At 61.3% G+C, this 55209-nt stretch carries 59 protein-coding genes and 1 tRNA gene (2 of these 60 only partly in view); 24 read left to right on the forward strand and 36 right to left on the reverse strand.

The window, feature by feature from the left end; translation table 11 throughout:
• From P3C29_RS12915 to P3C29_RS12930, 4 genes are all read left to right on the forward strand, one after another.
• A protein-coding gene (locus P3C29_RS12915) for a 5-guanidino-2-oxopentanoate decarboxylase (RefSeq protein WP_275964656.1) crosses the window boundary here: on the forward strand, positions 1-1539 show its 3' portion. The gene continues 87 nt to the left of window position 1, outside the view; the window shows 1539 of its 1626 coding nt (coding positions 88-1626); its start codon lies off the left edge, out of view; its stop codon occupies positions 1537-1539.
• Positions 1536-2978, forward strand: coding sequence for an aldehyde dehydrogenase family protein (locus P3C29_RS12920; RefSeq protein WP_275964657.1), 1443 nt, complete (start codon positions 1536-1538; stop codon positions 2976-2978). Before P3C29_RS12915 ends, P3C29_RS12920 begins: the two co-directional genes overlap by 4 nt.
• 265 nt (positions 2979-3243) lie before the next feature.
• Positions 3244-4431 (forward strand): cyanate transporter, encoded by a 1188-nt coding sequence (locus P3C29_RS12925; RefSeq protein WP_169387330.1) that lies wholly within the window; start codon positions 3244-3246, stop codon positions 4429-4431.
• A 137-nt stretch (positions 4432-4568) separates the two neighbouring features.
• Positions 4569-5504 (forward strand): LysR family transcriptional regulator, encoded by a 936-nt coding sequence (locus tag P3C29_RS12930; RefSeq protein ID WP_275964658.1) that lies wholly within the window; start codon positions 4569-4571, stop codon positions 5502-5504.
• Between the two features lie 10 nt (positions 5505-5514).
• Here P3C29_RS12930 and P3C29_RS12935 read toward each other — a convergent pair whose 3' ends face one another.
• The 9 genes from P3C29_RS12935 to P3C29_RS12975 form a co-directional block, all read right to left on the reverse strand.
• The gene (locus P3C29_RS12935) at positions 5515-5877 is read right to left on the reverse strand and encodes a 5-carboxymethyl-2-hydroxymuconate Delta-isomerase (protein ID WP_010176553.1); all 363 of its coding nucleotides are present in this window, start codon (positions 5875-5877) and stop codon (positions 5515-5517) included.
• A gap of 70 nt (positions 5878-5947) precedes the next feature.
• The gene (locus P3C29_RS12940; RefSeq protein WP_010176554.1) at positions 5948-7135 is read right to left on the reverse strand and encodes a low temperature requirement protein A; all 1188 of its coding nucleotides are present in this window, start codon (positions 7133-7135) and stop codon (positions 5948-5950) included.
• 26 nt (positions 7136-7161) lie between these two features.
• Positions 7162-8097: a LysR substrate-binding domain-containing protein gene (locus tag P3C29_RS12945; protein WP_201122043.1), complete on the reverse strand. Its 936-nt coding sequence runs from the start codon at positions 8095-8097 to the stop codon at positions 7162-7164.
• 261 nt (positions 8098-8358) lie between these two features.
• Positions 8359-9684, reverse strand: a complete 1326-nt coding sequence (locus P3C29_RS12950) for an MFS transporter (protein ID WP_201122042.1) — start codon at positions 9682-9684, stop codon at positions 8359-8361.
• 59 nt (positions 9685-9743) lie between these two features.
• Positions 9744-11066, reverse strand: a complete 1323-nt coding sequence (locus P3C29_RS12955) for an MFS transporter (RefSeq protein ID WP_201122040.1) — start codon at positions 11064-11066, stop codon at positions 9744-9746.
• Positions 11067-11140: 74 nt separating this feature from the next.
• On the reverse strand, positions 11141-12019 hold the full coding sequence (locus tag P3C29_RS12960) for an SMP-30/gluconolactonase/LRE family protein (protein ID WP_275964659.1): 879 nt from the start codon (positions 12017-12019) through the stop codon (positions 11141-11143).
• A gap of 69 nt (positions 12020-12088) precedes the next feature.
• A complete protein-coding gene (locus P3C29_RS12965; RefSeq protein WP_010176558.1) occupies positions 12089-13021 on the reverse strand; it encodes a 3-keto-5-aminohexanoate cleavage protein in 933 nt (310 codons plus the stop codon).
• Positions 13022-13102: 81 nt separating this feature from the next.
• On the reverse strand, positions 13103-13891 hold the full coding sequence (locus P3C29_RS12970) for an SDR family oxidoreductase (protein WP_275964660.1): 789 nt from the start codon (positions 13889-13891) through the stop codon (positions 13103-13105).
• Positions 13888-14610, reverse strand: coding sequence for a GntR family transcriptional regulator (locus P3C29_RS12975; RefSeq protein ID WP_003211913.1), 723 nt, complete (start codon positions 14608-14610; stop codon positions 13888-13890). Before P3C29_RS12975 ends, P3C29_RS12970 begins: the two co-directional genes overlap by 4 nt.
• A gap of 134 nt (positions 14611-14744) precedes the next feature.
• Between P3C29_RS12975 and P3C29_RS12980 the strand changes: the two genes are divergently transcribed.
• Positions 14745-15134 (forward strand): VOC family protein, encoded by a 390-nt coding sequence (locus tag P3C29_RS12980; protein WP_275964661.1) that lies wholly within the window; start codon positions 14745-14747, stop codon positions 15132-15134.
• Positions 15135-15250: 116 nt separating this feature from the next.
• Here the strand turns inward: P3C29_RS12980 and P3C29_RS12985 are convergent, their stop codons facing one another.
• A complete protein-coding gene (locus P3C29_RS12985; protein ID WP_275964662.1) occupies positions 15251-15397 on the reverse strand; it encodes a hypothetical protein in 147 nt (48 codons plus the stop codon).
• Between the two features lie 198 nt (positions 15398-15595).
• On the opposite strand from P3C29_RS12985, the gene P3C29_RS12990 reads away from it, so the two are divergent.
• Positions 15596-16888, forward strand: coding sequence for an MFS transporter (locus P3C29_RS12990; protein ID WP_010176562.1), 1293 nt, complete (start codon positions 15596-15598; stop codon positions 16886-16888).
• A 12-nt stretch (positions 16889-16900) separates the two neighbouring features.
• Positions 16901-17659 (forward strand): substrate-binding domain-containing protein, encoded by a 759-nt coding sequence (locus P3C29_RS12995; protein WP_010176563.1) that lies wholly within the window; start codon positions 16901-16903, stop codon positions 17657-17659.
• Here the strand turns inward: P3C29_RS12995 and P3C29_RS13000 are convergent.
• Positions 17651-18553, reverse strand: coding sequence for a LysR family transcriptional regulator (locus tag P3C29_RS13000; protein WP_275964697.1), 903 nt, complete (start codon positions 18551-18553; stop codon positions 17651-17653). The two genes, P3C29_RS12995 and P3C29_RS13000, sit on opposite strands and share 9 nt — an antisense overlap.
• 384 nt (positions 18554-18937) lie before the next feature.
• Here P3C29_RS13000 and P3C29_RS13005 point away from each other — a divergent pair, with 384 nt between their 5' ends.
• The 3 genes from P3C29_RS13005 to P3C29_RS13015 are packed head-to-tail and all read left to right on the forward strand — an operon-like array spanning position 18938 to position 20509.
• Complete coding sequence (locus P3C29_RS13005) at positions 18938-19219, forward strand: type II toxin-antitoxin system ParD family antitoxin (protein ID WP_010176565.1); 282 nt, start codon at positions 18938-18940, stop codon at positions 19217-19219.
• On the forward strand, positions 19216-19530 hold the full coding sequence (locus P3C29_RS13010; RefSeq protein ID WP_275964663.1) for a type II toxin-antitoxin system RelE/ParE family toxin: 315 nt from the start codon (positions 19216-19218) through the stop codon (positions 19528-19530). Before P3C29_RS13005 ends, P3C29_RS13010 begins: the two co-directional genes overlap by 4 nt.
• Positions 19531-19579: 49 nt before the next feature.
• Positions 19580-20509 carry a hypothetical protein gene (locus tag P3C29_RS13015; RefSeq protein ID WP_242487023.1) on the forward strand — a complete coding sequence of 310 codons (930 nt, stop codon included), beginning with the start codon at positions 19580-19582 and terminating at the stop codon, positions 20507-20509.
• On the opposite strand, the gene P3C29_RS13020 is transcribed toward P3C29_RS13015, so the two are convergent.
• Positions 20478-22103: a methyl-accepting chemotaxis protein gene (locus tag P3C29_RS13020; protein ID WP_275964664.1), complete on the reverse strand. Its 1626-nt coding sequence runs from the start codon at positions 22101-22103 to the stop codon at positions 20478-20480. The two genes, P3C29_RS13015 and P3C29_RS13020, sit on opposite strands and share 32 nt — an antisense overlap.
• Positions 22104-22265: 162 nt before the next feature.
• Positions 22266-22649 (reverse strand): DUF3077 domain-containing protein, encoded by a 384-nt coding sequence (locus P3C29_RS13025; protein ID WP_275964665.1) that lies wholly within the window; start codon positions 22647-22649, stop codon positions 22266-22268.
• A gap of 425 nt (positions 22650-23074) precedes the next feature.
• Between P3C29_RS13025 and P3C29_RS13030 the strand changes: the two genes are divergently transcribed.
• Together P3C29_RS13030 and P3C29_RS13035 are read left to right on the forward strand one after the other, a co-directional pair.
• The gene (locus P3C29_RS13030) at positions 23075-23896 is read left to right on the forward strand and encodes an SDR family NAD(P)-dependent oxidoreductase (RefSeq protein ID WP_275964666.1); all 822 of its coding nucleotides are present in this window, start codon (positions 23075-23077) and stop codon (positions 23894-23896) included.
• A gap of 26 nt (positions 23897-23922) precedes the next feature.
• Positions 23923-24945: an AraC family transcriptional regulator gene (locus tag P3C29_RS13035; RefSeq protein ID WP_275964667.1), complete on the forward strand. Its 1023-nt coding sequence runs from the start codon at positions 23923-23925 to the stop codon at positions 24943-24945.
• Here P3C29_RS13035 and P3C29_RS13040 read toward each other — a convergent pair.
• From P3C29_RS13040 to dapA, 12 genes are all read right to left on the reverse strand, one after another.
• A complete protein-coding gene (locus tag P3C29_RS13040; RefSeq protein WP_275964668.1) occupies positions 24935-25549 on the reverse strand; it encodes a hypothetical protein in 615 nt (204 codons plus the stop codon). The two genes, P3C29_RS13035 and P3C29_RS13040, sit on opposite strands and share 11 nt — an antisense overlap.
• Before the next feature lie 104 nt (positions 25550-25653).
• The gene (locus tag P3C29_RS13045) at positions 25654-26421 is read right to left on the reverse strand and encodes a transcriptional regulator (protein ID WP_275964669.1); all 768 of its coding nucleotides are present in this window, start codon (positions 26419-26421) and stop codon (positions 25654-25656) included.
• Positions 26418-26915, reverse strand: coding sequence for an RNA polymerase sigma factor (locus P3C29_RS13050; protein ID WP_201126121.1), 498 nt, complete (start codon positions 26913-26915; stop codon positions 26418-26420). Before P3C29_RS13050 ends, P3C29_RS13045 begins: the two co-directional genes overlap by 4 nt.
• A gap of 58 nt (positions 26916-26973) precedes the next feature.
• The gene (locus P3C29_RS13055; RefSeq protein ID WP_275964670.1) at positions 26974-27525 is read right to left on the reverse strand and encodes a tetratricopeptide repeat protein; all 552 of its coding nucleotides are present in this window, start codon (positions 27523-27525) and stop codon (positions 26974-26976) included.
• 43 nt (positions 27526-27568) lie between these two features.
• Positions 27569-28126, reverse strand: a complete 558-nt coding sequence (locus tag P3C29_RS13060) for a cytochrome b (RefSeq protein ID WP_275964671.1) — start codon at positions 28124-28126, stop codon at positions 27569-27571.
• 78 nt (positions 28127-28204) lie between these two features.
• The gene (locus tag P3C29_RS13065; RefSeq protein ID WP_275964672.1) at positions 28205-28639 is read right to left on the reverse strand and encodes a DUF86 domain-containing protein; all 435 of its coding nucleotides are present in this window, start codon (positions 28637-28639) and stop codon (positions 28205-28207) included.
• Entirely contained in the window at positions 28629-29024 is a 396-nt protein-coding gene (locus tag P3C29_RS13070) for a nucleotidyltransferase domain-containing protein (protein WP_275964673.1), read from the reverse strand. Before P3C29_RS13070 ends, P3C29_RS13065 begins: the two co-directional genes overlap by 11 nt.
• A gap of 121 nt (positions 29025-29145) precedes the next feature.
• Positions 29146-29235 (reverse strand) — tRNA-Ser (locus tag P3C29_RS13075).
• Positions 29236-29318: 83 nt separating this feature from the next.
• The gene (gene purC, locus P3C29_RS13080; protein WP_003211975.1) at positions 29319-30032 is read right to left on the reverse strand and encodes a phosphoribosylaminoimidazolesuccinocarboxamide synthase; all 714 of its coding nucleotides are present in this window, start codon (positions 30030-30032) and stop codon (positions 29319-29321) included.
• Between the two features lie 28 nt (positions 30033-30060).
• On the reverse strand, positions 30061-30819 hold the full coding sequence (locus P3C29_RS13085; RefSeq protein ID WP_010176582.1) for an MBL fold metallo-hydrolase: 759 nt from the start codon (positions 30817-30819) through the stop codon (positions 30061-30063).
• 4 nt (positions 30820-30823) lie between these two features.
• Positions 30824-31939 carry an outer membrane protein assembly factor BamC gene (gene bamC, locus P3C29_RS13090; protein WP_010176583.1) on the reverse strand — a complete coding sequence of 372 codons (1116 nt, stop codon included), beginning with the start codon at positions 31937-31939 and terminating at the stop codon, positions 30824-30826.
• A 17-nt stretch (positions 31940-31956) separates the two neighbouring features.
• Positions 31957-32835, reverse strand: a complete 879-nt coding sequence (gene dapA / locus P3C29_RS13095; protein ID WP_010176584.1) for a 4-hydroxy-tetrahydrodipicolinate synthase — start codon at positions 32833-32835, stop codon at positions 31957-31959.
• A gap of 261 nt (positions 32836-33096) precedes the next feature.
• On the opposite strand from dapA, the gene P3C29_RS13100 reads away from it, so the two are divergent.
• Together P3C29_RS13100 and P3C29_RS13105 are read left to right on the forward strand one after the other, a co-directional pair.
• Entirely contained in the window at positions 33097-33657 is a 561-nt protein-coding gene (locus tag P3C29_RS13100; RefSeq protein WP_003172487.1) for a glycine cleavage system protein R, read from the forward strand.
• Positions 33658-33667: 10 nt separating this feature from the next.
• A complete protein-coding gene (locus P3C29_RS13105; RefSeq protein ID WP_010176585.1) occupies positions 33668-34141 on the forward strand; it encodes a peroxiredoxin in 474 nt (157 codons plus the stop codon).
• Between the two features lie 132 nt (positions 34142-34273).
• Here P3C29_RS13105 and P3C29_RS13110 read toward each other — a convergent pair whose 3' ends face one another.
• The gene (locus tag P3C29_RS13110; RefSeq protein ID WP_003211986.1) at positions 34274-35344 is read right to left on the reverse strand and encodes an AI-2E family transporter; all 1071 of its coding nucleotides are present in this window, start codon (positions 35342-35344) and stop codon (positions 34274-34276) included.
• A 40-nt stretch (positions 35345-35384) separates the two neighbouring features.
• Entirely contained in the window at positions 35385-35624 is a 240-nt protein-coding gene (locus tag P3C29_RS13115) for a sulfurtransferase TusA family protein (RefSeq protein WP_003211989.1), read from the reverse strand.
• Between the two features lie 95 nt (positions 35625-35719).
• Between P3C29_RS13115 and P3C29_RS13120 the strand changes: the two genes are divergently transcribed.
• Positions 35720-37153: a M48 family metalloprotease gene (locus P3C29_RS13120; protein WP_010176586.1), complete on the forward strand. Its 1434-nt coding sequence runs from the start codon at positions 35720-35722 to the stop codon at positions 37151-37153.
• Between the two features lie 67 nt (positions 37154-37220).
• On the opposite strand, the gene P3C29_RS13125 is transcribed toward P3C29_RS13120, so the two are convergent.
• The 4 genes from P3C29_RS13125 to rpoE form a co-directional block, all read right to left on the reverse strand.
• On the reverse strand, positions 37221-38660 hold the full coding sequence (locus P3C29_RS13125; RefSeq protein ID WP_275964674.1) for a DegQ family serine endoprotease: 1440 nt from the start codon (positions 38658-38660) through the stop codon (positions 37221-37223).
• 245 nt (positions 38661-38905) lie between these two features.
• On the reverse strand, positions 38906-39862 hold the full coding sequence (locus tag P3C29_RS13130; RefSeq protein WP_275964675.1) for a MucB/RseB C-terminal domain-containing protein: 957 nt from the start codon (positions 39860-39862) through the stop codon (positions 38906-38908).
• Positions 39863-39878: 16 nt separating this feature from the next.
• Positions 39879-40466: an RseA family anti-sigma factor gene (locus P3C29_RS13135; protein WP_034096393.1), complete on the reverse strand. Its 588-nt coding sequence runs from the start codon at positions 40464-40466 to the stop codon at positions 39879-39881.
• 31 nt (positions 40467-40497) lie between these two features.
• Complete coding sequence (gene rpoE / locus P3C29_RS13140; RefSeq protein ID WP_007944079.1) at positions 40498-41079, reverse strand: RNA polymerase sigma factor RpoE; 582 nt, start codon at positions 41077-41079, stop codon at positions 40498-40500.
• Between the two features lie 467 nt (positions 41080-41546).
• On the opposite strand from rpoE, the gene nadB reads away from it, so the two are divergent.
• On the forward strand, positions 41547-43163 hold the full coding sequence (gene nadB / locus P3C29_RS13145; RefSeq protein ID WP_010176588.1) for an L-aspartate oxidase: 1617 nt from the start codon (positions 41547-41549) through the stop codon (positions 43161-43163).
• Here nadB and P3C29_RS13150 read toward each other — a convergent pair.
• Together P3C29_RS13150 and P3C29_RS13155 are read right to left on the reverse strand one after the other, a co-directional pair.
• The gene (locus P3C29_RS13150; protein ID WP_275964676.1) at positions 43132-43584 is read right to left on the reverse strand and encodes a protein YgfX; all 453 of its coding nucleotides are present in this window, start codon (positions 43582-43584) and stop codon (positions 43132-43134) included. The two genes, nadB and P3C29_RS13150, sit on opposite strands and share 32 nt — an antisense overlap.
• Positions 43568-43822 carry a succinate dehydrogenase assembly factor 2 gene (locus tag P3C29_RS13155; protein ID WP_003212000.1) on the reverse strand — a complete coding sequence of 85 codons (255 nt, stop codon included), beginning with the start codon at positions 43820-43822 and terminating at the stop codon, positions 43568-43570. The genes P3C29_RS13150 and P3C29_RS13155 overlap by 17 nt, the downstream gene beginning before the upstream one ends.
• Positions 43823-43961: 139 nt before the next feature.
• On the opposite strand from P3C29_RS13155, the gene P3C29_RS13160 reads away from it, so the two are divergent.
• Positions 43962-44903, forward strand: coding sequence for a folate-binding protein YgfZ (locus P3C29_RS13160; RefSeq protein ID WP_275964677.1), 942 nt, complete (start codon positions 43962-43964; stop codon positions 44901-44903).
• 36 nt (positions 44904-44939) lie between these two features.
• On the forward strand, positions 44940-45761 hold the full coding sequence (locus P3C29_RS13165) for an HDOD domain-containing protein (protein WP_010176592.1): 822 nt from the start codon (positions 44940-44942) through the stop codon (positions 45759-45761).
• Here P3C29_RS13165 and P3C29_RS13170 read toward each other — a convergent pair whose 3' ends face one another.
• Positions 45762-47147, reverse strand: a complete 1386-nt coding sequence (locus tag P3C29_RS13170; RefSeq protein ID WP_010176593.1) for a sensor histidine kinase — start codon at positions 47145-47147, stop codon at positions 45762-45764.
• The gene (locus tag P3C29_RS13175; protein WP_003212008.1) at positions 47140-47811 is read right to left on the reverse strand and encodes a response regulator; all 672 of its coding nucleotides are present in this window, start codon (positions 47809-47811) and stop codon (positions 47140-47142) included. Before P3C29_RS13175 ends, P3C29_RS13170 begins: the two co-directional genes overlap by 8 nt.
• 236 nt (positions 47812-48047) lie before the next feature.
• On the opposite strand from P3C29_RS13175, the gene P3C29_RS13180 reads away from it, so the two are divergent.
• From P3C29_RS13180 to P3C29_RS13200, 5 genes are read left to right on the forward strand one after another with little or no spacing between them, the layout of a single operon-like run.
• Complete coding sequence (locus P3C29_RS13180; protein ID WP_010176594.1) at positions 48048-49328, forward strand: OprD family porin; 1281 nt, start codon at positions 48048-48050, stop codon at positions 49326-49328.
• A 28-nt stretch (positions 49329-49356) separates the two neighbouring features.
• Positions 49357-50343 (forward strand): tripartite tricarboxylate transporter substrate binding protein, encoded by a 987-nt coding sequence (locus P3C29_RS13185; RefSeq protein ID WP_169387311.1) that lies wholly within the window; start codon positions 49357-49359, stop codon positions 50341-50343.
• A 60-nt stretch (positions 50344-50403) separates the two neighbouring features.
• Positions 50404-50862, forward strand: coding sequence for a tripartite tricarboxylate transporter TctB family protein (locus P3C29_RS13190; RefSeq protein WP_201121478.1), 459 nt, complete (start codon positions 50404-50406; stop codon positions 50860-50862).
• Position 50863: 1 nt separating this feature from the next.
• Positions 50864-52378: a tripartite tricarboxylate transporter permease gene (locus P3C29_RS13195; RefSeq protein WP_003212016.1), complete on the forward strand. Its 1515-nt coding sequence runs from the start codon at positions 50864-50866 to the stop codon at positions 52376-52378.
• On the forward strand, positions 52371-53408 hold the full coding sequence (locus tag P3C29_RS13200) for an AbrB family transcriptional regulator (protein ID WP_010176597.1): 1038 nt from the start codon (positions 52371-52373) through the stop codon (positions 53406-53408). The genes P3C29_RS13195 and P3C29_RS13200 overlap by 8 nt, the downstream gene beginning before the upstream one ends.
• 40 nt (positions 53409-53448) lie before the next feature.
• Here P3C29_RS13200 and ung read toward each other — a convergent pair whose 3' ends face one another.
• Positions 53449-54141: a uracil-DNA glycosylase gene (gene ung, locus P3C29_RS13205; protein WP_010176598.1), complete on the reverse strand. Its 693-nt coding sequence runs from the start codon at positions 54139-54141 to the stop codon at positions 53449-53451.
• A gap of 132 nt (positions 54142-54273) precedes the next feature.
• On the opposite strand from ung, the gene P3C29_RS13210 reads away from it, so the two are divergent.
• Positions 54274-55209: the 5' portion of an enoyl-CoA hydratase/isomerase family protein gene (locus tag P3C29_RS13210; protein ID WP_275964698.1), read on the forward strand. The gene runs 177 nt beyond the window's last position; the window shows 936 of its 1113 coding nt (coding positions 1-936); it begins with the start codon at positions 54274-54276; its stop codon lies beyond the right edge, outside the window.

Consider the following 55209-nt stretch of genomic DNA (forward strand, 5'->3'; position numbering starts at 1 on the left):
GAACTCTATCGGGGCCTGGCGCGCTCCAGCATCCGCCACGTCACCCCGCGCCACGAACAGGGCGCCGGCTTCATGGCCGACGGCTATGCACGCACCAGCGGCAAGCCCGGGGTGTGCTTCATCATCACTGGCCCCGGCATGACCAATATCACCACCGCCATGGGCCAGGCCTACGCCGACTCGATCCCGATGCTGGTGATTTCCAGCGTGCAGTCCCGCAGCCAGTTGGGCGGCGGGCGCGGCAAGCTGCACGAGCTGCCGAACCAGAGCGCGATGATCGCGGGCGTGGCGGCGTTCTCCCATACCTTGATGTCGGCGGCCGAATTGCCCGGTGTATTGGCCCGGGCGTTTGCGCTGTTCCAGGCCGGGCGACCGCGCCCGGTGCATATCGAAATCCCGCTGGATGTGCTGGTGGAAAACGCCGACGCGTTGCTCGGCAGCGAGCCGGTCAGCGTTTCCCGCGCGGGCGCGGCGCCGTCGGCGGTCAAGCAAATGAGCCAGTTGCTGGCGGCCGCCAAACGCCCGCTGATTCTGGCCGGTGGCGGCGCCATCGACGCCGCGCCCGAGCTGACACAATTGGCCGAGACCCTCGGTGCGCCGGTGGCGCTGACCATCAACGCCAAGGGCATGCTGGCGTCCCACCACCCGCTGCTGATCGGCTCGACCCAAACCCTGGTCGCCACCCGTGCCCTGGTGGCCGAGGCCGACGTGGTACTGGCGATCGGCACCGAGCTGGCAGAGACCGACTACGACGTGACCTTCGCCGGCGGCTTCGACATTCCCGGCGCCCTGCTGCGCATCGATATCGATTCCGACCAGACCGTACGCAATTACCCACCGCACGTGGCACTGGTGGCTGACGCGCAAATCGCTGCCCAAGCGTTGCTCGCCGAACTGCACGACACACCCTTGGCCGCCCGCGACAACCACTGGGGCGCCCACCGCGTTGCCCGCCTGTGGAGCGAACTGGAACCCACCTGGGACGCCGCGACCCGCGCGCAAACCCTGTTCCTCAACACCGTGCTGGATGAACTGCCCGACGCCGTACTGGTGGGCGACTCCACCCAACCGGTGTACACCGGCAACCTGACCCTGAACCTCGACCAGCCACGCCGCTGGTTCAACTCCTCCACCGGCTACGGCACCCTCGGCTACGCCCTGCCGGCGGCCATCGGTGCATGGCTGGGGCGCGGCGACGGTGCGCCGGTGGTGTGCCTGATCGGCGACGGCGGGCTGCAATTSACCCTGCCGGAACTGGCCAGCGCCGTGGAGGCGCGCACCCCGGTGATCGTGCTGCTGTGGAATAACCAGGGTTATGAAGAGATCAAGAAATACATGGTCAACCGCGCCATCGAGCCGGTGGGCGTCGACATCTACACCCCGGATTTTATCGGCGTGGCCCAGGCCCTCGGCGCGGCTGCCCAGCGCATCCAGGGTGTTGAAGAACTGCGCAGCGCATTGCGTGCCGCCACGGATCGCCAGGGCCCGACGCTGATTGAAATCGACCAGGGGCTTTGGATGAAGGAGGTGGCGGTATGAGCGCGGCAGTGAACGGGCTGTATATCAATGGTGTGTGGCGTGCAGGCCATGACGTGCTGGACGTGATCAACCCGGCGACCGAGGCCACCTTGGCTCACGTCAGCGTGGGTGATGCTGGCGCAGTGACGGAGGCCGTGAGTGCCGCCAGCGCGGCCTTCCCGGACTGGTCCAAAAGCACCGGCCGCGATCGCGCTGCGCTGCTGCGCAAAATCGCCGAGGGCGTCAGCGCCCAACGTGAACACCTGATGCAGCTGCAATCGAGCAACAACGGCAAGCCGCTGTTCGAGGCGGGCATTGATGTGGACGACGTGATCGCCACCTTCACCTACTACGCCGGTTTGGCCGACGACATGGACGCCAGCCAGGATCGTCCGGTGGCACTGCCCACTGAGGATTTCAGCGCCCGCGTTCGCCGTGAACCCTGCGGCGTGGTGGGCCTGATCGTGCCGTGGAATTTCCCGATGGTGACCACCGCCTGGAAACTCGCCCCGGCGCTGGCTGCCGGTTGCTGCGTGGTGCTCAAGCCTTCGGAGGTGACGCCGCTGGCCGAGCTGGAACTGGCCAGGATCATCGCCTCGGTGGGTTTGCCTGCCGGGGTCTTCAACGTGGTCTGCGGCACAGGCCTGGCGGTGGGCGCCCCGTTGGCGGCGGACCCGCGGGTCGCGAAAATCTCGTTCACCGGCAGCAATGCCGTGGGCGTGCAGGTGATGCAGCGCGCTGCCGAAACGGTCAAGGGCGTGAGCCTGGAACTGGGCGGCAAATCGTCGTTGCTGGTGCTGGCCGGTGCCGACCTCGACCTGGCGGTGGAACTGGCTTGCGGCGGTGGTTTCTTCAACGCCGGGCAGATGTGTTCCGCCACCAGCCGGGTGTTGGTGGCGGATGAATTGGCGGATGAGTTTCTGATTCGCTTGCAGGCCAGGGCCGAGGGTATTCGCGTGGCAGACCCGTTTGCCGAAGACGTGGAAATGGGCGCACTGGTCAACCGCGCGCAGTACCAGCGGGTGCTGGGGCATATCGAACGGGGCGTGCAAGCGGGCGCGAAGGTGTTGTGTGGCGGCGGGCGTCCGGCGGATTTGCCTCAAGGTTACTTTATCCGCCCGACGGTGTTTACCGAAGTGCCGCTGGACAGCGCGTTGTGGAACGAAGAAATCTTCGGCCCGGTGCTGTGCGTGCGCAGCGTTGCCAGTGAAGCCGAAGCAGTGGCACTGGCCAATGACAGCGAGTTCGGCCTGGTGGCCAGTGTGCTGAGCCGCGACCTGGAAGCGGCCGAACGGGTGGCGAATGCCTTGCAGGTGGGCCTGGTGTGGATCAACGCGCCGCAGGTGATCTTCCCGCAAACGGCGTGGGGTGGTTACAAGCAGAGCAGCATCGGCCGGGAACTGGGACCGTGGGGGTTGCAGGCGTTTCAGGAGACCAAGCATGTGATTCGGGCGATCTGAAACCACCCGACAACATTGTGGCAAGGGAGCTTTTGTGGCGAGGGGGCTTGTCCCCCGTTGGGCTGCGAAGCGGCCCCAAAAAAAGCGGGAGCGCTTCGCACTCCAACGGGGGACAAGCCCCCTCGCCACAACCAGCGCTCCTCACCACAAGACTCCTTGGCACAAAAGCCCGCACGCATTTTTTCAATAGTCCCAACGACTTTCTCATTTGCCCGCCTCCCCCACGCCCGGCCTAATACTGCGCTTATCAGTTCAAGGCCTGCCCATGGAAAACGTCCGCGCAAAACCCGCCACCGCCGTTTGGCTGATGATCAGTGTGGTGCTGGTCGCCCTCAACCTGCGCCCGTCGATGGCCGCCGTCGGTCCATTGCTGTCCTCGATTCGCGGGGACGTGGCCCTGAGTTTCAGCACCGCCTCCCTACTGACCATGCTGCCAGTCATGGCCATGGGCCTGGCGATGTTTTTCGGCATGGGCGTGGCCAAGCGCTTCGGCGAGCATCGCAGTATTGTGCTGTCGCTGGTGGTGATCGGCCTGGCCACGGTGTCACGGCTGTTTCTCGATTCGGCGGTTGAGCTGATCCTCAGCGCCATCGCCGCCGGCCTAGGGATCGCGATGATCCAGGCGCTGATGCCCGCGCTGATCAAATCCCGCTTCAGCGATAACGTTTCACTGTTTATGGGCCTGTACGTCACCGCGATCATGGGCGGTGCGGCCCTTGCCGCTTCGTTCTCGCCGTTTATCCAGGTGCGCACCGGCAGTTGGCGCATCGGCCTGGCAATCTGGGCGGTGCTGGCAGTATTGGCGCTGGTGTTCTGGTACGCCCAACGCTCGGTGTTGCCGCCGCTGCCCCAAGCCGGCGCGGGCCCGCAGGCGTCATTTTTCGGCAATCGCCGGGCCTGGTTGCTGGCGATCTTTTTCGGTCTCGGCACCGCGTCCTACACCTGCGTGCTGGCCTGGCTGGCGCCGTACTACGTGGAGCTGGGCTGGAGTGAACAGAATGCCGGCCTGTTGCTGGGCTTTTTGACCGCCATGGAAGTGGTCTCCGGCCTGGTCACCCCGGCCATCGCCAACCGCCGCCAGGACAAGCGCGGTGTGGTCGCGGTGTTGCTGGTGCTGATCATCGCCGGCTTCTGCGGCCTGATCCTCAGCCCGCAACACCTGAGCCTGCTGTGGCCCTGCCTGCTGGGCCTGGGCATTGGCGGGTTGTTTCCGATGAGCCTGATCCTGTCCCTGGACCATCTGGACAACCCGCGCCGCGCCGGCGGCCTGACCGCCTTTGTGCAGGGCATCGGTTACCTGATCGCCGGTTTGTCGCCGCTGATCGCCGGGATGATCCGCGACCAACTGGGCAGCTTCGAATGGGCCTGGTGGTCACTGACGGCCGTGGTGGTGGTGATGCTGCTGATCGTGCTGCGCTTCGACCCCCGGCATTACGCGCGGCATATTCGCTGAGGTCGTGTTGTAAACATTATTTGTCCCACCTCAAACATAGAAAGGTCCGACAGCGCTTTCTATTGGCACGAACGTTCCGTTAACATTTTGTATTGTCTTGTACCGAACTCGGTACAAACGATTTGCGGACGGAACGGATGCTAAACAGCAACTTGCTTAGAAAGCTCGATATGCAGGACCTGATGGTGTTTATCGCTGTTTATGACCAAAGCAGCGTCACCGAGGTCTCCGAAACCCTGTTCGTCAGCCAGTCCACCGTCAGCTACAGCCTCAAGAAGCTGCGCACCAGCTTCGAAGATGAGCTGTTTATCAACACCCGGGCGGGCATGCGTCCTACGTACAAAGCCACCACCATGTACGACCATGTGCAGAAAATCCTCGAAAGCATCAACCTCTGCCACGCCGGCAGCCACGCCTTCGACCCCACCCGGAAGGCCGTGACCTTCAATGTCTGCGCCCCGGAATACTTCGAACAGTTGGTCCTGCCGCGCCTGCTGAAAACCTTCGACCACGCCGACCTGCCGGTGATCGTCAATGTGCAGAAGCTGGAAACCGAGATCCCGGCCGACGCCTTGCGCGACGGTCGCCTGGACCTGGTGATCTGCTTCGGCCCGCACTTTCATCGCGAGCACAAAGACATCAAGACCCAGATGCTGCTGGAGGACGACCTGGTGTGCGTCTTCGACAAACACTCGGCGCCCCGGGAACCGGCGTTCAGCCTGCAATCCTTCGTCGCCCGGCGTCACGTATTCCCCACGCCGTGGAGCTCCGACACCAACATGATCGACGGCTGGCTGGCGCGCCAGTCCCACCAGCGCCAGGTGATCGCCCGGGCCAACAGCTACAGCGCGGCGCTGAAGATGATCACCGGCACCGACTTTATCGTCACCCTGCCCCGTCGGGTGCAGAAGCAACTGGCGGACAACCGCGTGTTCGGCCATTGCGAAGCACCGAACGGTTTGCCGGGGTTTACCCTGGACATGCAGTGGAATGAACACAGCGAGCAGGACAGCGCCAACACGTGGTTCCGGGAGCAGGTGGTGAAGGTGTGTGCGGATCAGGGGTTGCTGTAACCCCTGCCCATCAGCCGATGGTGACTTTGCTGTAGGACTCGCGGTCCATGTCTACCAGCAAAACACTGAGTTGAACCTGCAAATCCGCAGGCCAATCGCCCAAATCCTGCAACGCCGCCAACAGGCTTTCCGACAATTGCTTCTTGACCTGCGGCGATCGCCCGCTGAGCAGCGACAGCTTCACGGCGATAAACGCACGCGGGCTCAAGGACGTGCCGACCTGGAACGTCTCCACCTTGACCGCGCGACTCTTGATATCAAACTCGGAACCGAACTGCCCGGACGCCATCAGCACGTTGTTCAGCCGCAACAGGGTTTTCTCTACCGCCAGCTCAGTCAGGTTGGCGGTGTATTCCAGATGCAGATGCGGCATGAAAAGCTCCGAGTTGTTGTAGGAAAAGAGTCATACATATAGCACGGTGCCGGGCGAAATCAGACCGCTTTCAATGTGAAACTTCGGTCAGGCCGCGCAGCGAGCGATTTTCCCAAATCGCCACCACCACCAACACGGCTGACGTCAGCGCTCCCAGCACCAGCGCCGAAAACACCTGCTGCAATCCCAGCGGCAACAACACCAGCAACAGCAGCAACCCACCCAGGTGCGAAAACGGCGGCAAGGGCCGGTCGCTCATCACCCATTTGAACAACGCACTGCCCAGCAGGAACAACCACGGGCCGGCAATGATCGCCACCACGCCGGCCTGGCTGGCGTGCCCCGGGTGCACCAGCACCAGTTCATCGGCCACTGCACTGACAATGATCCCGGCCACGATCAACACGTGCAGGTAGGTGTAGGCAATGCGCGCCTGACGTCCCGGGTCGGCGGAGCTGGCGATGCGGTGGTGGGCGCGCTCGGCGCCGCTGTCGAAATAGATCCACCACAGGGCGATGCTGCCCACCACCGCCACCAGGAACGCCGCCAGCCCATCCATGCTCCAGGGCAGTTCGGCAAAGGTAGCGCCGGTCACCAGCAACGACTCGCCCAGGGCGATGATCACAAACAGGCCGCAGCGTTCGGCCATGTGGTTGCCTTCCACATTCCAGTCCGAAAGTGTCGAGGGCCCAAGCCCCGGTACCCAGAAATACACCGACGGGGAAATCAGCTCGATCAACAGCGCCAGGGCCCAGAAGGCCAAACGCTGCTCGCCCTCAAGCAGCGCGCCGGTGATCCAGAACACCCCGGAAAACAGCATCCACGCCAGGATGCGCTGGAAGTTTCGGGTCATGTTCAGCGATTCGCCGCGCACCGCCCACAAGGCAAACAGCGTGCGTCCCACTTGCATGAACACATAGGCGCCCGCGAACAGCAGGCCGCGATCGGTAAACGCCTTGGGGATCGAAGACGACAGCAGCAAGCCCGCCACCATCAAGCCGAACAGGCCGATGCGGATCGGGATTTTTTCCGGGTCCAGCCAGTTGGTGACCCACGAGGTGAAGATCCACACCCACCACACCGCCACCATCATCAGCGCCACCTGCACCGCACCGCCGATGGACAAGTGCGCGAGCAGCGAATGGGACAATTGGGTCACGGCAAACACGAACACCAGGTCGAAAAACAGCTCGACCATGCCAACCTTGCCGCTGTCATGACTGCCGCGCCCACGCAGCAAGGAACGGGATGGGGTCATGGGTGGATCTCCCTGAAGGTGTTATCTCAAGATTTTGGCGCTACCACCGCCAGCATGTCCCGCTCGCTCATGAACGCCTCCAGCCGCGAGCGCATCCAGCGTTCCGCCGGGTCGGTGTCGACGTGGCTGAGCCAGACCATGGACAAATCCAGGGTCGGGGTTTCGAACGGAAACGGCTCACAGAACAGATTTCCCCCGGCGGCCATGGCCTGGGCAGTGTAGTCCGGCAGGCTGGCGATCATGTCGGTGCCGGCGAGCAACGCCGGCAGCGCGCTGTATTGCGGCACCGAGAGCACCACGTGACGCTTGCGACCGATTTCCGCCAGCCATTCATCCGCAAACCCGGACACGTTGGCCGTGTGGGACACCAGCACATGGGGCCGTGCGCAATATTCGTCGAGGGTCAGGGGTTTGTCCGAGGCGTCCGCCCGCAACAGGCAAGGGCGGATATGCCGCAATAATTTGCGCTTGGCATTCGCCGGCAGGCCACGGGTCTGGGTGATGCCGACGGTGATATCGCCGGAGGCCAGCAGGTCCGGGATACGCCAGTAGTCCACGTGCTGCACCACGAACACCACCATCGGCGCTTCCTGGCGCAAGGCCCGCAGCAATGGCGGCAGCAGGCCGAACTCGACGTCATCGGACAGGCCGATGCGGAAGGTCATGGTGCTGATGGACGGGTCGAAATCGTGGGTCAGGCTCAGGGCCGACGACAATGAATCGAGGGCCGGCGACAGGTGCTTGATGATCTCTTCGGCCCGCGCGGTCGGTTCCATGCGATGGCCGACGCGGATGAACAGCGGGTCATTGAACAACGTGCGCAGGCGGTTGAGGGCCGAACTGATGGTGGGTTGGCCGAGAAACAGCTTCTCGGCCACCCGGGTCACATTGCGTTCGAGCATCAAGGTTTCAAAGACCACCATCAGGTTGATGTCGGCCTTGCGTAATTCATTGCGATTCATCGGCGCTCGCCCCACTGCCCTGGATAGGGGGCAGTTTAGAAACACCCGGGGCCCTGCGTCTATGCGCACACTGTTCAACGCGGGCCTTTGAGACTATAAAACAGCTTCCGAGGCTTTCGAGAACACCATCGTGCTGGTCATTTCTGTCTTGAGCGTCCTGGTCGCCGGGATTTTGCTCTGGGCCATCAAATTCGTCGCTCATCCCACCGCCAGGACACTGTTGCGGGTATTTGTCGGTTTATGCCTGGCGGCAGTCGTGGCTTATCTGGTGCTGGCTTCGGGATTTCCCACTTCATTGCTGGTGTGATCGGGCTCCTGCCCCTGGCGCAAACGCAAGGCGGCCAAGGCGGCCACCACCAGCACCACCGCAATTACTTTCAAGCCGTTCGTGGCATTGCCGGTGCTCATCTCGATCGCGCCCATCACCGACGGCCCGACAAACCCGCCGAGCAACCCGCAGGCATTGACGAAGCCCAGCCCGCCCGCCAGCGCCACGCCCTTGAGGCGTGAAGCGGGGTACAGAAAGATGATCGACTGCACCACAAAGAACATCACCGCCGACACACAGAAGCCCAACAGGCTGAACACCGGCCCCGACACCGAGGCAATGCCCAACCCCGCCGCCATGGTCAGCAAACCAGTGATCAACAGCCGCCGGGCACGGGTGGGGGTGGTCGCAAAACGCGGCAGCAGCACGGCGCCTGCCGCTGCGGCAATCCACGGCAATGAGGTCAGCAGGCCGACGCTCATGGTGCTCAGTTCGCCATATTTGCTGATGATGCTCGGCAGGAAAAAGATCACGGTGTAGATGGTGATCTGATGGCAAAAATACACAAAGATCGCCAGCAGGATTTGCGGCGTCAGCCAGTTTTTCAGGGAATGCCCGCCCTCGCCTGCGCCCTCTTCGGTCTCCATCGCGATGCGCTGTTCAATCCCGCGCGCCTCTTCGGCCGAGAGCCAGGGTGCCTTGCTCGGACGGTCCGGCAACTTGCACCACACCACCCAGGCAAACGCGACCGCCGGCAAGCCTTCGAGCAGGAACATCCACTGCCAGCCGTGCCAGCCGAGGATCCCGTCCATGCGCATCAACGCCGCGCCCACCGGGCCGCCGATGATGTTGGCAAAACACACGCCGAGCAGAAAATACCCGGTGGCCCGCGCCCGTTGCTCGCGGTTGAACCAGTAGGTGAGGTACAGCATCACCCCGGGAAACAGGCCGGCTTCGGCAATGCCCAGCAGCAGGCGCAGGACATAGAACGAGGTCTCGCCCTGGACGAACGCCATGGCCGCCGAAATCAGGCCCCAGGTCACCATGATCCGGGCGATCCAGAACCGCGCGCCGACCTTGTGCATGATCAGGTTGCTGGGGATTTCCGACAGCGCATAGGTCAGGAAAAACAACCCGGCGCCCAGGCCGTACGCGGCGGCGGAAATTCCCAGGTCCACGTCCAGGTGATGCTTGGCCAGGGCAATGTTGGTGCGGTCCAGAAAGCTCAGCACGTAGGCGATGATCAGCAAGGGCATCAGCTTGACGAACATCAGTTTGTTCAACTCCCGTGGCTCACGGGCAGGGTTGGCAGTCTTCATCGGGCAAGTCCTCTTGGCGCCCCGCCAGCACCCTGGCTGGGGGACGCATCGGTGTTGTTCTAGGGTTCGAGTTGCACAACCAGCGCCGGCGGGCGGTGGGAAAACAGTTGCAGCAGCGCCCCGCCCAGGGCACAGCCGGCCATCACGAAGAAGCACACCGTGTAGCCGTGCAAGGTGGTCCAGCCGCCGCCCATGGCAATCAGGCTGCCCATCAGCACCGGCGCCAGGCCGCCGCCGATGAACATCGCGGTGGTGATGATGCCGTTGGCGGTGGAGGTCGCCGACGGCTCGGCCGAGTCGCAGGCCACCGCGTAGTAGATCGGCCACACCGCGTTGGCCACCAGGCCGAACAGCAGTTGCACGACGATGATCAGGGTCAGGGTGTTGGCGAAGTAGAACGCCCCGACACTGGCGGCCATCCACACCCCGCAGATGATCAGGGTGACGCGCCGGCCAATGATGTCCGACAGCGACGGCCACACCAGTTGCCCGAGAATCCCGGTCAGGGTGAACACCACGCTCATGCCCGCCGACTCCGCCAGGGACAGCCCGGCGATGTTGTACAGGTACGCCGGCAGCACGATGTTGACGCCCATGTACACCACCTGGGTCAGCATCGTATTACCCGCCGTGAGGGCGATATTGCGGTTGCGCAAGGTGGCGATAAAGGTGCGCCAGGCGTGGCCTTTTACCTGGCTGGCCGGTGCGTTGTCCGGTGGGGTCATGCCCTTGGCGGCGATGTCGACGTAGAGCGCGGTGATACGTTCGGCGGTGGAATACCGCGCCCAGAAAATCATCAGCGGCAAGGCCACGACAAACGCGAAGAAGAACACGTAGCGCCAGTTGTCTTCACCAAAAGTGCTGATGACAAAACTGGCGACGATGCCACTGAGCATGGCGCCAATCGGGTAACCCGTATGGTGCGCGCCCAGGGCAAAACCACGGCGCTCCACCGGCCACCATTCGGCGGTGTTGCTCACGCCCACCGGCTCACCCCAGCCTGCACCGAGGTTGACGCCCACCCGCAGCGCAATAAAGGTCGCGAGGTTGCCGCTCAGGGCCTTGAACCCGGAGAGAAACGAAATCGCGGTGTAACCCAGCACCAGCGGCACCTGGAACCGCGCACGTTTCCAGCCTCCGCCGTAGCGGTCGCTCCACATGGAGCCAGGAATATCCAGCAAGGCCAGGGCGAGCATGATCACCGTGGCCATGGTGCCCCACTGATCAGCCGACAAATCGAAATGCTTGGAGATGGTCGGCCCCAGGCGCAGCACGATCTCACGGTCGTAGGCGTTGAGGATCCAGATCATCCAGCACACCAGCAACGACACCCAGGAGTGCCGGTGAATGCTGCGCAGCGAGGCTTTTTTTAAGGTTGCCATGGGTTTCTCCAGGCGCGCGAGGGCGCGCACTGACACAAGGTTGCGGAAGGAATATGCCTTGTTGAAAAAACGCGCTAGCTGGCGAACCGTCGCTCGGCTATTCCTTGCACGCCCAGCCCGGTGATCGCAAAAAGCGCCCCGCGCTGCTGACCGTCGGCCGGGAAACGCGGCAACGGCGGCTTGGCCATGGAGGTCACGAACAGGGTGTCCAGGTTCGGCCCGCCGAAAGTCAGGCTGGTGACTTTTTTCACCGGCATCTGGATGATCCGGTCGACCTGGCCATCCGGTGTGTAGCGCACCAGTTTTCCGGCGTAGACCAGCGCCTGCCACAGGCAGCCTTCGGCATCCACGGTGCAGCCGTCGGCGGCGCCACCGCCGGAGGTGTCGACCTTGGCAAACGTGCGTCGATGACTCACGGCGCCGGTCGCCAGGTCGTAGTCATAGGCCCAGATCTCGCCGGACCAGGTGTCGCAAAAATAGAATGTGTCGCCCGACGGGCTCCAGCACGGGCCGTTGGACACGATGATGCCTTCGTCCAGGGTGTGCAGGCTCAGGTCTGCGTCCAGGCGGTAGAGTTTGGCGCTGGCGCTGTCTTCCCGGGTGTCCATGGAGCCGAAGACAAAGCGTCCCTGGCGGTCGACCTTGCCGTCGTTGAGGCGGTTGTTGGGCAGCGCGGGTTCCGGGTCGATCACCTGCGCCAGTTCGCCGCTGCCGAGGTCGAGGATGTGCACGCCGTTTTGCAGAGCGACGATGGCCTCATCGCCGCTATGGCGCAGGGCCATGGAGCCGATTTTCTGGCCCACGTCCCAGGCACGCAGCTCGCGACCGTCATCGGTGCAGCGCAGGATCCGGCCGTCGGCGCTGTCGATCCAGTACAACCGTTGTTGCAGGGCGTCCCACACCGGGCCTTCGCCCAGGGTGGTCTTCACGTCGACAAGCACTTCGATACGCATGGTGTTATCCCCTTTTTTGTTGTTGTGCGGGATGGGCATGGCCGCGCCGTGACGCGGCCGGTTTAGCACTTAGAAGTTGACCTGGTCGCGCCCCTTGAGCCCGAGGATTTCTCGCGCTTCATCCGGCGTGGCAACCCGGTGCCCGAGGGCTTCGATCACCGTGCGAATGCGCCGTACCTGGTCGGCGTTGGACGCGGCCAGTTTGCCCGGGCCATCCCACAGCGAATCCTCCAGGCCGACCCGGGCGTTGCTGCCCATGGACAGCCCCATGGTTGCCAACGGAATTTGCCCACGGCCGGCGCCGAGGATTGACCACACGTAGTCGTCACCAAACAGCCGGTCGGCGGTGCGACGCATATGCGCCAGGTCTTCCGGGTGGCCGCCGATGCCGCCGCGCAAACCGAAAACCGACTGGATAAACAGCGGCGGCTTGAGCAGGCCGCGTTCCAGGAAATGGGCGGCGGTGTACAGGTGCCCGATGTCGTAGCACTCGATTTCGAAACGGGTGCGGTTCTCGGCGCAGGAATTGAGGATGTGGGTAATGTCGCGGAAGGTGTTGCGAAAGATCCGGTCGTCGCTTTCTTCCAGGTACGGACGCTCCCAGTCGTGCTTGAACTCGGTGAAGCGGTTGAGCATTTCGTACAGGCCGAAGTTCATCGAACCCATGTTCAACGAGGCCAGTTCCGGCTTGAACTGCATCACCGGTTGCAGGCGCTCTTCAACGCCCATGGTCGGTGCGCCGCCGGTGGTGATATTGATCACCACGTCGCTGGCGGCTTTGATTTGCGGCAGGAATTCGGCGAACAGCGCGGGGTCCTGGCTGGGACGGCCATCGATGGGATCGCGGGCATGCAGGTGAACAATCGCGGCGCCGGCTTCGGCAGCACCGATGGCAGCGTCGGCAATTTCCTGCGCGGTGATCGGCAAATGCGGCGACATCGACGGCGTATGGATGGCACCGGTGACGGCGCAGGTGATGATGACAGGACGATTTTTGGACATGACGATTCTCCGACTTTTATTCTTATGAAAAAAATCCCGGGTGCTGCGTGTGTGTTCTTCCTTGGCTAACGCTGGCGCGGCCTACAGGTACTCGACGTTGCCATCGACACTGATCGCCTGGCCGGTGACATTGCGGGCGGCGGGCGAGCAGAGAAACAAGGCCATGGCCGCGACGTCTTCGGCGGTGACCATGCGCTTGAGGGAGATCTTGTTGAGGTATTCCTGGCGCATCTCGGCTTCGGGCACGCCGACCTGTTCGGCACGGGCGCGAATCACACCGTCCATGCGTGGGCCTTCGACGATCCCAGGCAGCAAGGCGTTGACGCGGATGTCGCTTTCGCCCAGCTCCGAGGCCAGGGATTTCATCAAGCCGACGATGGCCCATTTGGTCGCGGCATACGGCGTGCGCCAGGCGTAGCCGAGACGCCCGGCGACCGAGGCGATATGCAGCAGATGGCCGTGGGACGATTCCTTGAGCATCGGCACCGCGTGATGGGCAAAGCGGTATTGCGCCGTCAGGTTGATGTTGATCGTGGCTTGCCACTCGGCATCGCTGATGGCATCGATACCGCCGGTGGGTCCGGCAATCCCGGCGTTGTTGACCAGCACATCCAGCCCGCCGAACTGCTCGCGCTGCACCTGGAACACCGCCTCGATCTGCGCGGCATCACTCACGTCGGCACGGGTGGCCACGCTGCCCGGGTACTTGTCGCGAAACGCCGCCAGGGCCGGTTCGCTGACATCACACACATGCACCTTGGCGCCCGCCTCCAGATAAGCCGCGGCCAACACTTCACCGATGCCGGCAGCCCCGCCGGAAATCAACACACGTAACCCAGGATAAGGCTGCAGCCGTTGTAGGACACTCATGCACGTTTACCTCCTGAAACAGACGACCGCGAGCGGTCGTTCTTGACGAGCAGACGCGCCAGGGAATCGGCGGCCTGCATGATGTCATCGGTCACGGCAGCGCGGGCGCCGGCGCCATCGCGGGCGGCCAGGGCTTCGACGATGCGCGTGTGCGCCTCCATCGAGCGCTGCAAGTGAGCTTTATCGGGAGCGACCAGGGCAAAACACGGGCCCATGTGCAGCCAGAAGTTTTCCACGGCAGCCATGGTCAATTCGGCCTGGGCGACGGCATAGATCCGACGGTGAAAGGCGAAGTTGGTCCACAGGTAGCGGGAAACGTCGACTTCGTCGGCGGCTTGTTGCATCTGTTGGCAGAGGTCGGAGATTTCGTCGAGGTCGGCTTTTTCCAGGAGCAGCACGGCCTTTTCCGCCAGCAAACCTTCCAGGGCGACCCGCGCATCGCGAATCTCGCGCAGGCGTTCGACCGTCATCATGCGTACCCGCAGACGGGAGGTTTCGGTGACTTCAAAGGCGTTTTCGGCGCTGAGGCGCTGGAGGGCTTCGCGCACCGGCATGGGGCTGGAGCCGAGGGCTTCGGCAAGGCCGCGGATGGTGAGTTTCTGGCCGGGCTGGAAACGACCACTCATCAGGGCTTCGCGGATCTGGCGATAGACCTGGTCTTGCAAGGTATCGCGGGACACCTGGCGCAAGGTGGGAAGGAGAAGCGGGCCATCTGTCATGAGTCAAAACCTGTGTTGTCGTTCTTATGACCCCAATATGTGATCACAAATCAAATATGTCAAATAGTTTCCTGTTGACCGTCCGTGCGACGCTGACTTTAATGACCCCTCTCTCAAGCAAGGACCGCTGAACCATGAAGTTTTCCTACACCATCGTCTACGTCCCGGACGTGTCCGCATCCCTGCAATTCTTCGAAAAAGCCTTCGGCTTCAGTCGCCGTTTCCTGCATGAATCGGGGACGTATGGTGAGTTGGATACGGGCGGTACCACCCTCTCCTTCGCGGCGCATGAGTTGGGTGAGATGAACTTCAAGGGCGGGCACGTAGAGGCGCATGCTTCACGTCAGCCGCTGGGGATGGAGCTGGGGTTTGTGACTGAAGATGTGCCAAAGGCCCATGCCAGAGCGCTGGCGGAGGGGGCGACAGAACTGGCAGCGCCGAGCACCAAGCCCTGGGGACAGGTGGTGGCATATGTGCGGTGCCCGGATGGCACGCTGGTGGAGTTGTGTACGCCGATTCAGTGAATCGTACTGTGGCGAGGGAGCTTGCTCCCGCTGGAGTGCGAAGCGCTCCCAAAAATCTTGGGGCTGCTTCGCAGCCCAACGGGAGCAAGCTCCCTCGCCACAGTGAAATGCACGCCTCAAGGCCTGAGCGGGCGCTCCTGATCGCGCTCCGACAGCTCCGTGCCATCGTCCGGATGCTTCCAGGTCTGCGGTTTTTCTTCCTCGCGAAGCTTCCTGGCCCGCTCCAGCTCCCACTCCTCGCGCTGCTTCTGCTCGTTACTCATACCCACCTCCCATCCGTAAGATTTGGACACACTGGGGAAGCATAGATGAGGGAGCGGTTTTGTGTGAGTCCGCCGATTGATAACCTCAGCGCATCAATGCATGTAAACAACTCACTTATCATTTCTAAATGTGTCAGCCACTATCCGCGGTCTTAAGCGAAACAAGCACTTTAAAAAGAACGCTGGAGACACAAAAAAATGCAAAACCCTTCACGGCCTGACTCTGCCCGCTCCAAAGTCGGCGCGGTCTTTCGCGTCACCTCCGGCAACTTTCTCGAACAGTTCGACTTCTTTCTGTTCGGCTTCTATGCCACCTATATCGCTGCCGCCTTCTTCCCTGCCGCCAATGAATTTGCGTCATTAATGATGACCTTCGCCGTGTTCGGCGCGGGCTTTCTGATGCGTCCACTGGGGGCCATCATCCTCGGTGCGTACATCGATGATGTGGGCCGTCGCAAAGGCTTGATCGTGACCCTGGCGATCATGGCCAGTGGCACCCTGCTGATCGTGCTGGTGCCGGGCTATCACACCATTGGTTTGTGGGCACCGCTGCTGGTGCTGATGGGCCGTCTGTTGCAAGGCTTCTCGGCCGGCGCAGAACTGGGTGGCGTGTCGGTGTACCTGGCCGAAATGGCCACCCCGGGCCGCAAGGGTTTCTATACCAGCTGGCAATCGGGCAGCCAGCAGATCTCCATCGTGGTCGCTGCCGCCCTGGGTTATGGCCTGAACCAATGGATGGAACCGGCCGTGGTTGCCGATTGGGGCTGGCGCATTCCGTTCGCCATCGGCTGCGTGATCATCCCGTTCATCTTCGTGCTGCGTCGTAACCTGCAGGAAACCGAAGAGTTCGCCAACCGCAAGCACCGCCCAACCATGCGCGAAGTGCTGGCCACGCTGGTGAAGAATTGGACCATCGTGATCGGCGGCATGATGATGGTGGCAATGACCACCACCGCGTTCTACCTGATCACCGTCTACGCGCCGACCTTCGGCAAAACCGTGCTCAACCTGACCACTTCCGACGCCCTGCTGGTGACCTTGCTGGTGGCCGTGTCGAACTTCATCTGGCTGCCCATCGGTGGCACCCTGAGTGACCGTTTTGGCCGCAAGCCCGTGCTGATCGCCATGACCACCCTGACCGTGCTTACCGCCTACCCGGCACTGTCCTACGTCGTAAATGCACCAAGCTTCGCCCACATGCTCGAAACCCTGCTGTGGTTCTCCTTCCTCTACGGCATGTACAACGGCGCCATGATCCCGGCCCTGACCGAAATCATGCCGGTGGAAGTGCGCGTGGCGGGCTTCTCCCTGGCCTACAGCCTGGCGACCGCGATCTTCGGTGGGTTTACTCCGGCGATTTCCACCTGGTTTATCCACGAGACGGGCGACAAGGCTTCGCCCGCCTACTGGCTGATGTTTGCCGCGCTGTGCGCCCTGTGCGCAACGTTCGCGCTGTATCGCCGTGCCAGTGCCCGCCTGCAAGTCGCCTGAGGAGCCACGCCGATGAAATCCCTGTTGAAAACACTGGTGGCACTGGCGATCGGTTCCGTGGCGATGGTTGCCCACGCTGAAGCGCTGAAAGTCATGACCTCAGGCGGCTTCACCGCTGCCTACAAGGTGCTGGGTGCGCAATACGCGACACAGAGCGGCGACACCCTCGACACCATCCTCGGCCCGTCGATGGGCAAGGCCCCGGAAGCGATTCCCAACCGCCTGGCCCGTGGCGAACACGCCGACGTCGTGATCATGGTCGGCTACGCCCTGGATGAGCTGATCAAGCAAGGCAAGGTCGACAAGGCGTCCCGCGTTGAGCTGGCGGATTCGCGCATCGGCCTGGTGGTCAAGGAAGGCGCTGCCAAGCCCTCGATTGCCACCGATGCCGAACTGAAGGCCGTACTGACCAACGCCAAATCCGTGGCGTATTCGGACAGCGCCAGCGGCGTCTACGTCGAAAAGGAACTGTTCAAGAAACTCGGCATGCCGTCCAAGGGCACCATGATCGAACGCATCCCGGTGGCCTCCCAGGTGGCCAAGGGTGACTACGAGGTGGGCTTGCAGCAGGTGTCCGAACTGTTGCCGATTCCGGGCGTGACCTACGTCGGAAAAATCCCTGAAGACGTGCAGTCCGTCACCCGGTTTGCCGCAGGCATTCCGGTGAATGCCGAACACCCGGCGCAGGCGAAAAAGCTCCTGCAATTCCTCGCCTCGCCCCAGGCGCAACCGGTGGTGCAATCCACCGGCCTGGACTCGGTGTCACACTGACCGAAACGGCATCTCCCGCGTCAACCGCTCCAGTTCCAGTGCCGCCGGCGTCAACGTACGCCCGCGGCGCTTGATCAATCCCACATTACGCACCACCTCCGGCTCCACCAGCGGCACACTCATCAGAATCGGGTGCTCGCCTGCCGGCATCGCAATCGACGGCACCATCGCCACCCCCAACCCCGCCTCCACCAGCCCGATCATCGTGGTCACGTGATGGGTTTCGCAGATGCTTTGCTTCTTCACCCGCACACCGCGCAGGGCCTGGTCCAGCAGGAAGCGATTGCCTGAGGTCTTGTCCACGGTGATGTAGTCGTGCTCGTACGCCTCGGCCCACGTCACACTGGCCCGGTCCGCCAATGGATGTTCCCGGCGACAGGCCAGCACATAACGCTCTTGCAGCAACAGCTCGAACTCCACCCCGTCGGCCAGGCTGCCGCTGAAACTCACGCCGAAATCTGCCTCGCCACTTTCCACCGCCGCACACACCTCGCCGGCACTCGCGTCCAACACCCGCAGGCGAATCTTCGGATAGAGCTTGTGGAATTCGAAGATCACGTGGGGCATGAAGTAGTACGCGGTGGACGGCACACAGGCGATGGTGACGTTGCCCATACGGGTTGAGGCCACGTTGCTGATGCCCATCAGGGCGATGTCCAGGTCATCGAGCATGCGCTCGACTTGGGGCAGGAACGCACGACCGACCATGGTCAGGCTGACCCGGCGCGTAGTGCGTTCGAAGAGTTTGACGTCAAGGGCGGATTCAAGCTTCTCGATGCGCCGGCTGAGGGCCGGCTGGGAGATACGGATGGCTTCGGCCGCCGCACGGAAACTGCCCTTGTCTACGACGGCACGGAAGGCTTGGAGGTCGTTGAGGTCGAAGTTGATGATCACGAGGGCAGCCATTGGTTGATCAGATGTGGCGGGCATTATCGTATGGGGGCTGGCGGGATGCTATTGGCGCGATCCACCTACTCGGGATCAGCCAATAGCCCTGCAGAAAATATGCGGTCATACATATCAGACGGGAATTAGCGCTGGTGAGAAACGGAGGCCCTGAAAAGCGTCAATACTGACAACCTCAAATTTCCTTCTTACTCCTTAGGCCCGTTATGGAAAAGTCTTTGACGATGGATTACCCCACCAATATCTGCACGAAACAGGCGGCACGCTGCTTAGTCCAGGAGATACCAACGGCTCACACTGGTTCAGTTATCGCTTGCAACACGCCCATCGTTGGGTAGGATTAAATCCTACCCAGCAAAAGCGGACGCCACCATGCGCTCAACCCAGCAAATGAGCATCACCTTGCCGATTGAGATGGCCGCACTCGTCAAAGCCAAAGTGAGCACCGGCGAATACGCCAGTGAAAGTGAAGTCATACGCGATGGGCTACGCGCCCTGCTGGCACGTGATCGCGCAATGGAGGACTGGCTTCGGGATCAGGTGATTCCGGCAGCCGCCGCTCTCAAAGCGGATCCCGGTAGCGCGTTGTCTGCCGCCCAGGTCCGCGAACAGATGGCAGCAAAACGCAAACAGAAAGGCACTCGCAAGCCGTGAGCTACACAGTAGCTTTTTCACCCAAGGCAGTAGCGCAACTCGAAGAACTTGAAGACTACATCACCCAGGCCGGCTCACCCATCGTCGCTGCGCGCTATGTAGATGCCATCATCACTTATTGCGAAAACCTGTCCCTTTTTCCCCAGCGTGGGACCAGCCGTGAGGATTTGTTACCCACTCTGCGTACAACTCACTATCGGCACGCCACGCTCATCGCTTTTACAGTGGATGCCGACACGGAAACGGTATCGATTCTAGGGGTGTTTTACGGAGGGCAAGACTATGCGGCCCTCTTGCAGGATAACGATTAACTTCAGCTCCACTCTTTTCCATTCCCCATACCTACCGGCAGCGCAATCAATGGATCAAACAATAAAAAGGACTTCAAGCCCGGCCTCTCTCTATCGCACGCTTCGACCAGGGTTGTGGCTACTGGGTTCGCTCTGCTTTGCCGCTTTGGGCTTCTTCGCCTGGCAAAGTTTCTACCCGGTCAGCGCTGCCGATGACTGGAGTGTTCAAGTAGTCCACCGCGACGTGGAAAAGGCCGCATCGCTGATGCCGATGCCCGACGGCTCACTGATGGTCAGCCAGGAGTTGAGCGACGGCCTTGGCAGTATCGTGCGCATTCTGCCGGACGGAAAACGCGAGCTGGTGGTGGGCAATCTATCCAAGCCCGATGGCATGGTTGCCACTCAGGGCGGTTGGGTGTTCAGCCAGGAAGTGGATGGAGCACCGGTCAGCTTTCTCAAGGACGGCGTGGTCACCGAGCTGTTCAAGGGAGAAAGCGTGCAAGGGCTGTGGGACGACGGCGAGTATCTCTACGCCATCGAAGACCGCAAGGTCGGGGCCCGGATCCTGCGCTATCACTGGAGCGACAAGACATTGAGCGTCGTGCGTGACCAACTCAGCGAAGGTGAGTCGATCGTTCGCTGCACGGATGGGCGCATGCTCTACACGGAAAAGAAGAAAGGCGTGGTGCGGGAACTGACCGACGACGGCAGCGATCCGGTGGTACTGAGCCAGCTGAACAAACCCACCTTCCTGATGTGCGATGAGCGCGGGTTATGGATCAACGAGGATTCAACACACCGCGCGCGTTTACTGTTGATCGACAAGCAAGGGCGCCAGCAGACGATTCTGTCTTTCCTGAAGGCCCCGCAGTCGATTGTGCGTACGACGAAGGGAACCTACCTGGTGGCCGAAGGTGGCCGTAACCGTGTCCTGGAATTGGTGCCGTCCCTGGCACGGGTAAACCCCGTTACAGCTGAAACCGCGCCACCGCCTCATTGAGCGACACGGCCAAACGCGCCAGCTCATGGCTCGACCCGTTGATCTGCCCCGCTCCGGAGGACGATTGCGCGGACAGGTCACGAATATTGACGATATTACGGTCGACCTCTTTGGCCACTTGGGCCTGCTCCTCGGCAGCACTGGCGATGACCAGGTTGCGCTGGTGAATCTGGTCGATGGAGTCGGTGATCTGGCTCAATGCGCCACCGGCCCCTTCGGCCAGGATCAAGGTTTCACTGGCGCGCTGGGTGCTCGACTGCATCGACGTCAATGCCTCGCTGGAACCCGTGCGCATCGCGCTGACCATCTGGTCGATCTCCAGGGTCGATTGCTGCGTACGATGGGCCAGCGCACGCACTTCGTCGGCCACCACCGCAAAGCCACGCCCGGACTCACCGGCACGCGCGGCCTCGATGGCGGCGTTCAGGGCCAGCAAGTTGGTCTGTTCGGCGATGGAGCGAATCACGTCCAGCACCTTGCCGATATCCCGCGATTGATCGGCGAGGTTTTGCACCAGGCTTGAGGTTTCACCGATGTTGGTACTCAGCGCCTGAATCGCGCTGACCGTTTCGCCGACGCGCTGCTGGCCGTCGCGGGCCGTTTCATTGGAGAGCCGGGTGGACTCGGAAGTGGAGACAGCATTACGCGCCACCTCATCGGCCGCCGAGGTCATCTCGTTGACTGCGGTGGCGGCTTGCTCGATTTCCGCGGTCTGCTTTTGCAGGCTGCGGCTGCTCTGGTCGGTAATGCCGTTGAGGTCGGTGGCCGATGCCGCCATCTGCCCCGCCGACTGGCGAATCAGTTGCAGGGTACTGCGCAGGCTGCCCTGCATGGTCTGGAGTGCCACGAGCAGGCGCGTCACTTCGTCGTCGCCGGTGACTTCAACGGTCTGGGTCAGGTCGCCTTGGGCGACGTTTTCTGCGGCGCGCACCGCGTGGCTCAGCGGGCCGACAATGCTGCGCGTCAGCAACCAGGCCAGGGCCACGGTGCTCAACGCCGCCAGCAGCACGAAACCGAAGACCATCGTGCGCGAGCGGCTGTACTGAGACTCGGCCGTCTGACCCTGCAGGTTTATCTGGGCGTTGTAGTAGTCGGCCAGGGCATTGAGCTGATTGCCGGAACCGTCGACCACGGTTTTCATGTCCACCAGCAGCAACTTGTTCAGCTCGGCGGTCTGTTGCTTGTCAGCGAGGATGAACGACTGCGTGAGACCTTGCTGATATTGACGCAGGGAAACCTGGAACTGATCGTAGAGGTTGCGTACTTCTGGGGTATCAATCACCGCATTGAGGTCGGCCAGTTTCTTTGCCAGGTCCTGGCTACGGGTGTCCATCTGGCTGCGGTATTGCGCGATGCTCGCCGGATTGGGATCAAGGGCCATGCGCAGGGAAATGGTGCGGATGCGCAGCATGATTTCGCGAATATCCGAGACCAGGCGCATTTTCGGCACCAGGCCGCTTTCAACCTGCACGGCGCTTTCGCGGATGCTCGCCATGTTCGAGAGCGCAAAGAACCCCAGTAACGCCACGAGCAAGGCAATCAAGGCAAAACCGAGACCCGCACGGCGGGCGATGGACAGATTGCGGAGCGACATGGCGATTGTTCTCTTTATTGGCATACGACATCGTATGACAGAGTTTCGGCCAGGCGGGGCGGGACTTGAGGGCGATTCTCGGGAAGTTTCCAGATATAAATTTTCTACAGAAAAGCCCGCTGGCTTTTAGCTACAGCGGGCTCTGCGGGACGTCGTTGGCGTTCACACGTTGGCTGGTTTATCAGCTGAAAATTGACGGTCGAGTACTGAGTCTACTAACGCCTGAGCATTCTCGATCAACTGGGCCAGACCCATGGTTAATCGATAGTGAATGCTGTCTTGGCCATCGGCGCAGCGGTACGCCGTTTCCAGAGCTGATGAAAGGATTTCGGCGGCGTTGGCCAGTGCTTCTTCGGTGCCTACATCCGCACCTACACTGAAAATCCTGCGTGGTGGGCGCTCGTCAGTTTCCGTCGGCTCGGGTACTGGTTCACTTAGATAATAATCAAGCGCTCTTTGCGCGGCGTCGGACATCTTGCCGTCGTTGAGTTTATTGCGAGCGCGAGCGCCGAAGGAATCAGGGGGATTGGGGGTGATCTTTTTCATGGTGTAGCTCCACGTTATCAGAAGGAGCTGCCATTCCCCTGCTGTCAAACAGGATTGGGTGGCAGCTGTACGCGGGTTGACAGACCGGAAACGTGGAAACCCGGCGCACCCGAAGATGCCCCACGTACAACCGCCATAACAGATAGGCACAGACAAGCGCCTGGAGCCATATACGGGGAAGTACAAAGATCGCACGTTATTCGGCCTGTCAAAACCGGTCGCCATGGGGGCAACGGGCGAAGGTTACCGCCGAGCCTCAAGCAGCGCAACCCTGCATCGTCTGCTTGAGAATCAGGCTACAGACATCACTGAAATGGCGTAATTTGCAAGTCACTTGGCGCCCTCTTGCTAGTGTATGAAAACGGCCCGTCCACCATCATTCGTTCACAGGTTGCTCCCGTTGTCTCAAACGAAGAGGTGTTCGAATGTCCAAAATCTGGTTTATCACCGGCAGTTCCCGTGGCCTTGGCCGCTCGATTACTGTGGCCGCACTGCGCGCCGGTGATCGTGTAGTCGCCACCGCGCGCAATCCCAAGCAGTTGGATGACCTGGTGGCCGAATATGGTGATGCGGTTTATCCCGTCGCGCTGGATGTCACCCACAACCAGCAGGTGCTGGAAGCGGTAGACGCTGCGGTGAAACATTTTGGCCGCCTGGATGTGGTGGTCAATAACGCTGGCTACGGTGATCTGGCTTCGGTGGAAGACGTAACCCTGGAGGATTTTTCGGCGCAGATCGACACCAACTTCTACGGTGTGGTGCACGTCAGCAAGGCGGTGGTGCCGGTGCTGCGCGCCCAGGGCAATGGGCATATCTTTCAGGTGTCGTCGCTGGGTGGACGTATTGGCATGGCAGGCCTGGCCGCATACCAAAGCGCAAAATGGGCCGTCGGTGGTTTTTCCACGGTGCTGGCACAGGAAGTCACGCCACTGGGCATCCAGGTAACCGTGCTGGAGCCGGGCGGCATGCGCACGGACTGGTCGGGCAGCTCCATGACGATTCCCGCCATCAGTGAGCCCTACCGGCAAACCGTCGGTGCCCTGGTGGAATTGCTCAACTCACCCGGCATCCTGCCGACCGGCCCGGACCGGGTTGCCGAAATCGTGCTGGAGCTGGCACTGAACAAAGGCGCCCCGCTACGCTTGTTGATCGGCAGCGATGCCGTGCAATACGCGGCCCGGGCAGCGGCAGACTTGGCCGAGTCGGATAAAAAGTGGCATGACCTCAGTGTGTCGGCCTCGGATTAATCTCACGATTTGAAAGAAGGTGCTGCATGCCTGACGCGACACAACCCCGTTTCAACATACCGGACGTGTTTTGGCTGGCCCTGAAGAGCGTCGGGCTGGAGCCATCGGTGGTGTTGCGTCAGGCGCGCTTGCCCATGACCCTGCATATCCGCGAGCGGCGCGACCGGCGGCAGGTGACGACGCTGGAGTTCTTTCGCCTGTGGGAAGCGGTGCGGGCGCTCAACCCTGATCCGGCCGTCGGAATCCTGCTGATGACCCGCCTTGAGGTCACCGCGCTTCCACCGTCCAGCTTTGCCGCCTTTATCGCCCGGGATTATCGGGATGGCCTGCACCGCCTCGCCCGCTTCAAGCAACTGTGCACGCCTGAGCGCCTGCTGGTTTGCGAGGATGGCCGCAGGTGCACGGTGACCATCGAATGGCTGCACACGCCTGAGCCGCCACCGCCGCTGTTGGTGGACGCGGCGTTTGCCACGTTTGTGGAGTTGGGCCGGCGGGGTTCACGGGCGCAGATCACCCCTCTGAACGTTGAACTGGCTCGCCCGGACGACGGCAGCACCGTACTGGCGGAGTTTTTCGGCTGCCCCGTGCGCTTTGGTGCCGAGCGCAATGCGCTGGTGCTGGATGGCGCGGATCTGGATCGCCCCTTTCCTGGATACAATCCGCAAATGCTGGACATGCTGAACCCGGGCCTGGTGGCGGCGCTGGCCGAAGCATCGGCACCGGCCAGCATCTGCCATCAGGTCAAAATCACCCTCAAGCGCATTCTGGCCAGTGGCCGCCCCGAGATGATCGAAGTCGCGCGGGAATTGGGCATGAGCGAACGCACATTGCAGCGGCGCATTACCGAGGCCGGCAGCAGTTTTCGGCAACTGATGCTGGAGACCCGCCAGGAAGTGGTGCGCCATTTGCTCACCGAGCCGTCTATCGAAATAGACGAGATCGCCTGCCTGGTCGGCTATGAAGACACCAACTCATTTTATCGGGCGTTTCGCTCTTGGGAAGGCACGACGCCGGCTCGGTGGCGGGCGCTGCAAGCCCCTACGTGTTGATAAACGCCGGTTGCTTGCACAGGGTCAGGTTGTTGAGGTGCTCGTTGATGTCGAGCTTTGACGAGCCAATATCGAATTGGTAGTAGACCTTCCACGACATCGCCGCCCGGTTGCCCGTGGTGCAGAACTTTATCAGCTTGGCCTTGCAGGTGGCCTCGTAGAACGTGCCCGCCAGCATGCGCGCCGGGCTGGCGCCGGGGTCCTTCGACTGGCAGGGACAATGGGACAGGAATACCTCGGCTTTGGCCGGCGGCCGGCCGCGCAGGCTGACGAAGTTTTGCACGCATTCGTCGAAATGCTCGATCAACAACTCTTCTGCGTGGCGGCTTTCGACGTCTACGCCGCGCTGCGCCACCAAGGCCTGGGCGACCGGCAACATCGACCGATACGAATCCTGGTGCTCAGCCGTGGTCAGCGTCCTGTTTAATAGCTGCGCATGCAGTTTCAATTTGTTGCCCACGGCACTGTTGGCGACTTGCTCGCGCGATTGCCGGCTGATGAACACGTAGTACCGCGCGCCCTCCAGGCTCAGTACCAAGCCAATCGCACCTGGGCGCTCACGAAGCGGAAGCGCTTCTTTGAGTGTGTCTCGGTAAACCAGCATGGGCCTCTCCCTCACCAATCGATAAACCCGAATCAACAGGACGCCAGATTCGGACAGGTACATTGGTGAACAGTCAGGGGGCCGGGTTTATTCCATACCGGTGACTATACGGCCAGGGTCTTTTCAGCACTGCGCGCCATGATCTGCAAATCTTCAAACGGGTTTCTGCCAATCAACATGAACGCATGGGTTGGGCTGGACCAAAACACCACGTTCATGCCACGGCGCTGCTCAGTGGCCATGGGTGCGGCGCCCTTTTTCGCCGCCGTGATGCACAGCGCCAAAGGACCGTGGCGCGGGTCGAGGTAGGTCAATTGGCCGATCAGTACACCGTCATAATCGAGGATTTGTGCGCGCCTGAACTCGGCGCCCGGCAGGCTGATTGCCTCAGGGCTCAGCGGCAGGCCGAGTTGGCGCCCTACCGAATTCAGTTGAGCGAGATGGGAGTCAGGGTCGGCGCTGAGGTTCTCCAGGGTCCGGGGCGTATACAGCGCCATGTATTCGGCGACCGAGGTGCGCCATCCCGAACCAGGCTCAGGCCGGGGCCACGCCATGAACAGTCGATCAGCGACCACACCGGCCACCGCAAAGCTTGCCGCTACCGCGAGAAACCTGCGTCGACTCAGGGCCGGTGTGTGTGCCGGCGGCAAGGCGTCGAGCATCGCCTGCAAACGCTCGGCAGGGGCTTGGTCGAGAACCGAATCGAACGCTGACTTGAACGACAACTGCCCGCGCTTGAGCTGCTCGACGCGGGCCGTCACGGCGGGATCGATCCCCAGCAGGTTATCGATAAGCTGGCACCGCTCGGGGTCCAGCTCACCGTCGAGATAAGCCACCAGCAGTTCATCCGACGGTAGGCTCTGTTGAGTCATCGTCGTTCTCCGCTCGATTTATCCAGCAGGCCGCTTGAGTGCGCCGTTTCAGCCAGCCTCAAGCGCGCAGCAGCCAGCCGGCTCATCACCGTTCCCACCGGGATGTGCAGGACCTCGGCAATTTCCTTGTATGAAAGCCCTTCGACGTAGGCCAGGAACACCGTCTCCCGCTGGGCTTCGGGTAGCGCATTGACGCGTTTGATGACCTGCGCGGCCAGCACCTGGTCCTGAGCCTGGGTTTCGCCGTCGAACGACAACTCCTCCTCCGCGTCGACAAATCCCTGGCCCTGTCGTACCCGCTGCGAGCGCAGTTCGTTAAGCCAGATCGAATGCATGATCGTCAGCAGCCAGCGGTCGAGCCGCGTGCCGGCCACAAACTGGCCCGCACGCTCCAACGCACGCACGCAGGTGGCCTGCACCAGGTCATCCGCCACATGCTTTTGTCGCGACAGCACCAAGCCGTATCGCCATAAACGCGGCAACAGCAGGCTCAACTCACGGCGCAACTCAGCGTCTTGGGTGATGGCGGTCTCCTGTCGTTTCGCTCACGCGTCAAGCCTGAGGTGCGGCGGCGATAGCTTCGGCCAGGTCTTCGTACTCTTCGCAAGTGGTGCTGCACAAGGCTTTGATTTTCACCAGTTGCTCCTGGGCCAGGTCTACACGGCCCTTGATCACATAGGCCTCGCCGAGGTATTCGCGCACCTGGGCGTAGTTGGGGTCCAGTGCCACGGATTTAAGGTAGTAGCTGATACCTTCATCGGTGCGACCCAACTTGCGGGTGGCGTAGCCGCGATAGTTCAGGGCCTTGGCCGTGTTCGGGTTTTGCAGGGTGTCGAGCAGTGACAGGGCTTCTTCGTAGCGCCCGTCCTTGGCCAGGCGATAGGCGTAATCGGTGCGATCGGCGTCCGAGGTGGCCTTGCTTGTCTGCAATACGCACTTGCCGGTCTTGGTATCCCAGACCTGGCCTTTGGGGCAGTTGGGCTTGGGCGGCGCCGATTCGTCACCGGAAGCGTGGGCCTGGCCGGCCAGTAGCGCGGCGGCCATACAGGCTCCGAAGAACAAGGCAGTGCGATAACCAACGGCGTGTTCGTGGCGACTCTTCATGGCGTTCATGCTCCGTAACAATAGGGAAAGTACCGCAGCAAACTCAGTGTTGAAGATCGCCCCGAGGGCCGGGCAGCATGCGGCGCAGCGTGCTGTCGCGCTGGATGTAGTGATGCCACAGCGCGGCACAGGCATGCAGCCCCGCGAGCACGATGATCGCCCAGGCGACGTTGTTGTGCAGGCCACCCAGGGTGCCCCGCAATTCGTGATCGACCACCAACGGCGCAGGCACCGGGAACAATCCGAAAAAGTTGAAGGGCTCGCCCTGGGCCCAGCGGAACAGGAAGCCGAGGATGACCTGCGTGAGTAATAGCAGGTATAGACAGCCGTGGGCGATTTTGGCGGCCACGTTCAGCGCCGGGTGCGTGTCGGCCTTTAGATGATTGCCGCCGAACAGGCGCCAGAGGATACGTGCAGCAATCAGCACCGCCATCGCGATACCCAGGGAAATATGCACGGATTGCAGGCCTTTGCGCAGTGGCGTGCCTTTTTCCAGGTTTTCCCAGATGTGGGCGCTGGCGAACATGAAGATCACCAGGGCGGCGGTCAGCCAGTGGAACGTGCGGGTCAGGCGGTCGTAGCGGTCGGTGGGGATGTTCATGGGCGTTTCCTGGGTGGTCTGTGGGGTGAACACCGCAACAAGGAAACTTATTCAGAGGGAGGGGGACAATTTTACTGATCAGACCTGCTTATTTTCCAAGCCTGCATCCCTGGTCAAAATATGCGAACTGAATGCCAGAAAATCACCTAGGTGTTTTGTAATGATCGCAACGGTAATCGGCAATTGAAGCGTCTGGTATTCGTGAACAGCAATGTTTCGGAACCCGACCATGTTCTTCAGGTTGGTCAGCAACGCAGGATTGACCCAACCGCCCTGACATAACAACTCAAACACGTCACGGGCTCCTTGTGGAACGCCCAGGCGCTCACGACGAATCAGGTGCTGGCCCATGTCCAACGCGGCCTCACAAGCTCGCTGAATATTCAGGATCGCGGCATCCTGACGTGTGAAATCGGTAGCGAAGCTGGTGGGATCTTTATCGTATTCCTGACGAGCGCGAGCAACGCAACGTTCAATGCTGGCGGCTTTATTGATGAGAACATCATCGACCATATACTTTCCCTTCCTTCTGGATATCCGCCAACAACTCAGCCCTTGCCGTGTCCAGCGCGGTTTTTTCGCTCAGGACATAGCTCTCGAAGAGGCCTGCCTGGATATTCCCGGACCAGAGCCGACGCCCAGTGGTCAACACCTGGTATTGCATCACTGTTGAGGCTGCACGCAAATCAAGCAAGTCGACTGGAACCCCAACTATATCGGCTAGCTCCCCGGAGAGCTGCCATAGCAATAAAGGCTCGACCACTCCCGCAGAAAGAACGGCGACATCCAGGTCGCTCTCACTGCCGGCCTCACCGGTCACTTGGCTACCGAATACATACACAGCCAATAGACCGGGAACTCCAGCACGGAGGTGCGCCAGTATTTTTTCAAAATTCATGACTGATGTCCGAATCGCCAATTCACGAAGACCGTAGCAGAATTCATTATTTAATTTCTGACTGAAAGCAAAAAACCCCTGACAACATTGAAGTTATCAGGGGTTTTTCGTTTTTCAATAATGGCGGAGAGATAGGGATTCGAACCCTAGGTACCGGTGAAGGTACAACGGATTTCGAATCCGTCCCATTCGGCCACTCTGGCATCTCTCCAACGGCGCGCATCATAACAGCCTGTTTCGTGGAAGCAAAGCGCCTAAGCGATTTTTTTCCGTGCTATCAGATGCTTGCGTCGATTACAGCGGTACGCCAAGACGGTTGGCGACTTCTTCGTAGGCTTCGATGACGTCACCGAGGCCCTGGCGGAAGCGATCTTTGTCCATCTTCTTGCGGGTGTCTTTGTCCCACAGGCGGCAGCCGTCCGGGCTGAATTCGTCGCCCAGGACGATGGAGCCGTCGTGGAACACACCAAATTCCAGTTTGAAGTCCACCAGCAGCAGGCCGGCGTCGTCGAACAGTTTGCTCAGGACGTCGTTGACCTTCAGCGACAGTTCTTTCATGCGAGCCAGTTGCTCAGCGGTGCCCCAACCGAATGCCACCACGTGGGATTCGTTGATGAACGGGTCGCCCTTGGCGTCGTCCTTCAGGAACAGTTCGAAGGTGTAAGGATTGAGCTTGAGGCCCTCCTCCACGCCCAGACGCTTTACCAGGCTGCCGGCGGCGTAGTTACGTACGACGCACTCGACCGGGATCATGTCGAGTTTTTTCACCAGGCATTCGTTGTCGCCCAGCAGTTTGTCGAATTGGGTCGGAATGCCGGCCGCCTCGAGTTTCTGCATGATGAAGGCGTTGAACTTGTTGTTCACCATGCCTTTGCGGTCGAGCTGTTCGATGCGCTTGCCGTCGAACGCCGAGGTGTCGTTGCGAAACAGCAGGATCAAGCGGTTGGCGTCGTCGGTCTTGTAAACCGATTTGGCTTTGCCGCGGTAGAGTTCTTCACGTTTTTCCATGATGGGCTCCGCTTGCTAAGTAGGTGGGCTAGGCGATGTGTCGCCAGTCGAGCCCTGAATCTTGATCGGCCAGTTGCAGCCAGTCCGGGTCGCACCCAAGGGTGTCGACAAAACATTGCCGGGCCAGCTGCGGCAGGTTGTTCTTGCTGCTCAGGTGGGCCAGGACCAGGTGTTGCAGGTCTTGCCAGCCCAACTCATACACCAGGTACGCCGCCTGGTGGTTGTTCAAATGTCCAAACTGCCCGCCGACCCGCCGCTTGAGAAAGGCCGGGTAGTGACCCCGCGCAAGCAGGTCACGGCAGTGGTTGGACTCGATCATCAATGCATCGAGGTCGCGGTAACCGTCCAGCACCTTGGCGCAGTAGGAACCCAGGTCGGTGAGCAGGCCGAAGCGCCGTTCACCGTCACTGAATACGTATTGCGTCGGTTCCTGGGCATCGTGGGCCACGGCAACTACATCGATGCTCAAGGCACCGACCTGCAATTGCTCGCCACCAGCCAGCAAACCCGCGGGTTCAATCGGTTTGCGCATCCCGCGCAAGGTACCGCGGCTCAGGTACACCGGAAGATTGTAGCGCCGAGACAGCAAACCCACGCCATGCACGTGGTCGGCATGTTCGTGGGTCACCAGAATCGCACTCAGCTGCGAGGGGTGAACCCCCAGGCGCAGCAGGCGCCGCTCGGTTTCCCGCAGGGAGAAACCACAATCCACCAGGACGTACGTGTCGTCGTGGGCTACAAGCGTGCCGTTCCCTTGGCTACCGCTGCCGAGAACGGCAAAACGCATCGGATCAGCCCAGGTTGTCCTGAATCACGCCCAACACTTTGCGCGCCACATCAGCCGGCGCCACAGTATTGATGTTTTTCTCGACGGTGACTTGCACGCTGTCGCCAACCTTGCTCAAACGAACCTGGTAACGCTCGGCGCGGGTCTCGATCTCTTCCTTGGTCGGCTTGCTGCCGAACAACTTGCTGAAGAAACCTGGCTCGTCGTCTTTCTTCTCGGCTTTTTCGGCCAGGTTGATGTAGTACAGGCCCAGGCTGCGGTTGATGTCTTCAACGCGCCATTCGCCGTGTTCCAGCGCGCGGCCGACACTCGACCAGGCACGGTCCAGGTCTTCACCCAGGTTGAGCACGACGTTGCCGCTGCCGTCTTCGCTGAGGCTGACTCGGCTTGGTGTGTCAAAGCTGCCGGCGGCGAGCAGGGAGACGGAACCGCCCTTCTCGGAGATACGGCTCATGCTGGCGAGCATTTCGTCGACCAGGGCAGCGTCCACGCCGGTGTTGACCGAGCGCGGGGTGAAGTCGACGTTGGCGGTGCTGCCGGCAGGACGCTCGGCGCTGACCACGTAGACTTCACTGGTGTTGCGTTGCACGCCTGGCTCGATACGCACGCGGATGCGGGCTTCGCTGTCATTGGCTACGCCGCCGGCTTGCAGGCGCTTGGCCATGGAGGCCGACAGTTCGCTGGTGTGCTGCCACGCGGTGGTGAATTCACCGGTCTGCGGGCGTTGCTCGTCAATGCGGAAACCGTTGTCCTGGAAGAACTGCACAGCCACCGGCCAGACTTCGGCAGGTGGGCGCTGGGCCATGACCCAACGGGTGTCGCCGCTCTTCTGCAGGCTGTAGTCGCTGGCATCGGCCACGGCCGACAGCGGCTGTGGACGCGGCACTTCGTATTCACCCTTGAAGGTGTCGTCGGCTACGTTGCGCGGGATCGGCAGCAACGGGTCAAGGCGCTTGGCGACATTGACGTCCGACGGCAATTTCATCGGGGCGGTTTGTTGGGCTTCCAGGTAATCGCTACCGCGGTCGCGGAAGTAGCCTTCCGGGCCCCAGATCCAACCGCAGCCACTGGTGCTGGAGATAATCAAGGCAAGTGCGGAAAGTCCGGCCAATCGCTTCATGCGTAGTGCTTCCTCAATTAAACCAGGACGCCGGACTGGCGCAGGGCCTGTCGCAGCGGTTCGTGACAGGCTTCGCTGAGCCAGGTGAGCGGCAGACGGATACCGTCCGGCATCAGGCCCATCTCATGCAGCGCCCATTTCACGGGGATAGGGTTGGATTCGATAAACAGGGTTTTGTTGAGCGGTGCCAATTGCTCGTGGATCGCCCGGGCCTTGACCGCATCACCGGCAATGGCAGCGGCACACAGCTCGCTCATGGCGCGCGGTGCGACGTTGGCAGTCACCGAGATGTTGCCTTTGCCGCCCAGCAGGATCAGTTCGACAGCAGTGGCGTCGTCACCGGAATACACCAGGAAGTCGCTGCTGACGCCGGCCAGGATGTCCTTGGCGCGTTGCAGGTCACCGGTGGCTTCCTTGATACCAATGATGTTCGGTACGGTGGACAGGCGGATCACGGTCTCGGCTTTCATGTCGCAAGCGGTGCGACCGGGTACGTTGTAGAGGATCTGCGGGATGTCGACCGCTTCGGCAATGGCGCGGAAGTGCAGGTACAGGCCTTCCTGGGTCGGCTTGTTGTAGTACGGCGTGACCAGCAGGCAGGCATCGGCGCCGGCTTTCTTGGCGTTGCGGGTCAATTCGATCGCTTCGCGGGTCGAATTGGCGCCCGTGCCGGCGATCACAGCGATACGCCCTGCAACGCGCTTGACCACGAACTCGATCACTTCGATGTGTTCTTCCACATCAAGTGTGGCCGATTCACCTGTGGTGCCGACCGCCACGATGGCGTTGGTGCCCTCTTGCAGGTGGAAGTCCACCAGTTTGCCCAGGCTGTCCCAGTCGAGATTACCTTGTGCATCCATGGGTGTGACCAGTGCCACCATACTGCCCGCAATCATGCAACCGCTCCTGCCGGAAAAAGAGAGCGGTAATGGTACTGGCGCCAAGATGCTTGTACAAGCGAAGTACCGTCTGAGGATGCGTTCTGGATCAACTTAGTTCGCAGCAACGCCATCATTGGGCCAAAGCGGGGTTTGATGAAGCTGATTACGTAATGAAAACGCCACCTCCTAGCCCTTGGCGATGGTTTTCGCTACCCTTCATCCTTTGATTGATACCGCTTTCATCGTATCGACCGCTCATCGCTTTAGGAAGGCTGCATGTCCACCCCCACAGTCCGCGAACAATTCCTTGTCATCAGTGCCCTTGGCGCCAACCCCATGGAGCTGACTAACGTCCTGTGCCGCGCCAGCCATGAAAACCGCTGCGCCGTCGTGACCTCCCGCCTGACCCGCCATGGCGAGTGCAGCGCGCTGGTCCTGCAGATTTCCGGAACCTGGGATGCCCTGGCCCGCCTCGAGACCGGCTTGCCGGGCTTGGCCAAGAAGCATGACTTCACGGTCAACGTGGTGCGCAGTGCGGCCCTGGAAAACCGTCCCCAGGCCCTGCCCTACGTTGCCTATGTCAGCTCGGCCTACCGCTCGGACATCGTCAACGAGCTGTGCCAGTTCTTTATCGACCACAACGTCGAGCTGGAAAACCTGACCTGCGACACCTATCAGGCCCCGCAGACCGGCGGCACCATGCTCAACGCCACCTTTACCGTGACCTTGCCGGCCGGCGTGCAGATCAGTTGGCTGCGCGACCAGTTCCTGGATTTCGCCGATGCCCTGAACCTCGACGCACTGATCGAGCCATGGCGCCCACAGAACCCAATGTAAGGAAGTTTTCATGGCTGTAGTCATCGACAAACCGGTAGCCGACTTCGAAGCCCAGGCAACCAGCGGGCAGACCTTCAGCCTCGCCGGGCTCAAGGGCAAGCAAGTGGTGATCTACTTCTACCCGAAAGACAGCACCCCGGGCTGCACCACCGAAGGCCAGGGCTTTCGTGACCAGCACGCAGCGTTCGAGGCCGCCAACACCGTGGTGTTTGGCGTGTCCCGGGACAGCGTGAAGTCCCACGAGAACTTCAAGGCCAAGCAGGCATTCCCCTTTGAGCTGATCAGCGACAAGGACGAAGCGGTTTGCCAGCTGTTTGATGTGATCAAGCTGAAGAAGCTGTATGGCAAGGAATACCTGGGCGTTGATCGCAGCACCTTCCTGATCGACAAGGATGGCGTGCTGCGCCAGGAATGGCGTGGTGTGAAAGTGCCCGGCCATGTAGACGCTGTATTAGCAGCGGCGCAAGCGCTGAACAAGGCTTGATTCACTTGCTGGCGTTGGAATAGCTGTCGCAGGCAAGACAGCTCCCACATGTGATCGTCGTTCGACATCACAACTCAGTCAATGTGGGAGCCGGGCTTGCCCGCGATGAGGTCTGCACCGGCATCACAACTATCAGAGTAATGGCGCTACAACAGGCTCCTGCCGCGGCCAGGCATCCAGCACCGCCTTGAACAGCGTCGCCAGGGGAATCGCAAAGAATACCCCCCAGAAGCCCCATAACCCGCCAAACAACAACACCGCACAGATGATCGCCACCGGATGCAGGTTCACCGCCTCGGAGAACAGCAATGGCACCAGCACGTTGCCATCCAGCACCTGGATAATGCCGTAGACCGCCATGAGGTAGATGAACTGATCACTCCAGCCCCACTGGAACAGCGCGATCAGCATCACCGGCACCGTCACCACCACCGCGCCAACATAGGGCACGACCACTGAAACGCCGACCAGCAAAGCCAGCAGGGCTGCATAGTTCAGCCCCAGTGCGACAAAGCCGATGTAGGTGACCCCACCGCAGATGAAGATCTCGATGACCTTGCCACGGATGTAGTTGGCAATCTGCCGGTTCATTTCCTCGGCGACCCGGGTAATCAGCGCCCGTTCACGCGGCAGGTAGCCACGCACCCAACGACCGATCATCTCGCGGTCCTTGAGGAAGAAAAACACAAGGATCGGCACCAACACCAGGTAGATCATGATGTTGACCAACAGCGGCAAGCTCGAAAGGGAAAAGGTCAGCGCCCACTGTCCGAACTTTCCGATTTCGCCGCGCGCCACTTCAATCGCCTGCAATACCTGCTCGTCCGACACCAGGTGCGGATAGCGCTCGGGCAACAGCAAGAGCAGCGACTGCCACTTGGCGAGCATGCCCGGCAGCTCGTTGAACAAGGTGATCAACTGATGCCACAGCAACGGCACCACGATCACGATAAACACCAGCAACAGGCCCATGAACAAGGCAAACACCAGGCCCACCGCTGCCCCGCCCGGCAAGCGCAGACGCTCCAGAATGGAGACCAGGCCTTGCATCAGGTACGCCAGCACCATCCCCGCCAGTACCGGCGCCAACATGCCGCCCAAGGTGAGCACGGCCGTAAAGGCGAGAAACAGCAGGACGGCCAGCACCACGGCTTCTTCGTCGGAGAAGTAGCGCTGAATCCAGTCACGTAACACTTTGAACATCAATAAACCTCAGGCGATAAGGACAGCACGTTCAAGCGATTCAGGCCTTGCGCAACCAGTAACGATAGACGCCCGCTTCGTCTTCTTCATGCAACAGGGTGTGGCCGGCCAGCTTGGCAAATGTACGGAAATCCCGCTGGGAACCCGCGTCTGTGGCGATCACCTTGAGCACGGCGCCGCTGGCCAGCCGATTGAGTTCCAGCTTGGCCTTGAGCAAGGGCAGCGGACAGTTAAGGCCACTGGCATCCAGTTCGGCATCGAAGGCTACAGCGTCGGTCATGGTTTTGCTCCGGGTGGGCGTCGGGGGCGCTTAGAATATCTGGTCCGAAGCTCAGTGTCCGGCTACAGTAAGCTCTTTGTCGAAAGGCTTTGTGCATGACTTTTTTGCGCCCTACCCTGCTGACGCTGGCTTGCCTGCTTGCCTCTCCAGGCTTCGCCGACGACCTGCCGTCACTTGGCGACGCCAGTTCTGCCATTGTCTCGCCAAAACAGGAATACGATTTGGGTCGGGCATGGCTCGCCTACCTGCGTGGCCAGGTCTCGCAACTCAACGACCCGCAACTCAAGGATTACGTCGAAACCAGCGTTTACAAACTGGTGGAGACCAGCCAGGTCAATGACCGGCGCCTGGAATTCATTCTGATCAACAGCCCGCAACTGAATGCCTTTGCCGCACCAGGCGGCATCGTCGGGGTCAACGGCGGCCTGTTTCTCAATGCCCAGACCGAAGGCGAATATGCCTCTGTACTGGCTCACGAACTGGCTCACTTGTCCCAACGCCACTTCGCCCGGGGCGTGGAAGCGCAGCAACGCATGCAAATCCCGATGATGGCTGCGCTGCTCGGCGGCATCATTGCCGCTGCCGCGGGTGCAGGCGATGCGGGCATTGCCGCGATTGCCGGCAGCCAGGCCGCCGCAATCCAGGAACAACGTCGCTTTTCCCGGCAAAACGAGCAAGAGGCTGACCGTATCGGCATCCTCAACCTGGAGAAGGCCGGCTACGACCCGCGCTCCATGCCGACCATGTTTGAGCGCTTGATGCGCCAATACCGCTTTGACGCCAAGCCGCCAGAATTCCTGCTGACTCACCCGGTCACCGAATCGCGGATCGCAGACACCCGCAACCGCGCGGAGCAAGCCAAGCCGGGCGGTATTGAGGACAGCCTGCGCTACCAACTGATCCGCGCTCGTGTGCAGTTGTATTACGAAGACACTCCGGGCCTGGCAGCCAAACGCTTCCAGGCTCAGCTGGATGAAAACCCGAAAAACGATGTGGCGCGTTATGGCCTCGCCATCGCCCAGATCAAAGGTGCGCAATTCAACCTGGCCCGGGAAAACCTGAAGCCGCTGCTGGCCAAGGCGCCCAACGACATCACCTACAACCTGGCGCAGATCGAGTTGGACATGAGCAACAATCGCCTGCCGGATGCCCAGCAGCGTACGGACCGGATGTTGACGCAATATCCAGGCAACTACCCGCTGAATCAGGTTCGGGTGGATCTGCTGCTCAAGCAAAGCCGCACCGCTGACGCGGAAAAAGCCCTCGAAGGCCTGCTTAAATCACGCACCGACGATCCGGACGTCTGGTATCAGGTCGCGGAAACCCGGGGTTTGTCGGGCAATATCATCGGCCTGCATCAGGCCCGCGCCGAGTACTTCGCGCTGGTAGGGGACTTCAAGCAGGCCATTCAACAACTGGACTTCGCCAAGCGTCGCGCCGGCAGCAACTTCCCGCTTTCGTCACGTATCGATGCACGCCAACGTGAACTGATCGATCAGGAACGCATGATCAAAGACATGATGGGCTAAACCTTACAGCCACAAAAAAGCCCCGCTCTCGTGCATCAAGAGCGGGGCTTTTTATTGGACTAGCGGATTACTCGGCCAGTTTGAAGGTAATGAAGCTGGCGCGACCCTGACGCAGGACACGCATCGACACCGAGCGGTTCTTCGGCAGCGCCTTGGCGATGTCGGTGAACTCTTTGGTGGAGTTGATAGCCTGGTTGTTCAGGTGAGTAATGACATCACCCGGCTGCAGGCCGATCAGGGAGGCAGGACCGTCCTGGACTTCCTTGATCACTACGCCACTCTTGAGGTCGAAGCTTTTCTTCTGCTCATCGGTCAACTCGACCACGGCGATGCCCAGGCGGTTGCTGCTGCGCTCTGCACCCGGCTTGCTGTTACCCAGCGCATCAAGCGCCGCGCCTTCTTCCGGGATCGCACCTACGGTCAGCTCAACGTTCTGGCGCTTGCCGTCGCGAATCACTTCCAGCTTGGCCTTGCTGTCGGCCTTGAGCGCGCCCACCAGGTGCGGCAAGTCTGCAGACATGACGATCGGCTGGCCGTTCATGCTCAGAATCACGTCACCGACTTGCAAGCCGCCTTTGGCAGCCGGGCCATCGTCCTGAATCTGCGCGACCAGGGCACCGGCCGGCTTGTCGAGACCGAAGGATTCAGCCAGGTCCTTGTTCACTTCCTGGATCACCACACCCAGCCAGCCGCGGCTGACTTTGCCACCGGTTTTCAGCTGGTTGGAAACGTCCATGGCCACGTCGATTGGGATCGCAAAGGACACGCCCATGAAACCACCGGAACGGGTGTAGATCTGCGAGTTGATGCCGACCACTTCGCCCGCCAGGTTGAACAGTGGGCCACCGGAGTTACCCGGGTTGATCGGCACGTCGGTCTGGATGAACGGTACGTAGTTTTCGTTTGGCAGGCTGCGACCGATGGCGCTGACGATGCCTTGGGTCACGGTATGGTCAAAACCAAACGGCGAACCGATCGCAACTACCCATTGCCCGGCTTTCAGGTCCTGGGATTTGCCCAGCTTGAGCACCGGCAGGTCCTTGCCTTCGATTTTCAGCAGGGCCACGTCGGAACGTGGGTCGGTGCCCACCAGCTTGGCTTTCAGCTCGCTGCGGTCAGCCAGGCGCACGAGAATCTCGTCAGCGTCGGCAATCACGTGGTTGTTGGTCAGGATGTAGCCGTCAGGCGAGATGATGAAACCCGAACCCAGGGACTGGGCCTCGCGCTGGCCACCACCACCGCCGCGCGGCGTACGCGGCTGGGGCATGCCACGCTCGAAGAACTCCCGCAGCATCGGCGGCAGGCCTTCCAGGTCGGGCATCTGCTGGTTGGAAACTTTGCGATCCGGCAGCTTCTGCGTAGTACTGATGTTCACCACGGCAGGCGACGCCTGCTCCACCAATTGGGTGAAGTCAGGCAGCTCGGCCGCTTGCGCGGTAACGGCCTGACCCAGCACCAGCACCGTGGCGACTATGGATAGGTAAGACTTCAAACGTGGTATCGACATACAGCTCCCGTTACGACGAGCAGGGTTGAGCGACAGGGTTCAATAAACGCCGAAAAAACTGCGACCGACATTTTTGTTCCGCGAACAAAACAAGGCCAGGGCCGGCAGGCACTGACCTATAAAAAACATAGGGGATTTTAGCAAGTGAAAAAAATGATCCAGACATTTCATGCTCTCGACAGAGGCAGGCATCGACTTTCTCCTGCGCAACATTGAAATATCAGGATGAACATAGGATTAACAACTCACGGCTTGGCGGGCGTGGTGCCGCTGCGTACAGACAGCGCAATCCGTTCGGCGGTGCCAATCGGGATTTCACCGACGACAGTCACCATCACCTCGCCTTCCAGGGTATTGAGACGCCGTGATACAGCGACGGTCGGGCCCAGCTGGGTTCGAGTCTCGGTCACGGTCGCACCGTTGAGCGGCTCCAAAAACACGGAGAAACGTGCCAGGCCATCGTCATACATCAAACTGCTGACGATTACCTTGGTATGGGAATCTTTATGGGCGCTGCTGTTGACCAACTGGAAGCCTGGCGGCAGCCAATCGAGGCGCCAATCCTGAGGAACTTCGACCTCCGGGGCCTTGGCGCTGGTTACAGCCACAGGCGTACATTCGCCACTGGACTGCAGGTCACGATCATCAGGCACCGACGCATTGAGCTGGGTGAACTGGAATCGCTCCAGCAACTGGCCCTGGTCGTTAAGCAATAACGACTTCAGTGGCAGCGCGGTTTCGCGGTCCAGGTGCAGCTCAAAGCCATAACGGTATTGATCCCGGGGAGTCACAGAGACAATCACCGCATTTCGACCCGCCACGCGCGATTTGCCGATAACGGCAAGCTCGTAGAAAGCTTTGAGTTTTTGCGGATCAAGGGTGCGTGAAGGAGAATCGGGGGAGCCCCCAAGCCCGGCAACCAGTGTGCCACTCACGCATTGGGTACGGCCATCGACGCGCAGGACTTCCTGGGCAGAACCATCGAGCTGCAAAAGCCGCTCACGGACCTGACCGTTCTGGACGCGATGCCAGATGTCGTGGGTAGAAAAACTACCGTTACGCTCGTAGATGAAGGTGCCCTGAAAGCTTTGTTGCTGCTCCGCCCGCCCAAGACGCGTAAGCCAGTCTTGGGCTTCGTCGGCATGGGCGGGGACTGCAAACCAGCCACTGAGCAACAACGCAAGGAGCGGTATGGCGCGCATAAAGCTCCTTGGCGGTCTAGCGGTTTTCCAGGCTTGCAGCGCGAGCGTATGGCAGAGCGCTTTCAGTGCCCTTCAAGGCCGATTCCTGTGCGTGTTGGCGCAGGTAGCCTGGAAGACGCTGGTCCTGCCAGCCGGATTGCCCTTGAAGTACACCGTTGGCCATAGGCCCGGTGGCATCGGAGCTTTCCTTGTAGCCGGCCAGTACGGCTGGACCCTTGACCTGCGGACCGGCCATGACCGGTTGCTGGGTTTGTTGGGCCAGTTCGGCACCGGCGATTTCGTCCTGGTTGTACAGGCGAACACCTGCCAACACAGCAACGGTCACCGAAGCAGCGACTGCCAAACGACCCAGGCTACGCCAAGGACCGCGAGCAGCTTTTGCCGGAACGGCTTCATCAGCCAGCGCAGCAGAAACGGCCGCAGCAATATCCAGACGAGGGATTAGAAGATCCTTGTGCATCACCGCCCGAGCGACTTGGTAACGAGACCAGGTATCACGGGTTTCGGCGTCATCAAATGCGTTTAGCACTCGACGAAGTTCCAGTTCATCCGCTTCGTTATCCATCACTGCGGACAGCGATTCCTGCAGGGCATCACGACTCATGGCGGTTCCTCTCTTGGCTGTCGCCGCTGTCTCAGTTTTCCTGCAACAACGGCTGCAGGGCTTTATCGATGGCTTCCCGAGCCCGGAAAATCCGGGAACGTACGGTACCCACCGGACATTGCATGACGGCCGCAATGTCCTCGTAACTCAGACCATCGAATTCACGTAAAGTTAACGCCGTACGTAAATCTTCTGGTAGTTGCTGAATTGTTCGATGGACGGTTCCCTCGATCTCGTCGCGCAGCAATGCACGCTCCGGCGACTCGAGATCCTTGAGGCCGTGATCACCATCATAAAATTCAGCATCTTCCGAACTAACATCACTATCCGGTGGGCGGCGACCGCGAGAAACCAGATAGTTCTTCGCCGTGTTGATGGCGATGCGGTAAAGCCACGTGTAAAACGCACTATCACCGCGAAAATTACCGAGTGCACGGTAAGCCTTGATAAAGGCTTCCTGTGCAACGTCCTGCGCTTCATGGGTGTCGTGCACAAACCGCACGATCAACCCGAGAATTTTGTGCTGGTATTTCAGCACTAGCAGATCAAATGCCCGCTTGTCGCCGCGTTGAACGCGCTCGACCAGCTGCTGATCCTCTTCCTGGGTTAGCATGAACACTCCTCGTTGTACTTGAAGGAGGCTTGCATAACTAATCGATCAGGCTTGCAAACATAGACTCGGACTTTTCGCAAAAGTTCTCCCCCTCCAAGCAAGTTTCCGGTGCGCACTGATTTGGCACACACGAAAAACGCAGCGCGGGCGATGCCGGCTGCGCGAATAATCTGTCGCCAGTTTCCTGACGCGCCTGACAGAGACGCCGATCAGTAAATCCAGCGTGTTCCCAGCTTTCGGGCATCCTGCTATTGAGTCGGGGCTTATGCAAAAAGTTCCCATCCCAATAGCTGTCGTCCTCATGAAAGCCGTGCAGTTCGTTGACCGTAGTCTCACAATGCCACGAATGCCCGGCTATTGTGCCGCTCCCCCCCTCTATATACTAGTGGGCCGTGTGACCCTTTGATTCGCCGATCCAGGCGTCCTGTTTGCGCCCCCTTCGGATCGCTTTTTGCGGAATCCTTCAAATGAGCCAACAGTTTCAACACGATGTCCTGGTGATTGGCAGCGGCGCCGCAGGCTTGAGCCTTGCGCTGACTCTGCCGAGCAATCTGCGCATAGCCGTACTGAGCAAGGGCGACCTGGCCAATGGCTCGACATTCTGGGCCCAGGGCGGTGTCGCCGCGGTACTGGATGACACCGACACCGTACAATCCCACGTCGAAGACACCCTGAATGCGGGCGGCGGCCTGTGCAACGAAGAGGCAGTGCGCTTCACTGTAGAGCACAGCCGCGAAGCCATCCAATGGTTGATCGACCAGGGCGTGCCGTTCACCCGCGATGAACATTCCGGTACCGACGACGGCGGCTTCGAGTTCCACCTGACCCGCGAAGGCGGCCATAGCCATCGGCGCATCATCCATGCCGCCGACGCCACCGGCGCCGCGATTTTCAAGACCTTGCTCGACCAGGCCCGGCAGCGCCCGAACATTGAACTGCTGGAACAACGGGTCGCCGTCGACCTGATCACCGAAAAACGCCTGGGCCTGTCGGGCGAACGCTGCCTCGGCGCCTACGTACTCAACCGCGCCAGTGGTGAAGTCGACACCTACGGCGCGCGCTTCACGATTCTCGCCTCGGGCGGCGCGGCGAAGGTCTACCTCTATACCAGCAACCCCGACGGCGCCTGCGGTGATGGTATCGCCATGGCCTGGCGTTCGGGCTGCCGGGTGGCGAACCTGGAGTTCAATCAGTTCCACCCCACGTGCCTTTATCACCCGCAAGCCAAGAGTTTCCTGATCACCGAGGCCCTGCGCGGCGAAGGTGCACACCTGAAGCTGCCAAACGGCGAACGCTTCATGCAGCGCTTCGACCCGAGGGCCGAACTGGCCCCGCGAGACATCGTCGCCCGGGCCATCGACCATGAAATGAAGCGCCTGGGCATCGACTGCGTCTACCTGGACATCAGCCACAAGCCCGAAGCCTTCATCAAGACCCACTTCCCGACGGTCTACGAGCGCTGCCTGGCGTTCAACATCGACATCACCAAAGGCCCGATCCCGGTCGTACCGGCGGCGCACTACACCTGCGGCGGCGTGATGGTCGACCAGCACGGCCGCACCGATGTGCCAGGCCTGTACGCCATCGGCGAAACCAGCTTCACCGGCCTGCACGGTGCCAACCGCATGGCCAGCAACTCGCTGCTGGAATGCTTCGTGTACGCCCGCTCCGCCGCCGCCGACATCCTGGAACAATTGCCGCGCATCCCGGTGCCGGCCGCCCTGCCCCGCTGGGACGCCAGCCAGGTGACCGACTCGGACGAAGACGTGATCATCGCCCACAACTGGGACGAGCTGCGGCGCTTCATGTGGGACTACGTGGGAATCGTGCGCACCAACAAGCGCCTGGCACGGGCGCAGCACCGGGTTCGACTGCTGCTGGATGAGATCGACGAGTTCTACAGTAACTATAAAGTCAGCCGCGACCTGATCGAGTTGCGTAACCTGGCCCAGGTGGCGGAACTGATGATTCGCTCGGCCATGGAGCGCAAAGAGAGCCGGGGCCTGCATTACACCCTCGACTACCCGCAAATGCTGCCCGAGGCGCGCGACACTATCCTGGTGCCAACCACCTACGGCGGCTGAACTTCAAGCGCACCCGCAGGCGCCGATGCACATCGGTGGCCTGCGAATCCCGCGGCACACAGATCGAACGCACGCGCCAGTCACCCTGCACCCGAAAGCGCAGCACCACGATCAACGGCAACGCCAGGCTGTCGGGGCGCAATTGCACGCTGTGCCAGCCACGCGCGGCGCTCCACAACTGCCAGCCGTCCTCATCGCGGCGCAGGCCACGGATCGACGAACGGTGAGTCAGCAGGATATGACGCGGCAGCACCCAACCGGCATGGGCCAGGCACAACAAGGCGCCGAACACGGCGAACCACGGGGGCACATCGAGAAACCACAAAGCACCCAGCGCGAACGCCTGGGCGAAAAGATAAGCCGCCAGCAACTGCCCGGAGGCGTGCCAGCGGCATTCGAACGTATTACTTGGGCTGGACACGATCCAGAATCATCCGAACCATGCGTTGCAGCTCCGGGTCTTCCGATTCGGCACGTTCCATGAACCAGCCGAACATGTCCTGATCTTCGCATTCCAGCAGCTTGCGGTAGCAGTCGCGGTCGACGTCGTTGAGGTGCGGATAGACCTCCCTGACGAACGGTACCAGCAACACATCCAGCTCAAGCATGCCGCGGCGGCTGTGCCAGTAGAGGCGATTGAGTTCTACATCTTCGACCATGGAGCGCTCCTCAAATAGAGCGCAAGTATACAGGCCGAAGCTGCCTGGAACAGTCGGCTTTGGTCGGCCATACCGAAACTATCCATTTGCCGGGCGCCCCTCTATGATGCACCCATGACTTTTTAACCTGCGATGACCCATGGCTGACTCTGCTTTCTTCTGCCCCCTGTCCCACGAAGGCGTTCTCGCCGTCCGCGGTTCCGACGCTGCCAAGTTCCTCCAGGGACAACTGACCTGCAACCTCAACTACCTGAGTGACACCCAGGCCAGCCTCGGCGCGCGCTGCACCCAAAAAGGGCGCATGCAGTCGAGCTTCCGCATCCTGCTGCAAGGCGATGGCGTGCTGCTGGCCATGGCCTCCGAGTTGCTGGAGCCGCAACTGGCGGACTTGAAGAAGTACGCGGTGTTCTCCAAATCCAAACTCACCGACGAAAGTGCCGCCTGGGTACGCTTCGGGGTGTCGGATGCTGATCCACTATTGGCCAGCCTGGGCCTTGAGCTGCCCGCCGAGACCGACAGCGTGGCACGCAGCGACGAGTTGATCGCGATTCGCGTATCCCCGGGCCGCGCCGAACTCTGGGCCCCTGCCGCCCAGGCCGACACCCTGCGCAGCCAACTCGCCGCGCAATTGAACGAAGGTGAACTGAATCAATGGCTGCTGGGCCAGATCCGTGCCGGTATCGGCCAGGTCATGCCCCAGACCCGCGAACTGTTCATTCCGCAGATGCTCAACCTGCAAGCCGTCGGCGGCGTCAGCTTCAAGAAAGGCTGCTACACCGGCCAGGAAATCGTCGCGCGCATGCAGTACCTGGGCAAACTCAAGCGTCGCCTGTATCGCCTGAGCCTGAATGCCAGTGAATTGCCAGAGCCTGGCACCCCCCTGTTTTCCCCGTCGCACAACAGCGCCATCGGCGAGGTGGTGATTGCCGCCCGGGCCGGTGAGTCGATTGAACTTCTAGCGGTGCTGCAAGCCGAAGCAGCAGAGAGTGGCGATGTGCATGTGGGTACGCTGGAAGGCCCGGGCCTTCAGCTGCTCGACCTGCCTTACCAGCTGGACCGTGATCGCGAGATCCAGCGCTGATCGTCGTACCTTTTTGCAACACCCTAGAGATCATGAATGAACAAGCTGGCGGAAAGAGTCCAACAGGCTTTGGTTGTGGCCATCGATAATGATGACCTGGTCCTGCCAACGCTACCGGAAGTGGCCCTGAAGATTCGTCAGGCCGCCGAAGACCCGGACATCAGCATCAGCCATCTGAGCAAAGTGATCGGCCGCGACACCGCCCTGTCGGCGCGGCTGATCAAAGTGGTCAACAGCCCGCTGCTGCGCGCCACCCAGGAAGTCACCGACCTGCACACCGCCATCACCCGGCTGGGCACCAACTACAGCAGCAACCTGGCGATCGGCCTGGTGATGGAGCAGATCTTCCACGCCCGCTCCGAAGTGGTCGAACAGAAAATGCGCGATGTGTGGCGGCGCAGCCTGGAAGTGGCCGGCGTCAGCTATGCGCTGTGCCGCAACCACAGCCAGTTGAAGCCTGATCAGGCAGCCTTGGGTGGGCTGGTGCATCAGATTGGCGTATTGCCGATCCTGACCTACGCCGAAGATCACTATGAACTGCTGTCCGATCCGGTCAGCCTCAACCACGTGATTGAAAGCATTCACCCATTGCTGGGCGACAAGCTGTTGCGACGCTGGGACTTCCCGGAAATGCTGGTTAACCTGCCGGCACAGTACATGGACCTGGAGCGCGACTCCGAGCGCCTGGACTATATCGACCTGGTGCAGGTCGCCGTGCTGTATTGCCACCGCAACACCGACCATCCGCTGGCCAGCGTGCCGGTGTCGACACTGCCGGCGATCCAGAAACTGCGGATCGACCCCTACAACGACACCTTGCGTGCCGAGCTGGACGAAGCGCGGTCGATGTTTTACTGATCAACCCGCGATAAAACTGACCCGCACCTTCAACCCCGCCAACTCACCGTCATGCAAGCTGATCTGCGCCAGGTGCGCCCGGCAGATCTCGCCGACAATCGCCAACCCCAAGCCTGAACCCAGGCCCTGCTGGCTGCGCCGATAGAAACGCTCGAACACTCGGTCCCGCTCATCCAGCGGGATGCCCGGGCCATCGTCTTCCACTTCCAGTACCGCCGGCGCCGTGACCCGCAAAATAACGTTGCCGCCCGGCGGCGTGTGGGCCAGGGCGTTGTCCACCAGATTGCTCAGCAATTCGTTCAACAACGTTGGCTCGCCCCGCAACCACACCGGCTCGTCCGCCTCCAGCGCCAGGGCCACGCCCCGCGCATGGGCCAGCGGCGCCATGGCCATGCCCAGCTCGCGAGCCAACTGGCTCAAGTCCAACAGTTGCGCACCGCCTTCGGCAATCGCCCGGGCGCCGTTTTCGATACGGGCCAACGAGAGCAATTGATTGGCCAGGTGCGTCAGGCGATCCGTGCCCTGGGCGGCGGTTTCCAGGGTGGTGCGCCAGGTGGCCGGGTCTTCGGCGCGCAGTCCCAGTTCCAAACGAGCCTTGAGCGCTGCCAACGGTGTGCGCAGTTCATGGGCGGCATCGGCAATAAACTGGGCCTGGCGCTCGAACTGCCCGCGCAGGCGTTCGGTGAAGTGGTTGAGCGCCCGCACCAGAGGGCCCAACTCATGCTGCACTTCCACCAGCGGCAACGGCCGCAGGTCATCCGGCTGACGCTCTTCCACGGCCGTACGCAAGCGCTCCAATGGCCGCAGTGCCGCGCTCACCGCGAAAAACACCAACAACAATGCACCGACGGCCAGCATGCCCAGACGCAGCAAGGTATCGGCCATCAGGCTGCGGGCCATGGCGACTCGTGCCTCGTCGGTTTCGGCCACGCGGATTTCCGCCATGCCGTTCATGTTCGGCTCGGACACCGCCTTGAGCAGGCTAACCACCCGCACGTTCTGGCCCTGATACTTAGCGTTGTAAAAGCGTGCCAGCGCCGGATAGTCATCGGTGCGCGGCGTACCCGGCGGCGGGCCGGGCAGGTTTTCGTAGCCGGAAATCAGCTTCTGGTGAATATCGTTGACCTGGTAGTAAATCCGCCCGGCGCTGTCATAGGCGAACGTATCCAGGGCGACGTAGGGCACATCGGCGCTCAAGGTGCCGTCGCGATGAGACAGGCCCGCAGCAATGGTCCGCGCCGAGGCCAGCAGCGTTCGGTCGTAAGCCGTGTCTGCCGCCTCGCGCCCATTCCAATAAGCGCTCAAGCCACTGGCGATCATCAACACCACCAGCAGCAGCGCCAGGTTCCACAGCAGGCGCCAGCGCAGGCTGCTGGGCTTATGCATCGCGGGCTTCCAGCAGGTACCCCAAGCCACGGAACGTGACGATGGCCACAGGCTGGCCATCGAGTTTCTTGCGCAGGCGGTGCACGTAGATTTCGATGGCGTCGGGGCTGGCCTCTTCATCCAGGCCGAACACTTGGGAGGCCAACTGCTCCTTGCTCATCACCCGGCCGGGACGTGCGATCAGCGCCTCAAGCACCGCCTGCTCGCGGGAGGTCAACGTCAGCAGCTCACCGCCCAGGGTGAAGCGCCGTGTGTCCAGATCGTAAATCAACACGCCACAGGCCTGCTGCCGCTCTCCGCCCAGCACGCTACGGCGCAGCAGGGCCTTGACCCGTGCTTCCAGCTCAGTCAGTTCAAACGGCTTGGCCAGGTAGTCATCCGCGCCGAGGTTGAGGCCATGCACGCGGTCTTTCACATCGCTGCGGGCGGTCAACATCAACACAGGCAGATTTTTCCCACGGGCCCGCAAGCGTGCCAGCACCTCGAAACCGTCCATGCGCGGCAGGCCCACATCAAGGATCGCCACCGCGTATTCCTCGCTGCTCAGGGCCAGGTCCGCCGCCACGCCATCGTGCAGCACATCGACGGTCAAACCCGTGCTCTTGAGCGCCTGGGCGACACTTTCGGCAAGCTGCAAATGGTCTTCGACCAGAAGGACACGCATGGGTTTTTACCTCGTTCGGGAGTGCTCGGCGCCACACTTTGCCGGGGAGTTTACAGGCGCCGCCTGCGCTGTGAAGCCCGAAAACATTGAAAGGCGACTGAAAGGTTAGTGAAAGCTTCGCCCTTTAGCATCCAGCCACGGTGGGTTTCGCCTGCCGAGCTATTTCACCCATAGCGCCCGAAAAACGCCTCGAAGCGTTTTCGCCAAAATAAGAACAATAACGGAGTACACCCACGATGCTGCGCACACAGCCGCCTGCTCGTTCTTCTCGTATCACCCAGACCGCCCTCGCCAGTGCCGCCGCCCTTGCCGGTTTTTCGCCTGCAGGCCAAGCCGCCTTTTTCGAGGACAGCACCGCCACTCTCGAAACCCGCAACATGTACTTCAACCGCGACTTTCGCGACGGTACCAGTGCACAACAATCCAAACGCGACGAGTGGGCCCAGGGCTTTATGCTCAACCTGCAGTCGGGCTACACCGACGGCACCGTCGGCTTTGGCGTGGATGCGCTGGGCATGCTGGGGGTCAAGCTCGACTCCAGCCCCGACCGCACCGGCACCGGCCTGCTGCCGACCCACGATGACGGCCGGGCCGCCAACGAATATTCCAAACTCGGCCTGACCGGCAAAGTGAAAATCTCCGCCACAGAACTGAAAATCGGCGCGCTGATCCCCGAGCTGCCGATCCTCAAGCCCAACGACGGGCGCATCCTGCCGCAGACGTTTGAAGGCGGCCTGTTGAGTTCCAAGGAATTCAAGAACCTGGTGTTCACCGGCGGGCGCCTGAACAAGGCCAAGGACCGCGACGACACCAACTACGAAGACATCGGCCTCAACAACAAGAACAGCCGCTTCCTGAGCGGCGCCACCGGCAAGCATTTCGACTTCGGTGGCGTGGACTACAAGTTCGCCGACAAGATCACCGGCAGCTACCACTTCGCCCAACTCGACGACGTGTACCGCCAGCACTTCCTCGGCCTCGTGGCGTCCCGCCCGATGGGCCCCGGCACCTTCGGCGCCGACCTGCGCCTGGCCGTCAGTGACGACACCGGCGCGGCTCGCGGCGGCAAGATCGACAACACGTCCCTCAACGGCCTCTTCAGCTATGCGCTCAATGGCCATAAGCTCAGCGCCGGCTACCAGCACATGTCGGGCGACAGCGCCTTTCCCTACGTGGATGGCAGCGACCCGTACCTGGTCAACTTCGTGCAGATCAACGACTTTGCCGGCGCCGAAGAGCGTTCCTGGCAGGCGCGCTACGACTACGACTTCGCCAAGCTGGGGATCCCCGGCCTGAGCTTCATGAGCCGTTACCTGTCGGGTGACAACATCAAGCTCAAGAACGGCGAGACCGGCAAGGAGTGGGAACGCAACAGCGAGATCCGCTACGTGGTGCAAAGCGGCACCTTCAAGGATGTGGCCGTGCGCCTGCGTAATGCCACCTACCGCTCCAACTATTCGGCCCGTGATGCGGATGAAGTGCGCCTGCTGGTGAGCTACAGCGTCGCACTGTGGTAACAGCAACCTCATAACAACAATGATGGAGATGAACATGACCCTTTCACTGCGTAAATTTGCCCTGACGGCCAGCTGCATGCTGTTCGCCAGCCAATTGATGGCCGCCGAACCCAAGCGCCCGGAATGCATCGCCCCGGCGTCCCCGGGCGGTGGTTTTGACCTGACCTGCAAACTGGCGCAAAGCGCGCTGGTCAACGAGAAGCTGCTGAGCAAGCCGATGCGCGTGACCTACATGCCCGGCGGCGTGGGCGCAGTGGCTTACAACGCCGTCGTGGCCCAGCGCCCGGCAGATGCCGGCACGCTGGTGGCGTGGTCCAGCGGTTCGCTGTTGAACCTGGCCCAGGGCAAATTTGGCCGCTTCGATGAAAGCGCCGTGCGCTGGCTCGCGGCCGTCGGCACCAGCTACGGTGCCATCGCGGTGAAAAGCGATTCGCCCTACAAAAACCTCGACGATCTGGTCAAGGCCCTGAAGAAAGATCCCGGCAGCGTGGTGATCGGCTCCGGCGGCACCGTCGGCAGCCAGGACTGGATGCAAACCGCCCTGATCGCCAAGGCCGCCGGGATCAACCCGCGCGACCTGCGTTACGTAGCGCTGGAAGGCGGCGGTGAAATCGCCACCGCCCTGCTCGGCGGGCACATCCAGGTGGGCAGTACCGACATCTCCGACTCCATGCCGCACATCCTCAGCGGCGACATGCGCCTGCTGGCGGTGTTCTCCGACGAGCGCCTGGACGAGCCGGAAATGAAGAACATTCCGACCGCCAAGGAACAAGGCTACGACATCGTCTGGCCGGTGGTGCGTGGCTTCTACCTCGGGCCAAAAGTCAGCGACGAAGACTACGCCTGGTGGAAAGACGCCTTCGACAAACTGCTGGCCTCCGACGAGTTCGCCAAGCTGCGTGACCAGCGCGAGCTGTTCCCGTTCGCCATGACCGGCCCGGAGCTGGACACCTACGTGAAGAAACAGGTGGCTGACTACAAAGTGCTGGCCAAAGAGTTCGGCCTGATCCAGTAATCGCCCCTTGTTCGCGCGGCCACGCCCCTGCGCATCGGGGGTGTGGCCCAGGAGTTTTGCATGCTCTTACAACGCATTTTCGCCGCGTTCATGTTGCTGGTCTGCGCCGGCCTGGCGCTGATGGCCTGGCCGTATCAGGCATCGTTTTCCTACGAGCCGGTAGGACCTCGCGCCTACCCGCTGCTGATGCTCGGGCTGATGAGCCTGGGCCTGATCTACATGCTGTTTCGCCCGCAGCCCACCAAGCACACCGAGGAAGAACCGGCGCTGGACCGCGAAACCCTGGTCAAGATCGCGGTCTGCGTCACGCTACTGGTGATTTTCGCCGGCACGTTCGAACCCCTGGGTTTCATCCTCAGCAGCATGCTGATCGGCATTCCCATGGCGCGCCTGTATGGCGGCCGCTGGTTGCCCAGCGTGGTGATCGTGACCTTGATGAGCATCGGTCTTTATCTGTTGTTCGATAAGGCCATGGATGTACCGCTGCCGCTCGGCCTGCTTGAAGTTCTGGAGAACTGATATGGATACGTTCAGCTATTTGGGCCAGGGCTTCGGCGTTGCACTGACCCCTTACAACCTGATCACCGCGCTGTGCGGCACCTTGATCGGCACCGTGGTCGGCCTGTTGCCGGGCCTGGGCCCGATCAACGGCGTGGCGCTGTTGATCCCCATCGCGTTCGCCCTCGGGCTGCCGCCTGAGTCGGCGCTGATCCTGCTGGCCGCCGTGTACCTGGGCTGTGAATACGGCGGGCGTATCAGCTCGATCCTGCTGAACATCCCGGGTGAAGCCTCCACCGTGATGACCACCCTCGACGGTTACCCGATGGCCCGTAAAGGCCTGGCGGGCGTGGCATTGTCGCTGTCGGCGTGGAGTTCGTTCATCGGCGCGTTTATCGCCACCTGCGGCATGGTGCTGTTCGCCCCGCTGCTGGCCAAGTGGGCGATTGCCTTCGGCCCCGCGGAATATTTCGTACTGATGGTGTTCGCCATCGTCTGCCTGGGCGGCATGGCGGGTGATAAACCGCTGAAGACCTTTGTCGCCGCGTTGATCGGTCTGTTTCTGTCAGCGGTGGGTATCGATGCCAACAGCGGCGTGTACCGTTTCACCGGCGATAACATCCACCTGACCGACGGCATTCAATTCGTGGTGTTGGTGTTGGGCCTGTTCTCCATCAGCGAGATCCTGTTGCTGCTGGAAAAAACCCACCGTGGCCAGGAAGCGGTAAAAGCCACCGGACGGATGATGTTCAACCTGAAGGAAGCTTCTGCGGTGTTCGTCGTGAATATTCGCTGCGGCCTGCTGGGTTTCATCATGGGTGTACTGCCGGGCGCGGGTGCAACACTGGCTTCCGCCGTGGCCTACATGACCGAGAAACGCCTGGCCGGTGCCAGCGGTAAATTCGGCCAGGGCGACATGCGCGGCCTGGCCGCTCCGGAAACCGCGATTGGCGCTTCCGCCTGCGGCGCCCTGGTGCCGATGCTGACCCTCGGCGTACCGGGTTCGGGCACCACGGCAGTGATGATCGGCGCCCTGTCGCTGTACAACATCACCCCTGGCCCGCTGCTGTTCCAACAGCAACCGGACATCGTCTGGGGCCTGATCGCCTCGTTGTTTATCGCCAACATCATGCTGGTGATCCTCAACATCCCGATGATCCGCATCTTCACCCGCATCCTCGCCGTGCCGAACTGGGCGCTGGTGCCGGTGATTGCCATCATCACCGCGATCGGTGTGTACGCGGTGCACGCCACCACCTTCGACCTGTTCCTGATGGTGGGCATCGGCATCTTCGGCTACATCCTGCGCAAGCTCGACTTCCCGCTGTCGCCGGTCCTGCTGGGCTTTATCCTGGGCGGCTTGATGGAGCAGAACCTGCGTCGTGCGCTGTCGATTTCCAACGGCGAATTGCAGATCCTCTGGTCCAGCCCGATCACCTTCGGTGTGTGGGTACTGACTGCCTTGATGTTGTTGTTCCCGCTGCTGCGTATCTGGCGCAAGCGTTCCCTGCAGCGTCGTGCCGTGGCCGATGTCTGAGGCCACGTTTAGAAACTGGTGGGCAACACCGCTGGTCGGTCTGCTGGGCGGGTACCTCGCCAGCCAGATCGGCTGGCCACTGCCGTATATGGTCGGCTCGTTGCTGGCGATCATCCTCGTGCGCTGCCTCACACCCTGGCAACTCGCAGAAATTCCCGGCGGCCGCAAATGCGGCCAATGGGTGGTGGGCATCGGTATCGGCCTGCACTTCACCCCGGTGGTGATGGAGCAGGTGATGAGCCACTTCGGCCTGATCTTCTTCGGCGCGCTGGTCACCAGTCTCTCCAGCATTGTGGGGGTGTGGTTGATGCGCCGCAGCGGTGAAGACCGCGCCACGGCGTTTTTCTCCAGCATGCCGGGCGGCTCGGGGGAGATGGTCAACCTCGGCGCACGCAATGGCGCGGTGCTCAGCCGTGTCGCGGCGGGGCAGAGTTTGCGGGTATTGGTGGTGGTGCTGTGTGTGCCGGCGGCGTTCAAGTACTTGCTGGGGGAAGGTGCGCCGCAGTTTCATCCGGCGACGGTGGATTGGACCTGGCTGGCGGTGCTCTTCCCCGTCGGCGCGTTGGTGGCCTGGGGTTGGCAGCGTTTGCGCCAGCCGAACCCGTGGCTGTTCGGGCCGCTGCTGGTGAGTGCTGCCGTGAGTATCACCTGGGACTTGCACATCGGCCTGCCAGACGGTGGCAGCCAGATCGGCCAGTGGCTGATCGGCAGTGGGTTGGGCTGCCACTTCAACCGGCAGTTCTTCCGGCGTGCGCCGTTGTTCATGGGGCGTACGTTGATCGGTACGGCGTTGACCATGTTGATCGCGACGCTGGCCGCCGTGGGCTTGAGTGCCCTGACCCATCTGGATCTGCGTTCATTGACGCTGGGCATGATGCCCGGCGGGATTGCGGAAATGAGCCTGACGGCAGAAACCCTGCAACTGTCGGTACCGTTGGTTACCGCGATGCAGGTGATGCGCCTGTTGTTTGTGTTGTTTCTGGCGGAGCCGTTGTTCCGGCATTGGAACCGTCAGCCAGACAAGGTTTAAAGCCTGTAGTGAGGGGAATTTCCCCTCACTCACCCACTTCTCACACCGGCGGCAATCGCCACTCGATCGGCGTCTCGCCGTTCTGCTCAAGAAACTTGTTGGTGCGGCTGAAGTGCCCGCAGCCAATAAACCCTCTATACGCCGACAACGGTGACGGGTGCACCGACGTCAGCACCAGGTGCTTGGTGGCGTCGATCAGCTTCTGCTTGCCCTGCGCGTGGGCGCCCCACAGCAGGAACACCAGGTGCGGCTGATGCTCGCTCACCAGCTCGATAATCCGATCGGTAAAAAACTGCCAGCCCTTGCCCGCGTGGGCGTTGGCATTCGCGCGCTCCACGGTCATGGTGGTGTTGATCATCAGCACGCCCTGGTCGGCCCAGCTTTGCAGGTAGCCATGGTTGGGGATGTCGATGTTCAGGTCGCGCTTGAGCTCTTTATAGATATTGACCAGCGACGGCGGCGCCGGCACGCCCGGCTGCACCGAGAAGCACAGGCCGTGGGCCTGGCCGGGGCCGTGGTAGGGGTCCTGGCCGAGGATCACCACCTTGACCTTGTCCAAAGGCGTTGAGTTGAGTGCGTTGAAGATCATCGGGCCCGGCGGGTAGATCTCTTTGCCGGCGGCGTGCTCCTGGCGCAGGAATTCCCGCAACTGGGCCATGTACGGCTGGTCGAACTCGTCACGCAGGGCGTGTTTCCAGCTGGGTTCGAGTTTGATACGGTCGTCGGTGGTCATGGTTGTATCCAGAAAAAACAATGGTGCGAACCCTAGGAAAGCCCACCCTGCTTGTCAATTGATCTGACGCAGAACCGGCACTTTCCCACGAAGCGATCATACTGAACCTTCACTTTCTCGATTGAGGTCATGATGAACCTGCACTTCGAAGAGCTGATTGGCACGGGCGGCGCCCGCGTCGGTATCGCCAGCCTGGACGCTGAAAAATCACTCAACGCCCTGTCCCTGCCGATGATCCAGGCCCTGGGCGAACGCCTGGATACCTGGGCCAAAGACCCGCACATCGTCTGCGTGCTGCTGCGCGGCAATGGCCCCAAGGCCTTTTGCGCGGGCGGCGAAGTACGCAGCCTGGCCCAGGCCTGCCGGGAACATCGCGGCGAAGTGCCAGCACTGGCCGCGCAGTTTTTCGCCGCGGAATACCGCCTCGACTACCGCCTGCACACCTACCCCAAACCGTTGATCTGCTGGGGCCACGGCTATGTGCTGGGCGGCGGCATGGGCTTGCTGCAAAGCGCGGCAGTGCGCATCGTCACCCCGAGCAGCCGCCTGGCCATGCCGGAAATCAGCATCGGCCTGTACCCGGATGTGGGAGCCAGCTGGTTTCTGTCGCGCCTGCCCGGCAAGTTGGGGTTGTTCCTCGGTTTGACCGGCGCCCACATGAATGGCCGCGACGCTTTGGACCTGGGCCTGGCCGACCGTTTCCTGCTGGATGAACAACAAGACGAACTGCTCGAAGGCCTGCTGCAACTGAACTGGCAGGAACAGACCGACATGCAGCTCAACAGCCTGCTCAAGGCCCTGGCCCAGGAAGCCACCGGCCAGATGCCCGAAGCCCAGTGGCTGCCGCGCCGTGCGCAGATCGATGAATGGCTGGATGTCGGGGTCGTACGCTGCGCGTGGCGCGCCTTGAGCCAGCTGCGTGACCACGCCGACCCGCTCTTCAACCGCGCAGGCAAAACCCTGAGCGAAGGCTGCCCGCTGACCGCACACCTGGTGTGGGAACAAATCCAGCGGGCGCGGCATTTGTCCCTTGCCCAGGTGTTCCAGATGGAATACACCCTGAGCCTG

Origin of the sequence: Pseudomonas sp. 1912-s (assembly GCF_029269205.1) — a bacterium.
GTDB lineage: Bacteria > Pseudomonadota > Gammaproteobacteria > Pseudomonadales > Pseudomonadaceae > Aquipseudomonas.

Coding starts and splice junctions, on each gene's coding strand:
- P3C29_RS13040 (WP_275964668.1), bottom strand. CDS start 25,549: ATGCTGGTTTACCGAGACACACTCAAAGAAGCGCTTCCGCTTCGTGAG.
- P3C29_RS12955 (WP_201122040.1), bottom strand. CDS start 11,066: ATGGCAACCTTAAAAAAAGCCTCGCTGCGCAGCATTCACCGGCACTCC.
- ung (WP_010176598.1), bottom strand. CDS start 54,141: ATGACCACCGACGACCGTATCAAACTCGAACCCAGCTGGAAACACGCC.
- P3C29_RS13115 (WP_003211989.1), bottom strand. CDS start 35,624: ATGACCGACGCTGTAGCCTTCGATGCCGAACTGGATGCCAGTGGCCTT.
- P3C29_RS13020 (WP_275964664.1), bottom strand. CDS start 22,103: ATGTCGCTCCGCAATCTGTCCATCGCCCGCCGTGCGGGTCTCGGTTTT.
- P3C29_RS12945 (WP_201122043.1), bottom strand. CDS start 8,097: ATGAATCGCAATGAATTACGCAAGGCCGACATCAACCTGATGGTGGTC.
- dapA (WP_010176584.1), bottom strand. CDS start 32,835: ATGATTGCGGGCAGTATGGTGGCACTGGTCACACCCATGGATGCACAA.
- P3C29_RS12960 (WP_275964659.1), bottom strand. CDS start 12,019: ATGCGTATCGAAGTGCTTGTCGACGTGAAGACCACCCTGGGCGAAGGC.
- P3C29_RS12990 (WP_010176562.1), top strand. CDS start 15,596: ATGCAAAACCCTTCACGGCCTGACTCTGCCCGCTCCAAAGTCGGCGCG.
- P3C29_RS13105 (WP_010176585.1), top strand. CDS start 33,668: ATGGCTGTAGTCATCGACAAACCGGTAGCCGACTTCGAAGCCCAGGCA.
- P3C29_RS13100 (WP_003172487.1), top strand. CDS start 33,097: ATGTCCACCCCCACAGTCCGCGAACAATTCCTTGTCATCAGTGCCCTT.
- P3C29_RS13190 (WP_201121478.1), top strand. CDS start 50,404: ATGCTCTTACAACGCATTTTCGCCGCGTTCATGTTGCTGGTCTGCGCC.
- P3C29_RS12935 (WP_010176553.1), bottom strand. CDS start 5,877: ATGCCGCATCTGCATCTGGAATACACCGCCAACCTGACTGAGCTGGCG.
- P3C29_RS12985 (WP_275964662.1), bottom strand. CDS start 15,397: ATGAGTAACGAGCAGAAGCAGCGCGAGGAGTGGGAGCTGGAGCGGGCC.
- P3C29_RS13130 (WP_275964675.1), bottom strand. CDS start 39,862: ATGCGCGCCATACCGCTCCTTGCGTTGTTGCTCAGTGGCTGGTTTGCA.
- rpoE (WP_007944079.1), bottom strand. CDS start 41,079: ATGCTAACCCAGGAAGAGGATCAGCAGCTGGTCGAGCGCGTTCAACGC.
- P3C29_RS13060 (WP_275964671.1), bottom strand. CDS start 28,126: ATGAACATCCCCACCGACCGCTACGACCGCCTGACCCGCACGTTCCAC.
- P3C29_RS12930 (WP_275964658.1), top strand. CDS start 4,569: ATGCTAAACAGCAACTTGCTTAGAAAGCTCGATATGCAGGACCTGATG.
- P3C29_RS12920 (WP_275964657.1), top strand. CDS start 1,536: ATGAGCGCGGCAGTGAACGGGCTGTATATCAATGGTGTGTGGCGTGCA.
- P3C29_RS13155 (WP_003212000.1), bottom strand. CDS start 43,822: ATGGTCGAAGATGTAGAACTCAATCGCCTCTACTGGCACAGCCGCCGC.
- P3C29_RS13055 (WP_275964670.1), bottom strand. CDS start 27,525: ATGAAGAGTCGCCACGAACACGCCGTTGGTTATCGCACTGCCTTGTTC.
- P3C29_RS13170 (WP_010176593.1), bottom strand. CDS start 47,147: ATGCATAAGCCCAGCAGCCTGCGCTGGCGCCTGCTGTGGAACCTGGCG.
- P3C29_RS13005 (WP_010176565.1), top strand. CDS start 18,938: ATGCGCTCAACCCAGCAAATGAGCATCACCTTGCCGATTGAGATGGCC.
- P3C29_RS12970 (WP_275964660.1), bottom strand. CDS start 13,891: ATGAGTGTCCTACAACGGCTGCAGCCTTATCCTGGGTTACGTGTGTTG.
- P3C29_RS13135 (WP_034096393.1), bottom strand. CDS start 40,466: ATGAGTCGTGATGCCCTGCAGGAATCGCTGTCCGCAGTGATGGATAAC.
- P3C29_RS12965 (WP_010176558.1), bottom strand. CDS start 13,021: ATGTCCAAAAATCGTCCTGTCATCATCACCTGCGCCGTCACCGGTGCC.
- P3C29_RS13065 (WP_275964672.1), bottom strand. CDS start 28,639: ATGGTCGATGATGTTCTCATCAATAAAGCCGCCAGCATTGAACGTTGC.
- P3C29_RS13200 (WP_010176597.1), top strand. CDS start 52,371: ATGTCTGAGGCCACGTTTAGAAACTGGTGGGCAACACCGCTGGTCGGT.
- P3C29_RS12995 (WP_010176563.1), top strand. CDS start 16,901: ATGAAATCCCTGTTGAAAACACTGGTGGCACTGGCGATCGGTTCCGTG.
- P3C29_RS13045 (WP_275964669.1), bottom strand. CDS start 26,421: ATGACTCAACAGAGCCTACCGTCGGATGAACTGCTGGTGGCTTATCTC.
- P3C29_RS12980 (WP_275964661.1), top strand. CDS start 14,745: ATGAAGTTTTCCTACACCATCGTCTACGTCCCGGACGTGTCCGCATCC.
- P3C29_RS13120 (WP_010176586.1), top strand. CDS start 35,720: ATGACTTTTTTGCGCCCTACCCTGCTGACGCTGGCTTGCCTGCTTGCC.
- nadB (WP_010176588.1), top strand. CDS start 41,547: ATGAGCCAACAGTTTCAACACGATGTCCTGGTGATTGGCAGCGGCGCC.
- P3C29_RS13110 (WP_003211986.1), bottom strand. CDS start 35,344: ATGTTCAAAGTGTTACGTGACTGGATTCAGCGCTACTTCTCCGACGAA.
- P3C29_RS13180 (WP_010176594.1), top strand. CDS start 48,048: ATGCTGCGCACACAGCCGCCTGCTCGTTCTTCTCGTATCACCCAGACC.
- P3C29_RS12940 (WP_010176554.1), bottom strand. CDS start 7,135: ATGACCCCATCCCGTTCCTTGCTGCGTGGGCGCGGCAGTCATGACAGC.
- P3C29_RS13030 (WP_275964666.1), top strand. CDS start 23,075: ATGTCCAAAATCTGGTTTATCACCGGCAGTTCCCGTGGCCTTGGCCGC.
- P3C29_RS13025 (WP_275964665.1), bottom strand. CDS start 22,649: ATGAAAAAGATCACCCCCAATCCCCCTGATTCCTTCGGCGCTCGCGCT.
- bamC (WP_010176583.1), bottom strand. CDS start 31,939: ATGAAGCGATTGGCCGGACTTTCCGCACTTGCCTTGATTATCTCCAGC.
- purC (WP_003211975.1), bottom strand. CDS start 30,032: ATGGAAAAACGTGAAGAACTCTACCGCGGCAAAGCCAAATCGGTTTAC.
- P3C29_RS13085 (WP_010176582.1), bottom strand. CDS start 30,819: ATGCGTTTTGCCGTTCTCGGCAGCGGTAGCCAAGGGAACGGCACGCTT.
- P3C29_RS13175 (WP_003212008.1), bottom strand. CDS start 47,811: ATGCGTGTCCTTCTGGTCGAAGACCATTTGCAGCTTGCCGAAAGTGTC.
- P3C29_RS13015 (WP_242487023.1), top strand. CDS start 19,580: ATGGATCAAACAATAAAAAGGACTTCAAGCCCGGCCTCTCTCTATCGC.
- P3C29_RS12950 (WP_201122042.1), bottom strand. CDS start 9,684: ATGAAGACTGCCAACCCTGCCCGTGAGCCACGGGAGTTGAACAAACTG.
- P3C29_RS13035 (WP_275964667.1), top strand. CDS start 23,923: ATGCCTGACGCGACACAACCCCGTTTCAACATACCGGACGTGTTTTGG.
- P3C29_RS13165 (WP_010176592.1), top strand. CDS start 44,940: ATGAACAAGCTGGCGGAAAGAGTCCAACAGGCTTTGGTTGTGGCCATC.
- P3C29_RS12925 (WP_169387330.1), top strand. CDS start 3,244: ATGGAAAACGTCCGCGCAAAACCCGCCACCGCCGTTTGGCTGATGATC.
- P3C29_RS13160 (WP_275964677.1), top strand. CDS start 43,962: ATGGCTGACTCTGCTTTCTTCTGCCCCCTGTCCCACGAAGGCGTTCTC.
- P3C29_RS12975 (WP_003211913.1), bottom strand. CDS start 14,610: ATGACAGATGGCCCGCTTCTCCTTCCCACCTTGCGCCAGGTGTCCCGC.
- P3C29_RS13070 (WP_275964673.1), bottom strand. CDS start 29,024: ATGAATTTTGAAAAAATACTGGCGCACCTCCGTGCTGGAGTTCCCGGT.
- P3C29_RS13125 (WP_275964674.1), bottom strand. CDS start 38,660: ATGTCGATACCACGTTTGAAGTCTTACCTATCCATAGTCGCCACGGTG.
- P3C29_RS13195 (WP_003212016.1), top strand. CDS start 50,864: ATGGATACGTTCAGCTATTTGGGCCAGGGCTTCGGCGTTGCACTGACC.
- P3C29_RS13185 (WP_169387311.1), top strand. CDS start 49,357: ATGAACATGACCCTTTCACTGCGTAAATTTGCCCTGACGGCCAGCTGC.